This is a genomic window from Sutcliffiella horikoshii, assembly GCF_021991925.1.
GTDB classification, from domain to species: domain Bacteria; phylum Bacillota; class Bacilli; order Bacillales; family Bacillaceae_I; genus Sutcliffiella_A; species Sutcliffiella_A horikoshii_F.
On record NZ_RXZI01000007.1, the window covers coordinates 1 to 57,671 of the forward strand.

Consider the following 57,671-nt stretch of genomic DNA (forward strand, 5'->3'; position numbering starts at 1 on the left):
CCCCGCAACGAAGTGAGGAGGCTCAAGGTCGCCCCGCGGAAAGCGAAGCGCCTGGAACGGAGATCAACATGTAAGTGCGAATTTAAAAATCATTTAGATCCCGCAAACTATGATTTGCGGGCTTTTTTCTGTCCTTTTAACGCTTGCGCTCCTAACGGAAACCGTGTATAGTACAATATCGAATAACATGAATACAACAATTCCGACATATACTATTAAGTGTTTAACTTTCGAGATAATAGGCTATTAAATTCGGAAAGACAAGAAAGGACTTATTTTAAAATGAAACTCGGTGCCCGTATAGTCAAGACCGGTATCGCGATCACCCTTGCTTTGTTTGTGGCACAGTGGCTCAATGTCCCCACGCCCTTCTTTGCAGGAATCGCAGCGATCTTTGCTATCCAACCATCCATCTATAAATCGTATCAATCCATTATCGAGCATGTGCAGGCCAACCTGATCGGGGCAATCTTAGCCATCATCTTTTCCTTACTGTTCGGACACGACCCGTTCATCATCGGCTTGACCGCCATCTTTGTCATAGGAATCAACCTGAAATTGAAAATTGAAAACACCATACCACTGGCGCTTGTGACCGTCATCGCGATCATGGAAAACCCAGGCGAAAACTTTTTCGAATTCGCCCTGGTACGTTTCTCAACCGTCATGATCGGTATTTTATGCGCTTTTCTGGTCAATCTGATCTTTTTACCGCCTAAATACGAAACAAGACTTTATTACAAAGTGAAATTGACGACAGAAGACATCTTAAAATGGATCCGTATCAATATGCGTCACGGTACAGAGCATCACCTTTTGAAAACGGACATCGAGATGCTTCATCAACGAGTGTTGAAGCTAGAGCAACTATTCATGCTCTATAAGGAAGAACGTACCTACTTTCCTACTCTGAAAAAATCAAGCTCCAAAGCACGCAAACTGGTTATTTTTAGACAACTGATCGTGACAAGTAACCGGGCATTGTATACGTTGAAGATGCTACACCGGTTAGAAAATGAACTGCATCATATGCCTGTAGAGTATCAGCATTACATTAAGGCCGAGTTGGATCACTTGGTTAACCTGCACGAACAGATCTTGTTGAAATTTGTGGGTAAAATAAAGCAGCATAATACTTCCGAAATGTATGAAGAAGAACGCTTTAACAAACAGCAATTCATTGATGAATTTATGGTGCACAAAGACAACTGGTGTGAGTACGAAGGCGACGCCGAGGTCTGGTACCACCTGTTTCCGCTCGTTTCGAAAATCATTGACTACAGCGACCAACTGGAGCACCTAGATAAATTGATTGACAGCTTCCAGAAATATCATGTGGATGATAATGAGTTTGAAATTGGAGAAGAAGAGTAAGAACACTTTCCTGCTTTGAGTTTTTTGGGCAGGAAGGTGTTTTTTTGTATGTTGGTGAAGGTTTTCCTCAGAGAGTTTTCCTGGTGGAACGTTCGCACATGGCTTACTTGTAGAAGGTAGCTTGGGAAATGTAGAAGGTAATCTGGGTAATGTAGAAGATTCGCTTCGAACGGTACAACATTACTCGGAAGTGGTAGAAGTTCGACTCCAAATGGTAGAACACCTAGGTAACCACATGAAGCCTCGCACCCTGGAACCCCTACAAACATAAAAGCCAACCTCTAGCAGAGAAACATTCCTCCGTTAAAGATTGGCTCACAAAAATCAACTGATTTCCTGTATCGTAAATAAATTATAATAGTGTCCCTTTTTCCTCATTAATTCTTCATGAGAACCGACTTCCACTATCTCCCCGTGCTCAAGCAAGACGATCCGGCTTGCATGGGTGATGGTAGACAGGCGATGGGCAACAACGAAGGTTGTCCTGTTTGACGCCAAGCGTTCAAGCGAATCCTGAATGAGATGTTCACTTTCCAGATCCAATGCAGATGTTGCCTCATCCATGACAAGGATCGGCGGATTCTTCAAAAATACCCGGGCAATTGCAACGCGTTGCTTTTGGCCTCCTGAAAGCTTCACTCCCCGTTCCCCTACTTTTGTTTCATAGCCCTCCGGCAGACCGGAAATAAACTCGTGCGCATTGGCCGCTTTGGCCGCTTCGATAATTTCATCCATTGTTGCATTCGGTTTACCAAGGGCAATATTTTCACGAACGGTGTCACTGAACAAAATGCTGTCTTGTAATACAATCCCGATTTGTTTTCGCAACGACTGGACGGTCACATCGCGAATGTCTACTCCATCGAGCTTGATTTTACCTTCTGTGACATCATAGAATCGTGGCAATAAGCTTACCAATGTCGACTTTCCACCCCCACTCATCCCGACAAGGGCAATGGTTTCACCTTCGCGTACTTGTAACGATAAATTCTTCAATACGTATTCTTCATTTTCTTCATATTTAAAAGAGACATTTTCAAAGCTGACTTCCCCGCGAGCTGTTTTACATTCGACGGCATTCGGCTTATCTGTGATATCGTATTTCTCATCCACAAATTCAAATACTCTGTCCATGGAGGCTATGGACTGCGTCAACGTTGTGGAAGAGTTGATCAATCGGCGCAACGGATTATAAAGGCGGTCAATATAAGCAACAAACATGACCATTTCCCCGACCGTCAGTCCTTGGTTGATCACTTGATATCCTGCGTATCCAATAACAAGCAACGGCGCAATATCCGTAATGGTATTTACAACGGCAAACGTTTTGGCATTCCAGCTTGTGTGGTCCAATGCTTTTTGTAAAAAATTTGTATTCTGTTTTTTGAATTGCTCTTGCTCATAGCCCTCTATAGCCATACTTTGGATGACAGGCATCCCCTGCACCCGCTCATGCAAATGCCCTTGTACCTCTGCAAGCGCCTGAGAACGCACTCTTGTCAGATGTCGCAGCCGGCTGTAAAAGTATTTGATGGAGAAACCGTAGAACGGAAAAAGCATGATCGATACTAGGGTCAAGGTGATATCCACCTGGAACATGATGACGATCACAATGAAGATGGTGGCAAGGTCTAGCCAAAAGTTCATCAAACCGGTGATCACAAAATGCTTCGTCTGCTCCACATCATGAATGACCCTTGAAATGACCTCCCCTGCCCGGTTATTGGCATAAAAACGCAAACTAAGCCGTTGAATATGATCAAAAAGCTTATCACGCAAATCATAAAGGATTTTACTGCCTGTCCATTGTGCGAAATATTGTCTGTAATACTCAATCGGTGGTCTTAACAGCAAAAAGGTCAGGAAGATCGCGCCCATGATCATTAGCAACTCATTCGTTTTCTCCTCGCTTGATCGACCATCGACCAGCAGAATATCGTCCACTACGTATTTGAGTAATAAAGGAATTAATAAGGGCAATCCGAATTTCAGCATCCCAATAAGAATGGTACCGACAATCTGCCACCGATAAGGTTTTACAAATCGCATGTACCGTTTTATACTATCCAATTGACTTCCTCCCATGATGGCTACTAACTTCTCTATCTTGTTAGCTTCCGCTTTCCGTTTTGAAACATGTATCTTTAATCCTTTTAAAAACAAAAAAGGCCTGGCATATCAAGTTACCAGTTGCCTTTTGCCATAACGTTACCCTCTGTAAGTGAGGTAACGCTCGTACCATAAGTCAATAAAGTCAGGAGCAAACGGTCCCTTCCGTTGCCTGATCCAGGAGATCAACGTTTGGACATTGCTCTTTAGGATCTTATCTATGACTTCCGGATAGTTCATCTCTTTACGATGTTTTTCATATTCATCCTCATCCAACAGAATGAACGTCATATCCGGAAATACCTTAATATCCAAGTCATAATCTATGTATTTCAACGCTTCATCATCCGCGATAAATGGGGAACTGATATTGCAATAGTAGTACACCCCATCTTCTCTGATCATGCCAATGATGTTGAACCAATGCTTTCCATGAAAATAACAAATAGCTGGTTCCCTTGTGATCCAGGTTCTACCGTCCGATTCTGTCACAATGGTTTTGTCGTTTCCACCAATAACAAGGTTTTGCGTCCCTTTAAGCACCGTTGTTTCATCCCAGACTCTGTGGATATGACCGTTGTGCTTGTAGCTATGTATTTGTACTGTTTCTCCTTCTTTGGGACAACCCATTCCTCTTCCCCTTCTTTCTATTTTATGCCCGCACTTCTCAGCTAAAAGCAAACCATTTTCTACTATTATAACGGTTCCCGTCAGATTTTAAAACAAAAGAGCCATCTTTATGAAAAGAAGATAGCTCCATCGCCAATGTTATTACCTACCTACTCGGTAGAACGACAACCATTATACAGTCCCTTGCAAATGATAAGAGCGGATTGCCTCTTCCGTCTGTGTTTCAAAAATCGACTGTATTTCTGCCAACTCTTCTTTCATTTTTGCAATATCTTCTTTAAGCTTTTGAAGCTTTTCCGCCTCTTCTTTCAGTTGTCGCATCTGCTCCTCTAATTTCTGGCACCGCTCAATCTCCCCTTGAAGCAACAAAAGCCGATCCATCGTCTTCAACTGCTCCGCCACCGCCAAATCAAACCTATCCACCACAAAAATCTCCTCCTTACCAGATACCATTTCCCCTCTACTACATAACATTCTTCCCCCTCCCCCCAAACCCTTTGACAACATATGTTGAGCAAAGGGAAGTTTTGTCGAGCAAAAAAATTTGAAAAAGGGGTCAGACCCCACAAGGAAATTCCCCCTCCATCTCGAAGCACAGCGGACCAAAGGATAACTTGTCGAAATTAGGCGAACGAAAAGGGGTCAGACCCCAGAAGGAATTTCCCTCTTCACAACGAAGAAGCACTCCCCATCGGTTTGATAAGGAGTGCTTCTGTTATTGCTTTATTGTTGTTATTAGCGGTTTTGTTGGTTCTTTTGCGCTGCAGATTGAGCGTTTTGTTGTCTCACTTCTTGAGCATTAGTTTCGCTCGCGAATTCAGCACCGTATTGTTGTTGGTTTTGTTGAGCATTCTGTTGTTTTACATGTTGAATGCTTGTACCAGAAGCTGTTTTAGCTTGGTTTTGTTGGTTGTTGTTTGCCATTGTTTATCACCTCCACGAAATTTAAGATAACCATTTCGGAAGGAAACTATGACAAAAAAATAAAAAATTATTTTCTGTATATTTTAGACAAGTAAAGACCTTCCCCCGTCCACAATAATCGTCTGTCCGCGAATCATGCTTGCTTGGTCAGACAAGAGGAACATAACCGAATTCACTAGGTCGTCCGGTTCCACCATGCGTCCAGCAGGGGTGTTGTTCTTCGCATCTTCCAATAGTTCTTCGCGATTCGGGAAATGCTTCAATGCATCCGTATCCACTGCTCCACCAGATACAGCATTCACGACGATATTCTTTTCAGCAAGCTCTACTGCAAGATAACGCGTTAATGCTTCGATGGCCGCCTTGGAAACTCCTACTGTTGTGTAGTTTTTCAAATAGCGGATGGAACCTAAGGAACTAATGCTAACGATTTTACCGCCGCCAACCTTCTCCATTCGTTTTGCCGCCTCTTGCGCCAAAAACAGCAGTGCCTTGGAGTTGATGTTCATGGTCCAATCCCAATGAGATTCCTCCAGTTCCATGACAGGACGCAAAACGCCAGATGCCGCATTGCTTACCAATAGATCAAGGCGACCAAACTCTTCATCGATTTTCACAAACATCTCTTTGATCTTCTCAGGCTGCCCTACATTCGCCTTCACCGTCAAAGCCTTTACACCAAGCTCCTCGATTTCTGCAGCTGTTTCTTGTGCCGCCGTCTTGCTACGATTATAGTTGATGACGATGTTATAGCCCTCTTTTGCCAGTTCCAACGCAATCTTCTTCCCGATACCACGGCTGCTTCCTGTTACTAATGCCACTTTATTTGTCATGATCTCTACTCCTTTATGTATGGTAACTATATATAATATCTTTCAGTATAAGCCTTATTGATTCATCAAACAATAACAGCATAGACTTTGCCATGAAGGAGGCTGAAGTTATGTATGTCGGACGTGACATGACCGAATTGTCCATGCACTCTAAAAAAGAATGGAAAGACACGGAGCTCGCATATTTTCACCATTCTCTCCAGCAGATGGTACCTTATTTAAATGCAGAAGGCCAGAGCATCCACAGAGAAATTGTGCTGGAAATCGAGGCTCGCGGCGGGTTCAAACGCCATGAAGCCGATTGGACGCACGGAACCAGAATCAGCTATGATTAACCCGTCTTATCATGGGTGTCCGTCCACTCCGCTTCTTCATTTCTAAATACAAACGAGGATCAACCATTAAAGGTCGATCCTCTTCTTATTTACTCAGTTTAACAAATTCCTTCCACATATTCTGATGGGACACCGGAAATGCATACTCCTTCATTTCCTCCTTTGTGACGGCAATCAGTCCTCTATCCCGCGGTACCTCCCCGCTCCATGAACCGACATAAACATTCACATCCCATACTAGATGCGAAAAAACATGCTTGATATCACATAAATACTCTCCAACCGATATTTCCATTTCGTATTCCGTTTTCATCAATTGATGCAACTGTTGCTTGGCTGTTCCAAGTTCATCCACCTTCACAAAATTCGGGAACTCCCAAAGGTTCGCCAACAGACCTTCACTTGGTCTGCGATGAATTACGTATCTTCCTTCCTGATCAACAAGAATGCCGGCAACAAGTGCTACCTGCTTGCTCGATTTTTTCTTCGTCTTAACGGGAAGCTGGGTTTGTACCCCTTCTGCAAAAGCACGACAATGCTCTTGCACCGGGCACAAAAGACAGGATGGGGAGGTTGGGGTGCAAACGATCGCTCCTAGCTCCATCAACCCCTGATTAAAAAAGGATGGATTATCTATTGAGATTAAATCCCGAATGACCTCTTCAAACACTTTACGAGTTTTCGGCTTGGCGATATCATCCTCAATCAATAGTATCCTCGACAATACCCTCATGACATTACCGTCGACAGCAGGCTCTGGTACTCCATAGGCAATGCTTAATATTGCTCCTGTCGTGTAAGGGCCTACACCTTTTAAGGTGGAAATCACTTTTGCCGTATTCGGAACAACTCCGTCATAGCTTTGGTGAACTTCCCTTACCGCATTCTGCAGATTCCGCGCACGGGAATAATAGCCGAGTCCTTCCCAAGCCTTCAACACCTTGTCCTCTTCGGCTTCCGCCAAACTTTGTATGTTTGGGAACTGCTCAATAAAGGAATTAAAATAAGGGATAACCGTATCCACTTTCGTCTGTTGGAGCATGATTTCAGAAACCCATACTTTATAAGGGTCCTGATCCTTTCTCCAGGGCAGATCGCGCTGCTCCCTTTCAAACCAAGTAATTAAATCATGCTGAAAACCATATATATCAAAATCATCAAGTCGTTCATGTTGGGTCGTTTCTTTTTTCAAAATAAACCTCCAGAAAGTAAGTTAGCTCGTAATTTTCAGTCCGACATATTGCACAGGTCCAGCCTCTGTATCTATATATTGAGATAGTTCGTGAAAAACATGATTCTCAGGAGAACAGCGCAATGCTTTCATGGCAAAATAATGGGATTCTGTAGGAAGCAGAAAGGATTCTCTGTAATAGGCAGCCCCTTTTTCTTCACTTGCTTTTGACCATTGAAATTCATTTGCTCCTATGCCGTGCATCACTTTCAAGACCTGTTCCATCGTAGCTTCGTATTGTTTTGTCACTGTTTCCTTTATAGGATATTGAATGAAAATATGCAACTGTTTTGTTATCATGTTTGAAAACACCCCTTTTGCATCAGACTAAATATAAAAGTAAAAAGAATAAAGTGCATATCATTCCAGAAACCGAAAGGAGGCCGACCATTGGATACAGGCACACACGTTGTCATGGGAATCGCCCTCGGTTCCATGGCAACCATTGATCCTTACGTTGCGAGCAACCCTGAAACCGCAACTGCCATCATGATCGGAGCTCTGATTGGTTCACAAGCTCCGGATACGGACACAATTTTGAAATTCAAAAACAATGCGACCTATATTCGAAATCATAGAGGAATCACTCATTCCATACCGGCAGTGTGCCTATGGCCTCTATTGATAGCTCCGGTCATTTACTTTTTTATACCGGAAGCTAATTTTCTTTACTTATGGATTTGGACATTCATTGCCGTAATCCTTCATGTTTTTGTCGACATTTTCAACGCTTATGGGACACAAGCGCTCCGTCCTTTTACAAAAAGGTGGGTTGCGCTTGGGATTATTAACACTTTCGATCCGGTCATTTTCGGTTTTCATATTGTAGGACTTGTCTTATGGGGAGCTGGATTCCATCCAGGTTTTACCTTCCTAGCCATTTACGGAATCCTGATCGCTTACTATGTTTTGCGATATCGAATGCAGCAGAAAGTGTTGCGACAGGTAAGGGAGATTATTCCTGATGTAACAAAGACATTGATCTCCCCGACCCTTTATTGGAACCAGTGGCATTTGGCCATTACGACAAAAGAGAGTTTCTATGTGGCAAGAGCCGTGAAATACCAGATCTTTATACATGACACCTTTGATAAAGTTCCATTGCCTGAGAATGCGATTATCGAAGCGGCAAAATTCGACGACAATGTTTCAGCTTTCCTTTCGTTCTCTCCCGTATATCGATGGGAGATGGAGGAATATGATGACCATTATGAGGTTCGGTTCATCGACCTGCGTTACCGAAGCAAGGATTATTATCCTTTTGTGGCGATTGTCCAACTAGATCATGATCTGAATATCATAAGCTCTTATACCGGATGGATTTTCAGTGAAGAAAAACTTCGCACCAAACTCGATATGGTTCCCACGATAGAATAAAACCGCCCGCCTTTTGTTTAGGGCGAGCGGTTTATTAATGTGTTAAATGATCATCGGCATTAAGAAGATGCTTGTATTTGGGGTTATTCGAAAAGAATTCATGAAGACTATCTCCATGACGGTCGATAATCTGGCTTACCATCCGTTCCGTCATTTCCTTCCCCTTGTATTCATAACCAGCTTTGGCATAGGAACTTTCAAAATCCTCCCACAAAAGTTCCACCCAAGTTCTTGCTTTGTCATATGTTAATGCCGGATTCTTCTCTAGAAGACGATCGGCCAGACGTTCGAAATATTGCTCCATTTTTCTACACCTCTTTTGGGTTTAATTCACTCTTCATATCATTACATATAATCGTCCCTAAAATCCAATATTAAAGTTAGGTGTTTATTTCCGTCTATGCAAGACGGTCAGGGCACCTATTTTACCGAGGAGGCGAGTCGCATGAGGAACAAGGCGAGAAACTTTCCAAACCCCAATGACAATAAGTTCGAAGGGGAAGGTCGTGCAAAGTCCGAGTATGCTTCAAAACGTGCAAATGGAACCATCAATACACATCCACAGGAGCGCATGAGAGCTTCTGGCGCAAGAGAAGAAGATACATTCTAAACTTTGTGCTCACATCTAACTAATAGGAGGTTGTTATCATGGCAAAACAAAATCACAAGCCATCACGCAGTAATCCTTTTACGTTAAATGACCATCCATTTCCGCAGCCGAATGCTCACTCAAAACACTCGTTCCGCCAAGTAAACGGTGAAACGCAACAGGCACAGAATATCCAGATCTTAGAAGTGCAAACGAGAAAAAGATCCTAACTAAGCAGAAAAGCAAAGAGGCTTCACACCTCTTTGCTTTCTTCTTTCAATAACATGGAAATTGGCAATCCTTCTTCTTCCTTATTGACCATATCCCCATTCACTCTATGTCCCCATGCGAAAACACCATTCATATACGTTATTTTAAAATGAACACCAGGGTCTCCCTCAATTTCATAGACCGCTCCAGGCTTATAATCATCCGGATTCAACATATAAGCCTTGGCCATTGTAATCTTACGTTCCAAAACGGCAAATTCATTGACAATCCCGAGTTGCTCGGCCTTACGCGCCTTTTCTTTTAATGTTGCAATTTCCTGATGCAGCTCATATGAAGTCATTTGACTATAGCGCTTTTCCTGTTCCACTTGCGTTCCCCCTAAAAAATCTTATAAAGTAAGAATAGCATGATTATCCTATTACAAAAAGCTATTATGAAAAGTGAGTGATACAAATGCAAACCATACTGATTACAGGTGCAGGGACCGGACTTGGCATGGAATTGGCCTTAGCTTATGCCAAACAAGGACATACCCTCATTTTGACAGGCAGAAGACTAGATCCACTTAAATCCGTCGTAAAAGACATCCACTCTGCAGGCGGCAAGGCATTCGCTTACCAAATGGACATCAGTAATTTAGAGGAAGTCAAACAAAGAGTAGGGCAAATCACCGCACAACATTCCGTCGATTACCTTGTAAACAATGCAGGCACTGGGTGCTTTGGGCCGTTGACAGAATTGGGCTATGAGCAAATAGTGACGGCCATTCAAACTAACGTATTGGGTACCATCTTTTTGACTAAAGAACTGGTCCCTCACTTATTGGAGAAGAAGAAACCGAAAATCATGAACATCATCTCTACTGCCGGACAGAAAGGAAAAGTAAATGAAAGTGTGTATGTAGCCAGCAAGTACGCGGTTCGTGGCTTTACGGAAAGTCTCCAAAAAGAACTTGATGGCAAGATACATGTAATCGCGACCTATATGGGTGGCATGGATACGCCATTTTGGGATGAGACAGATCATATCAAAGACAAATCAAGATTGAGATCTCCCCGGGAGGTTGCCGAGATTATAGTCAACAAGGACGAAGAGCTTGAGATTCAGGTATAAAGGTAGCGGTAGGCACCGTTTGGAATTTAAACTTCATAAAACGGTGCTTACAGAAAGCTTTTTTTCTTTAAGATTTTTACGACACCTGGCTTTTTAAAGCATAGAATGTCTAGATAAGGTATGAAAGCTTTTTTCTGTCTAGGCTTGAAGAGAGCACGAAAGCACGGAATATGGCTGTTAATGAGAAAAAATCACTCTCGAAAAAAACTGACAAGCAGCACTTCTACCAACCAGCCTTCAACTTACACCATTTAAGAGCAACCTTCTACATTTCCCAAACTCACTTCTACATTTCCCGAGGTCACTTCTACAACAAACCCTCAAACTTCTACCACTTCGCCTTTCCAGCATGCCTATTCCTTACTCATTCTCCTCCAACCACCGTTCAATCAGATCCATTGGAAACCCTTTACGATAAAGGGCTCCCTTCATCTTCATCTTATATTCATAATCATCCATGCCGGTGTACTTACGTTGATATTTCTCTGCATGCTTGGACAATGCTTCCCACTCTTCTGAAGTATCCTCCTCAAGTTCCGCTTCCTCGATGGCAATTTTAATGACAGAAAAGGAATATCCCTTTCTCACCAAAGCCTGCTCTACTTTCTGAATCATAACCTTGAAGGAATCCTTCTTATACTTTGGTGCATATTTAAGAACCAGCTTTACCGCATGCTCCAGCTCCTGGTCCGCGCTGTACTCGGACTCGACTGCTTCTTCTATCATCCCTTTTTCGACGCCCTTCTCCATGAGTTCCTGTTCAATGACACCTCGCCCCTTCAAGGTAGTGTTTACCTGCGTTCTAACATAGGCAATGGCAAATTCCCTGTCGTTCAGATATCCCTGTTCCGAAAGCTTCTTCACGATTTCCTTTATGACAAAGGGTTCGTATTCTTTCTCTTTTAAATAGTCTTGGATTTCTTTTGCCGTTCTCATTCTAAAGGATAGATAGTGAACCGCCGTATTATAGGCTTTGTTGACCTGGTCACTATATAAGATTTCTTCAATTTCTAGTTCGTCCAATTCCTTGCCTTTTATAAGCTGGAACTTCAATAAAGTCCCTTCATACACAGCGAAGGCGTATTCCCCGTCCAAAAAAATATTGAAGCGCTCCTTATTCTTTTGTTGCACCGAAATTTTCGTTATTTTACTCATTACCGCTTTCACTCCATTCCTTAGCACATTGATTCGTATTAAATAAAGGATATTTAGGGAAAAGAACTAATATAAGTAGATAAGAATTCTCTTGAGAGGTGATATAAATGAAAATTGCCATTGCAGGCGGTACGGGGCTTGTCGGTCAAGCATTGACAGACCATTTAATTGATAAAGGAAATACCATCTTTATTTTAACGCGAAACAGTACGGATAAAAAGGAAAAGGATCATGTGACATATTTGGAATGGTTGCAGGATTCCTCGAACCCGGAGGCAATATTGGACGGGGTTGATGCCATCGTCAATTTGGCCGGCGAATCCATCAATAGCGGTCGGTGGACAGAAGAACAAAAAAGGAAAATCATTAAAAGCCGCATCTCCTCCACCAAAGAAATAAACCGGATCATCGCTTCCATGCAAAATAAACCGGAAGTACTGGTAAATGCCAGCGCCATCGGCTATTACGGAACATCGGATACCGAGACGTTTACGGAATCGGATACCACACCTGGATCTGATTTTCTGGCTTCCACGGTTTATGCATGGGAAAAAGAAGCAGAGCATGCACAATCGGAAGGCGTCCGTACGGTTTACACAAGATTCGGGATCGTCCTTGATAAAGAAGAAGGAGCCCTCCCAAGGATGATGCTGCCCTACAAGCTTTTTGCGGGCGGAAAAATCGGGTCTGGCGAACAATGGATGTCATGGGTGCATATTAAAGATGTGGTTGGCGCCATTGCGTTCAGCATAGAAAATAAAAGTGTGGAAGGTCCGGTGAATGTTACCGCCCCTGACCCTAAACAAATGAAGGATTTCGGCAGGACGCTCGGCAAGGTCATGGGCCGACCACACTGGTTCCCGACACCTGGATTTGCACTCAAAACAGCTCTTGGCGAAATGAGTGTACTAGTCCTCGAAGGTCAACGGGTGCTTCCGAAAAAATTAGAGGAAAATGGCTATAAATTCTTTTATTCTCATCTTGATGACGCTCTGTCCGACATATTACAATCAAAGTAATGACAGAAAATTAGGAGTCTTCTATGGGTATAGTGATGTTCAGGAACGCAACGGTCTACCCTATCACATCAGCACCAATCCATAACGCAGATGTGGTGACGGAAAACGGCAAAATAAAGTCGGTTGGCAGAGGATTGGCGGTACCTGAAAATGGGAAAGTGATAGAGTGTAAGGAGAAATACTTGTTTCCTGGATTCATCGATGTTCACACACATCTCGGACTGTATGACGAAGGAACTGGCTGGGCTGGAAATGACGCCAATGAAACGGTGGAACCACTTACTCCACATATCCGTGCACTTGACGGTGTACACCCTTTTGATCCTGGTTTTCAGGATGCAATCCAGTATGGGATCACGACGGTTCACATTATGCCCGGAAGTGCGAATGTTATTGGAGGGACCACCTCCGTAATCAAAACCCATGGTGTGAACATTTCCAAGATGATTATCCAAGAAACCGCTGGGTTGAAGGTCGCTTTTGGAGAAAATCCGAAGCGGATTCATAGTCAAGGCAATAAGGATTCCATCACCCGTATGGGAATAATGGGCATGCTTCGCGAAGCCTTTTATCAGGCAAAATATTACGACAATCCCGAAAATCTCCGGGTAAAGCCTATTATAATGGCGCTTGAGCAGAAGATTCCCGTTCGCATCCATGCTCACAGGGCGGATGACATCATGTCTGCCATTCGTTTTGCAGAAGAATTCAACCTGCGCTTTACCATTGAGCATTGTACAGAAGGACATCTGATTGCAAACGAATTGCGAGGACGAGACATGAAAGTCTGCGTGGGTCCGACCATGACAAGGAGATCAAAGATTGAATTAAAAAACAAACACTGGAAAACATATCAGGCATTGTCGGAGGCTGGAGTAGAAGTTTCCATCACGACAGACCACCCATATACCCCTGTTCAGTATTTGAATGTGTGCGCGGCTTTGGCCGTGCGCGAGGGCTTGGATGAACAAAAAGCACTAGAAGGAATCACGATGATAGCAGCAAAAAACCTTAATATCGCAGACCGTGTCGGGAGCATTGAAACAGGGAAGGATGCCGACTTGGTACTATGGTCTCACCACCCCTTCCAATTCCTTGCAAAGCCAGTCATGACAATGGTTGACGGTGAAATAATTTACCAAAAAAATTAACAAAAAAGTTGTTTCTTTTTTAAATGAAATCGAGTATGATACGAAGGTAAACAAAAATTAAATCAACTAACAATTGTGTTTAAATGTTAGGGAAGGCAAATGGTGCGCCACCAGTTTCACTGGTTCTAGTGGGTTCGATTCCCACCCCGAAATTTTTTGTAATTTAAAAAATTTCGAGGGTGGGCCAGTCTTCACGTCAACGTGACAGTTCTGCCCTCAGTTGGAGGGTTAGACATGCTCAAAAAACGTGATTTCCAAGAATCTCAAACTCTTTATGAGTTAATGGTGCACCCTGAAGTCTTCCCTTTTGTGCGTCATAAAGCGTATTCCTACGATGAGTTTCTTTTCCTAACAAAACAGACCATCGAAGCAGAAGAACGCGGAGAATTGATTTCACGTACCATTCTTGATGAGTGGGGCACTCCAATTGGAACAATCAATCTTTTCGACGTACAGGACGGAGCCGGCTTCCTAGGCACTTGGCTAGGCAAACCATATCATGGCAAAGGCTATAACCAGCCTGCCAAGGATCAATTCTTCGAGGAACTATTTTATGAACTCGATATTCAGTCCATCTTCATGCGCATCCGCAAGGTGAATGTCCGCTCCACAAGAGCAGCCGAAAAGCTACCATATGTCGTCCTGGCGAATGAAACCCGAAAAAGCCTGCTGGATGAAATTAACGCAGGTGAAGATATCTACAACCTATATGAAATTTCTCGAGACCAATATACTCTATACAAACTGCGCACAGGTCACGAAGTGCTGCATGAAGAGCATCAGCTGAAAGAAGCATAATAAATTTGCGTCTGCCTTACATTGTGGGCAGGCGCTTTTTAGTATAATTTCCCACTTTTTAGCCAAAACTGTTAGTATGCAGATATTAAGGAGGGATTCTTGATGAGTGATAAAAAGCGTCGTGAAAAAACAAAATCTACATTGAGCAAAACACAGGAAGTTACCTACTCTCGTGAGTTTAAAATGGCAGACCGAGTGGGCGGATATACGGAAAGACGCAGATAGTCCTGCCTGGGAAAATAATTGAGGTTGCCTTCATCGTTTATGATGAGGGTATTTTTTATGGGAGTCGATAGGATTTTGGGGTGTTGGTGGCGCCTAGGGAATTCCGCAGTAATCGAGGGGATTTGGGTTGGTGGATTTTGGGACTGCGCTAATTTTCGGGACTTGCCAGCTTTTGAAATTGGCGAATTTCGGGGACTTGACGGATATGAGGGTCTTTGGAATGAATCGGGCGATAATTTGGAATTACGGGCGATTTTTCCGATTTACGGGCGAAAATCCAAAAATACGGGCGATTTTTCAAATTTACGGGCGAAACACAAAAATCCGTCCAGGTACCTATTTAGCCTCCCCTAAAATCTCCCTCTCCCTCTCCCCTTCATCCCATCCAGCAACTACCTCACATCGCAACCCCCTACGCAGGTTAACCTATCCAAGAAGACATAAAGGAACCTATACTTGTACCTTATGTCTATCGCATTTTCTTAGGAGGGTTTCGAATGGGACGTTCACGTGGGCATCAATCTGGTGGTAAAAATAAAGCCTCACTTCCACAGGTACCTAAGAACATGAAAAAAGCTGCACAGGATGCAGAATTCGCGAACGAGCAGCATGCTGATAATGAAATCCTAGAAGCACAAGCTCGCGCATCCGCGGCTGGAATTAAACGGAATAGTAAGAAAGATACCTTTAGATAACAGCCGGAAAAGGCACGTGACCCAGGGTCAGCGTGCCTTTTTCTTACTCATGGACCCATTTGATGAGTATTATTAGGTGGGCCACCCTGCCTTTGTGTTTCATCTTTAATTCCTTCTATGCCATCTTTGACCTTCTTATCACTCATGGATTTATACCGATCTGTTTTCCTATCCAATAGAAAGCCGAATAACAAAAAGGATACAATAATGATCAAGATTATTCCCCAAAACAACACGCGGATCCCCTCCTTTGTTATAGATATTCAACAATCTCTTCTTATTTCCTTTTAACCACGAAAAATGACGCGTTTCTCTCACGCGTCATTTTCTGTACAATACTTTACTTTTCACTATCCAAACTACACTTACTTTTCATTCCTAATGCGCCGCCGCATGCCCACCTTCTATAGTTTTATCATTGTTGCCACGTGCGCCCTTCATCTTTCGAGCGTTCCATTTATCTTTCATGAATCTGATGGCAAAGCGATCAAGTCCATAGAACGTCGCCGCTGTTCCTGCAGCAATCAGTAGTATTGCTGCCGTATATAGTACTGGGTTGGTGCTTATTGTACCAGCCAACAAGAAGTTTAGGTTCATAAATGCTCCCGCCAATAATGCCGGTAATGTTGCTAAACCTAGTATGAGTGCAATACCTACCAACACTTCGCCCCATGGAATTAAGATATTGATCAAACCCACATTTGGCAGTGCCACATTCTCAAGGAATCCAGCGTACCAGCCTTGTACTGCTGGATGCGCTCCTTCCGCTTTTGCGATGGCGCCATGTAAAAATCCTTCTGCATCAAAAGCTCCTATTTTAGGTAAGCCGGCCTTCAGCCATTGTACTCCCAACCAAATTCTTAATACTGTCCAAAGGATTGCCATTTTCGGTCCACGTAACCATTTCATGATCTTTTCCTCCTAGCAATTAGTTTGTGAAGTTTTTCACAATGAGCTGTAAAAAAATTTAGCCGGCTAGCTGTTTATTCCCTTAGAAAGTTTGTGAAGTTTTTCACTTACTTTCTATCTTTACTATACAATGTTTTCCGTTGATCTACAATAGAGTTCACAAATTGTTCGCAATATTTTTTTATGTTAATAAGAGTTGTCTAACCTATTGTGGATAATGTGGTTAAATTAACGATATCCCGTTATATCAGTATAAATTAAACATTTAATTGTGAATAACATTTTGTGGATAAGAATCTTACATCCTGTTGATAATGTGGATAAATGTGTGTATATCTTATATATCAAGGCTTAACGTTGTGCACAACTTCAAAAACGCATGACTTTTGTATCAGAAAATACTGATAATTATACTACTTTACACCTATATTGGAATAATTCTGACTTTTTCCATAAAAATATTTTACTAATTGATATTATTTCCCCTCAACGATTAAACTAAAGGTATACTGCGGAAAGTGAAGGGTGGTAACTCATGAGCAAATATATTATTGGTCTGGATATCGGAACCTCCACCACCAAGTCCGTTATTTTCACTAGACAAGGAGAAGTGGTTTCAGGTTATGAATGTGCCTATTCCACCTACCATCCGAAACTTGGCTATTCAGAACAGAATCCTTTAGAGATTGATAAGGCTGCACGTTTGGCTATCTCTACTTCCATGAGTCAAAAAAATATTGCCGCTACAGACATCATTGGCCTTAGCATCTCATCTGCCATGCATAGTCTCATTTGTATCAACGAGCAAAACGAACCAATCTCCCCAATGATCATTTGGGCGGATGGAAGAAGCTATCCACAAGCGGCCATCATGAGGGATTCCTATGGACGGGACTTATATGAACAGACTGGTACTCCCATTCACCCGATGTCCCCCTTTGTGAAGCTCGTCTGGATGAAGGAAAATCAGTACACACCATACTATGAAGCGGCTCGTTTTGTTTCTATCAAGGAGTTTATTTTATACAAATGGTGCGGTACTTGGCAAGTGGATTATTCCATCGCCTCTGCAACAGGTCTCTTTAACATCCATACATTGCAATGGGAAGAGGACGCTCTGGCAATCGCGGGAATAAACGCATCACAGCTTTCTCGTATTGTTTCCTGTACGAAGGAGGTTGGTCCATTAATAGTAGACGTGGCAAAAGAATTACTTCTACATCCTACCACTCCCATAATAATCGGCTCAAGTGATGGCGTGCTTGCGAATATGGGAGTAGGGGCGATTGACGACGGGGAGACTGCATTGAACCTTGGAACTAGTGGTGCACTCCGCAGATTCACTAAGGAAAAAAAGACCGATTATGAACAGCGTACATTTCAATATGCATTCACAAAAGAAAGTCATATCATAGGTGGCGCCACTAATAATGGTGCTGTCCTGATGCACTGGCTTGCAAGGCAATTCTCTTCCTTGACCAAGAAAGAGGCGATTGAAGTCGCTGACCTTGAATCCTTGGCCGCCACATCTAGTGCAGGTTCCAATGGATTGTTTTTTCTTCCCTATCTGAACGGGGAGCGGGCCCCCAAGTGGAATGCCAAAGCAAAAGGTGGTTGGATGGGGCTCACTCTTTCCCATACAAGTGCAGATATGATTCGAAGCGTCATGGAAAGTGTCATCTTCAATATGTATGAAATTCATGAGGCACTTCATGAAAAGGCAGGACCAACGAAAGAACTGATAATTAGCGGCAGTTATGCGAAATCCCCATTATGGGTGCAAATGACTGCAGATATCTTCAAAAAAACCGTCACCGTTCCTGATAGCCATCAAGCTACTGCCTGGGGGGCAGCTTGGCTTGGACTATATGCGTTAGGTGAGGTTGACTCCATAGAAGCGATCAAGCTCTATATTCCTATCAAACACAAGGTGCTGCCAACTGTAAGGAATGTGGCAAGATATGAAGAATACTACCACATCTACCGGGAGCTATATAATAAAAATAAACCCTTGTTCGCCGAGATGGATCGGTTGCAATACTAATTAGGTATATAAAAAAGCGTGCAGCGGTTATCTACCGACCCTGCACGCTTTTTAAATTATTATCCTTCTACACGCTCTCTCTTCTTGATACTGATACCTGTAAACCCATAGAACAAGCTCAACAGCGGACTAATCAAACAGAATAATGCGAATGGCAGATAATCCAATACCGGCACACCAAGCACCCCTGCCATGAACACACCACTCACCCCATATGGAATCAATGGATTGATGACCGTTCCTGCATCCTCTAATACACGGGCCAGGTTTTTGGATGCGATGCCCTGCTTCTCATATTCTTTCTCAAAGGCCTGTCCTGTTAAAATGATGGACATATACTGTTCTCCAACTGTTACGTTTACTCCGATAGCAGTGGCAACAGTGGCTAAAATGAGCTTTCCTGTAGATGATACAAATTTCTGTACCATGATAAGTAACCGTTCCATCACGCGCAGCTGCTGAATCAACCCTCCCATGCTTAGCGTCAGTAAGACAAGAGAAACGGACCACATCATGCTTTGAATACCACCTTTGGATAGTATGCTGTCCATCGCTTCATCCCCAGTTGCACCTGTGAAGCCATTTTGCATAACATCCATCAGTTGGGCGATGTTAATTGCTGGTTGGAGGATAAACGCCATCACCGAACCTGTGATAATCCCCACCATCATGACAAAGATAGCCGGGACACGTCTCAATGCCACTCCGAACATGATAACGGCAGGTAATAAAGCCCAAATACTCACAAGTCCCTCCGCCATCAGCACAGCTGGTAAGTCAGCAAACTTGCCTACTGACCCACCGCTTGCTCCACTGCTCATAAAACTGAATGCAACAAGACAGATGATGGCTGCCGGGATGGTGGTCCATAACATATGGCGGATATGTTCAAATAAGTCCACCTTACAGACTGCCGATGCAATGTTGGTGGTATCTGAAAGTGGTGACATTTTATCCCCTAATAGTGCTCCAGAAATGATGGCTCCAGCGACGATTGCCGGATTAAAGCCCATCCCTGTACCAAGTGCGATAAATGCCACACCGACTGTAGCGGTAGTTGTAAAAGAACTCCCGATACTGATCCCGATGATTGCCGTGATGATAAACACGCTCGGTAGAAATAGCTTCGCTGAAATAAGCTGTCCGCCATAATAGATAAAAGTCGGGATCGTTCCTGATAGCATCCAGACCCCAATCAAAATCCCAATCAATATAAACAATAGAATGGGAGTGAGCCCTTCCTTAAGGCCGTTTTTCAAGCCAGTTTCAATAAAATCCCACGGCTGCTTTTTAACGAAAGAGAACAATATTAATACCACAATGCTTGCAAAAATAGGGATATGCGGTTCTGCTTTAAAAATGAATAAGGAAGTGGATATAATAGCTATTATGCTTACAACCAAGCCAAGAGCCGCAATTCCACTGATGTTTACTTGATCCTTCTGTACTTGCTGCTCCATGATGTTCCTCCCAATAGTTGATTGTGCTTATTGTTAATTTGCACCAAAAAAGCCCCTTCATCCCTAATAGCAAGGGACGAAGAAGCTCCGCGGTACCACCCTAATTGGCAAACTGAATGCTTGCCCACTCATCTAAAGAATAGCCTGTTGACAATATGTACTGTATTTCATCGCCCGCTCCGCCTGGGTTTTCACCAACCACCCAGTCTCTACCTGCTGCAAATACGCCGACTACTTTATACAAGGCTATCAAACTATTAATTTTCTATGCTCCACTCTGCTCCAACAAAACAATTTCACCAACACACTTAAACGCTTAAACGCTTTTAGGTGTTAAAGTATTATGTATAACTTAATATATAATTCACCAAATGTCAACAACAAAAAATCCCCAAGCTAATATGCTTAAGAGGATTTCTCGTGTTCTATCTTTTTTGCTGGCATTCTAAGGATGAAACTTGTCTGTTCTTCATTTGATATGCAATAGATCTCTCCGTCATGCTTTTCAATCAGTTTTTTACAGATGTAAAGACCGATTCCCGTCCCTAGGTCCTTGGTGGTGAAAAACGGCTCGAAAATGGCATGTATCGAATCCTCCCCGATCTTCGGCCCGTTATTGGTAATGGATAGCTCCATCACATTCCCCTTTTCCAAACAAACAACCTCTATCGTCCTTACTTTATCTTTCATTTGTTGAAGCGCATCAATAGAATTGATGATTAGATTCAAACAGACCTGTCTCAGTTCATCCTTATTGGCAAACAGACTGATACTGGGATCGATATCCAAATGAATGACGACATCCCCATCCAATAAACTTGGATATAAGAATTCCACCAGTTCCTGCAAAAGAAAAGACAGATTAACCTCTTCTCTCTTACTTTCAATTAATTCCTTCCTAGACACATGCAGGAATTGCGATATACGGTAATTTAGCTGGTCCAGTTCATGTCGCATAATTTCCAAATATGGATGATCCGGAAGTTCATTCTGTAAAAGTCTAGTAAAGCCGATAACAGATGTCAAAGGGTTGCGGAATTCATGAACAAAACTTGAGCTCATCTGTCCAAGGATCGTTAGGCGCTCCTTATGAGTCTGATTTATGTACAGTTCCTTCTCCTCCAACTGTTGCTCTTTGATTTGTGTGTATTTTCGTACTGCCAAATAGGAAAATTGGTCAAATAGATCATTGATTTGATCAATAAAAGGCTGCAGCTCCTTACTGGGAATCCCCGATTTCCATACCCACTTGACCACTTCACTCCTGCCAGTATTCACATTGTAGACAAACTCACTAATGTTAACATTGGCCTGCACCCGCTCCTGGGCCGTCTTGTTTGCAAGCATGGTGATTTCTTCTTCTGTCAGCGGCTCTTTGATCGCTTTTTTAACCAGCTGGTACATTTGCCTTCCGTTACGGATGACTTCTTCTTTATATAGGTCATTCTCCGATATTACACTTTTATCTCTCCAATTTTGGATAAATTGCTCATGATTTTCTTCTAAGTATAGCGTGAGTTTCTCAGAAGCCTCCATTTTGCCTGCCACCTTCAACTTGATTTTTTCACAATCACTCTAGTTCTATCATAACAGAAAATTAAAAATGATATGAAACTTGTTTCCTACCAACCTATAGTTTGAACTTTCCCATAAAAATAACCTGACTCCTATGCTATTAGCATAGTTAGTCAGGCTATATCCGTCTAGTCTTATTTTTTCATAAAGGAAAATGGACATTTTCCTTCTATCGGTTTCACATCGTCCCCGATGAAGTATTGCTTCCACTCCCGATGGTTCGGATCTCCGTAATGGCTGATATTCGGATGGGTAGGAAGCTGATCCCACTTTTCCACTCGTTCCCTTACTTTTTCGCGGGACATGATACCGCCTTTTGAGGTTCCTTCAAGTCCTTCAAATATACGTCGTGGTTGGAAGCCGAGGATGAGGCTGCTACCAAGATCCCTTGTTTTCCTTTGCTTATAGGCTGGAGCATTACCGAATACGAAATATGGTTCATCGGAAAAGGAGAATGCCCATAAATGGTGATTCGGGTCTGTAGGATAATCCTTTGGCCAAGGTTTATCATCTTTCATATGCAAAAACTGTAGAATATCCCAGAAATACTCACGGTAATAAGGAATTTGCTTTTCCTCCATTTCAGGTTCCACAAACAGAAAAAGACCGTGCCGGACCAGCGGTTTCCCTTCATCAAACAGCGCCTGGAAATCACGTAAAGTATCCGGGAGATGTGTCCAGTTGTCATGTGTTATGTAAGAATAACGCAACTCTCCTTTTTTCTCTGCACTCATGCCAAAGTAGCAAGGAAACGTCTTATCCGTTACCACACTCCGGAAATTCGTATATTCCCTTATCACCCATTCAGGAACAATATCAGGATTAGTCATCTCTTCTTTTGTCAGTAATTTTCCCTTTGTCGTACGAACTGCTGTCTCCATGCAATCACCTCTTAATGGAATTATTAATCTTCATAACTTGAAAAATACCCTTTATAAGGAATGTCAAAACATAAGAGGTGTACCCTCGTATACTAAAAGAGGTACAATTAGCTTATAAGTTATATTAATTTTCTTATATGTGTTTCATCCCATTCCTTAAGGGGTATTAACAATAAGATTGTTTACTATTTCATATACATAGAGGAGAAAAATGGAAATGGGCATTTTAATTGTGGATGATAACCAAGTCAATTTGTTTGTCATTGAGAACATTTTGAAAAGGGCAGGCTATAAAGAATATATATCCTTCACTTCCGCCAAAGAAATGTTTGATTACTTAAATATGGATAATCCCTCATCACCTAGAATGCCCGTCGATATCATTTTGATGGATATCATGATGCCAGAGATAGACGGAATTGAGGCCTGCCGTACGCTTCAGACGGTCCCCCATCTGAAAGATATCCCTGTCATATTTGTCACGGCATTGGAAGATTCCAATAAAGTGGCGGAAGCATTGGATGCAGGTGGATTGGATTATGTGATGAAACCGATCAATAAAACGGAACTGCTTGCACGGATACGTGTTGTACTTAGGCTGAAGCAGGAAAAAGATAAGAATAAGAAGCAGGCTGAAAAGATAAGAAATCAATTGGACCTATCCCAACAAGTCCAGAACAGCCTTTTAAGCGAACCGATTTTTGATGAGCGATTCACCGTCAAAGCGTCCTACATACCTGCCTATAAACTAGCAGGTGACATGTATTATTGGTATAAGATTGATAGAAATAGGTATGCGGTCATCCTTCTGGATATGATGGGACACGGTATTTCTGCTTCCTTGGTCTGCATGTTCATTTCCTCGGTACTGCGCGACTCCATCAGAGGGTGTGCGGATCCTGAATTTGTCATCAGCGAGTTGAACCGTTGGATGTATGCATTGAATTTACGCAATCAACAAATTCCGTATTATTTTACTGCTATCTACCTAGTGATCGATACAGAAGAAAAGACGTTGGAATACGTTAACGCAGGCCATCCGGCAGGCTTTGCCCTAGTCGATGAAGGCGAAGTTGTAGAGCTTTCCAACCGTACTTGTGCACTTGGTTTTTTCGAGAAGGTGGATATTAAAAAAACATCCATCTCCTACGAGGATTCCGTTCAAATCATGCTTTATACGGATGGGGTGGTGGAAACGATGGAGAAGGTCGGCATGAACCAATACCCGCAGTTTATCAAGTCTGCCTCTAAGCTTTGGGACCTGCCAAACATACCGGAACCCCTTCATTTGGTTTTACCCGAAGAAACCCAAGCAGAAGCATCTGATGATATGTGTGTAGTCCTCATACAGGCGAGGTGAACAAAAAAACCGGGCGATTGATTAATCGCCACTGTTCCTTTCCACAAATGGCTGCGCTTTCCACGGGGCGACCTTGAGCCTCCTCACTGCGTTGCGTTGCGGGGTCTCAACATTGTCGCTACTCCCCCGTAGGAGTCTCCGCCATTTGCTCCAATCCACAGCTAGAAATTCGAAAGTAAGTAAGGTTAACGGCTCTTTTTGGTTCCTTAATGTAGGAAGGCATTTCATTCTTCTATCATGAATGAAACCAACCGCATAGCTAATAAAAAAGCGGAAAGCAAGGATTACATCCTAGCTTTCCGCTTTTTTTCTGTAAATCTTATCATAGAGATCGAATTCTTCAAACCGCGGATGTGCATCAAGACGCAAAGCTTCCTTACTTCCAAGACCCAGAAAGCCTCTAGCGCCCAGACTCTCCTGGAACAATTCAATCACATTGTGCTGCAGTTCCAAATTAAAATAAATCAATACATTTCGACATATGATGATATGAAACTCATTAAAGGAACGGTCTGTCACCAAGTTATGCTGTGCAAACACGATTCTACTCAATAACTTTTCGTTGACATAGGCAAACTGATGATCGGAATGATAATACTCTGAAAAGGCAGTCTTTCCGCCAGCTTGCATATAATTTTTTGTATAAGTTTTCATTTTGGAAAGAGGTATGATTCCTTTTTGAGCCTTCTCCAATATCTTCTCATTCATGTCCGTTGCGTATATCTTCGACTTGTGACCCAAGCCTTCCTCTTCCAGTAAGATAGCCATGGAATAAGCTTCTTCTCCGGATGAGCAGCCTGCGTGCCATACTCGGATTTCCGGCATTTCCTTTAACAAAGGCATCACTTTTTCCCGAAAAGACAAGAAAAAGGAAGGATCCCGGAACATCTCTGTAACATTGATGGAAAAGTCATCTAATACTTTTTGTAAAAACACTTCCTGATGAATAATTCTTTCTGTCAGCTGACTGATATTTTTCAGTCCTTCCAGCCTTAATCTATTCTCCACTCTTCTCATAATGGAAGACTTCATATATTTTCTAAAATCAAACCCAGAAAGCCGATAAACTGCGGTTAAGAATAAATCTAGTTCCAAGTCTTGCTTGTCCACTGGTAATCCTGCCTCCAAAATCTGAAATCTTACAAAAAGGCTGTTATATCATAAATTGTTGCATTTAACTAGTAAAAGTCGGCAGTTGGACTTTTTACTACTTACATACTCTTTGGCTCTACAGAGAAAAGAGCACGAAGATAAGGAATCCAACGTTAGGCTAGTAAGAACGAAAAAGCAACAAAGTTTACGAAAACAGCCTACATGGAAGGGACGGCTACTCGCGTCCAACGAACCTCAACCGTCCCTTTTGTCTATAGCCTAATTTTTTGCTACCCAAACGCGCATCGCTGATAAAAGTTGATCCAATTTAAGAGGTTTGCTTATGTAATCAGAAGCTCCCACCTCTAAACATTTCTCTCGGTCACCTTTCATCGCTTTTGCGGTAAGGGCAATGATTGGAACGTCTTTATGTTTTTCAAGGTTTCGTATCGTTTTAATGGCTTTATACCCATCCATGACAGGCATCATGATATCCATTAGAATAATATCTACATGCTCGTTTTCATGGAGGATATCCAGACACTGCAACCCGTTTTCTGCGGTCAATATGTTCATATCCTCTTTGTTTAATGCATTGTTTAGGGCATAAACATTTCGATGATCATCATCCACTACTACAACAGTCTTGCCTTTTAGGATATTTGAAATATCCTGCTCTTCTACAGGCTCAGGTTGAACGACTTCTTTTTTCTCCGCCATGTTCAGAACCATATTTTCTTCCTCCATCAGATCCGTTTCTGTCGTTGATGCCACTTCCTGCCAAGCGGCCTCGACTTCCTTCATTTGAGGCATCCCTTCCGGCAGACTAGGTATGAGTAATGTGAATACACTACCTTCCCCTTCTTCACTTTCCACAAAGACCCTTCCACCCAACAGGTTCGAGAACTCTTTGGAAATGGAAAGTCCAAGGCCGGTGCCACCGTACTTTCTCATGGTTGCTCCATCTCCTTGATGGAAGGCTTCAAAAATGAGTGACTGCTTGTCCTTCGAGATTCCTATTCCCGTATCTTCGACTGAGATTTTCAGCCAGCTTTCCGCTTTTACAGAAACATTGGCTTTTAGTAAATCCCTTTTTGGCGCCTTTTCGATCTTCACGGTTATTTTTCCTTTTTCCGTAAACTTGAAGGCATTGGATAACAGGTTCTTTACTATCTGTTGAAGGCGCTGTTCGTCTGTGAAAAATACATCAGGTAGCTGATTGCCGCGAACAATCTCATAATCTAATTTTTTATGCTTGGCGATATGGGTGAATTGGAGTTCCAGACGGTTGATGAACTCTTCCACATTCACTTCTCCAAACATCACTTCCAACTTCTTCACTTCCACTTTGGAAAGGTCCAAAATATCATTGATCAAGTTAAGCAGATCTTGACCGGAAGAATTAATGACTCGGGAAAACTCCCTTTGCTCATCTGTCAGTAGGTCTTCTGGATCTTCTGCAAGCATTTCTGATAGAAGTAGAATACTATTCAGTGGAGTGCGTAGCTCATGAGACATATTTGCCAGGAATTCCGATTTATATTTGGAACTGAGTTGAAGCTGTTTCGCTTTTTCCTCAAGCTCTGTTTTCGCTTTCTGGAGATCTGCAGATTTCTGTTCTGCATCACGTGAACGTTCCTCTAACTGCTCATTGATCATGCGCAGTTCCTCAGATTGCGTTTGAAGCTCTTCTGATTGGGCCTGTAATTCTTCTGATTGAGATTGCAACTCTTCCGTCTGCGCTTGGGACTCTAATAATAAACGCTCCACTTCCATCCGTCCCAGAATATTCGTAATGGCAATACCGAGCGTTTCGAGCACTTTATCTAAAAGTTGACGGTGCGTCTTTGTAAATTCTGTTAATGTCGCCATCTCAATGACGGCGATGACTTCATCCTTGATAATTACAGGAGCAATAATAATGCTTCTCGGTTTAATATGCCCGATCCCTGTGGTGACAACCGAATAATTCTCCGGTACTTCCTCCAGTAGGATTACTTTTTTATCCCACGCACATTGTCCAACAAGGCCTTCACGAAGCTTATATTCCTCTCCCCCAACATCTTCTGCCCCATCAGCATAAGTCGCAACCTTTTTGAAGGTCGCACCTTCTCCATTTTCTCCATCCAACAGATAAAAAGCCCCAAGCTTCGCATCCATCAAAGGTGTCAACGTGGCAATGAACTTTTCTGCTAGAGAATCTGTGGATACATTACGATGATAAAGGTTAATGATATCGGCAGAGTTCGTTTGTACCCAGTTCTGTCTGCCTATTTCCTCTGTAAACTGCTTTTCTTTCACATGATAGGATTCAATCGAGCTTGCCATGCCATTAAAGGCTAAAGAGATTTCCCCTATCTCATCTTTAATATCCGTACTTAGTCTTGGTAAAGTGGAAAGGTCATCATAGTTAATTCCTTTGATACCATCCTTCACTTCATCCAATCTTCTGTTTGTACTTCTTATCACCCAAAGTGTGGCAGAAACGATGACAATCAGCGATAAGAGGACAGCAGCTATCAAAATGAAAACAAGAGTTTGATAGGTTTGGCTCGCTTCTCCCATTGTTTCCTCCATGAGAGTCTCTTGCAATGTTTTAAACTCTGATATACTTTGTAAAAGTTCCGCTCTCGTATCTAGTTGTGATGCGTAGATACCTTGTAATTCGCCCGTGCTTGCACCCTCATTGATCTGAGCAATGATTTCCTGTTCCATGATCCAGTACGAGTTATATCCTTCTTGGATTTTACTCAATAATAATTTCGTATCATTTCTATCCAGAACAGATTCCAATTCTATGATATTGTTTCTGACAGCTTCCCTATTCTCAGCTATATTTGTGAGGTTTGACTCAATATTCTCCCCATCATTTCTATTAGTGACAAATAACAATTGCCTGTCCGTTTCATAGAACAACTGCCTGATATCAGTGGCCTTATTCACCTTGTAATATCTGTCCTCTACTATTTCCAGCATATTTGTCTTCATGGAATTGGTCATAAATAAAATTACTGATAATAGCAGCATCAGAAAGAATACCGTTATTCCCAACCCGACAAATTGTTTCTTCTTAAAACTCACCGCAACTCCCACTTTCTATGGTTTTTGATGCTGAAAACGTGCATAAGTATCTAGATTGATTATACCAGTATGAGGAAAGATTGGTCGAGCGTGGATGCTCTGTTAAGGAAAGTATTTTTGAAAAAAAGAGAAAACAAAAAAACGGATCTCCCAACGATGAGGATCCGTCGAAATATATTAGATTTCCTTTGACGAAATCGGAAGAAATAGTTTAATCCCCCTTTTATTGAAAGGCAGCAATTTTATATCTGCTATCAAGTGGCTGATATAAGCAAAAAGGCATGTGTAGAAAACTCCATCCATAGATAATGAGTGTTCAAGCTTCAAAGCTATGTAACCAAAGAATAAAACGCCTATTAGAGAATGGGTATAACTCCTATGGGAAACTAGTGAAGCTACAATGATATAGACACCGAACAGTATCATCCATAACTCTTGCAAGGACACCCCTCCAAGGATCACGCCTGCCCCTGTAATGGTCAACATATGCTTCTGCTTGATATACGAAGATAGAATAATCATGAGGACCCCTATTCCCACACCTCGCAATTTTTCCTCTATCGTACCTTCATATAGACTGTAAAGAATCATCATCGTTCCTATGATTTGGGCAATGGTCCTAGTTACAGTGTGGGATAAGGTTATTCGTCCTCGAAGTTTCCCATCAATATCTAGGTCTGGCACAAGGGCGGATACTGTCCCTAGACTGACTAAAATCAGGGTGGTAGTTGGGGTTGTCTGCATAGAGTTGGCTATAGCAAATCCAGTTGCTGCCCCTATTGCTGCGTGTGCAGTACCATTCATGTTGTTTTCACCTCTAGAATTTGATTTGTTCGAGTAGTTGAGGCTTCCAGCCATCAGAGTCCACTAGAAACCAACAATCACATTCTAGCTATTCTACAAGAAAACACTTGTTCTGTTCAGGGGCAAAAGTCCTGATTGTGGGTGCCGAGGTGGGAATTGATATGGGAGGTGGGGGGATCAAAGGCATATTTGGTAGAATACGCGTGTCGCCCGCCCCCCCTACGAATCGCCCGATTTTCGTGATAAGCGCCCGTAAGTTCAAAATATAGCCCGATTCCTTGCTATTTCCGCCCGAAAACTCTCTGTTTTCGCCCGATCCCCCATAGTTTTCGCCCGATTCCGTTTCCTCTCTGGTTCAGATTGATACTACTCCCTTTCCGCTCAACATACCTTCCTTGGCATCTACCAAGCTCCAAATTTAGAGCCATCGATCTTCCTATTTCAATATCAAAAAAGACTATCCACCACCAAATAGGGGCAAGATAGGCTCCAACTCACTCTAATTTCTTCAAAAAGTACTCCATAAGCTCCTGATGCTCCCGGAGCTCCTTTTTGCCCTTTTCACTGATCACATATGTCCCGCGCTTTACCCGCTCAAACCACCGATAATAGTTTTTTGTCAATATGGAAGAGGTCTTCTCACCAGTTCCAAGCTCCCGCAAAGCCTTAGGAGATAATGGACCCATCTTCTCTAAATAACACGCAATCTGTACGCAGTTCTCTTTATAGGCCGTCCTGATTTTCACCCGATTGCTGCCACCCAGGTTCACATCAGATGAACGTCCCTCCATCTCTTTCATCAATGCGTCACGTTTCCGCTTATTCTGGCGCATGCTACGAGCTCGATCAAACGGAGCAGGATCAAACATTACTTCCACACGCTTCCCTCGCCCGCTGAATGACACGATGATCAAACCCAACTCCAGACGCTTGATCAGATGACATAAGTCTGTCCAACGCTTCGAACGCCTACTGAAGGATGGCTTTGGAATGGCGATATATACGAGGTCTGTAAGCTTCTGCCGCTTGGTCGCCTGAATGAGTAACTGCACATTCAACGTCAGTTTCAACTCCACCACCACTACGGCGTCTCCCTTCACCATCGCGATATCGCAGTCCTTCACTTCCCCATATACCTCATAACCTTCCTTGATAAAGTGTTTCTGAATCGGCTTATATAAATCCACTTCATACATTTTTTTCTTTTCTGTCATCTCCATACACCAACCTATCCTAAATGGAAAGAATCTCCCGGATATCCTCATCCGTCAATGTTGGTGACACTTTCTCATCAGGGTCTATTATTTCCTCTATCAGATGCTTCTTTTTATCTTGTAATTCGTTCATCTTTTCTTCAATCGTCCCACGTGCCACAAGCTTGATCACCTGTACCGATTGGGTTTGTCCCATCCGGTGTGCTCGGTCAGCCGCCTGCTCCTCCACAGCGGGATTCCACCAAAGATCATATAGGATGACAGTATCAGCACCAGTCAGATTCAGCCCCGTTCCTCCAGCCTTCAGCGAGATTAAGAAAAAGTCCCGTTCTCCCGCATTGAATCGTTCACACCGCTCCACCCTTTCTTCTGAGGGAGTTTGGCCATCTAGATAAAAGTAGGGAAGCCCCCTATAGGCAAGCTCCCTACCTATCAGCTCCAGCATTTTGGTGAACTGTGAAAAAATCAACACCCTTCTGCCTGATCGCTGAGATTCCTCAATCAGCTGCAAAAGCATCTCGAATTTTGCAGAACGCCCCTTATAACCATCCACAAAAAGGGTCGGATGGCAACAGATTTGACGGAGCCTCGTCAGTCCAGCCAATATCCGTATCTTATTTTTCCTCAACGTATCCTTGTTCAGGTGTTTCAATGTATCATGACGGAGCTTGGCAAGATAGGCTGCATAAAGCTTTTTCTGCTCTGGTAAAAGCTCTACTGACTCTAAGCTTTCCTGTTTTTCCGGCAATTCCGCCAGCACATCCTCCTTTACCCTCCTCAAAAGGAAGGGACGTATCCGTCTGGCAATCGTTTTCCTCGTAAGATTACTGTATTCCTTCAAGCCCATAAACAATTCAGGGAAGACTACATGGAAAATGGACCAGAGTTCTTCCAAAGAATTTTCGACAGGTGTACCTGTCAAAGCGAACTTATAGTCCGCATCCAACCTCTTCACTGCACGGGCCGTCTGGGTGGTAGGATTTTTGAACGCTTGGGCTTCATCAAAGAATATAGTATGAAACACTTGTGATGCGAAGGAAGATATGTCACGGCGTAATAGTGGGTACGAGGTGATGACCACATCCACTTGCCTTGACTGTCCAATGGCCTGCTCTCGTTCCTTTCGTGTTCCATCCACAATCACTGCATTGATTTCGGGCGCAAATTTCCTTAGTTCACTAAGCCAGTTGTAGGTTAAAGAGGATGGACAGACAATCAAGACCGGACATTTCTTATGCCGAATATCTGTGAGCACTGATAAGATGAAGGCAATACTCTGCAAAGTCTTCCCAAGTCCCATATCATCCGCCAATATCCCACCGAACCCGTAATGGGCCAGTGTTTTCATCCATTTGAAACCCTGCTTTTGATAATCCCGTAAAATAGCATCCACTTGCTTGGGTACGGGGATGTTTTTACTGCTCGGGTTCCGGATCTCTTCCAAGAACTCCCGGAAGGAATCCTCAAGGGAGAACACTTCATCCCCATTTACAGAATCCATCATCTTAAAACCTTTAATGATAGGAACATTCAACCCATGCTCGAGATCCTCTTCCTGTACGGGATTTGCCTGCAGGAACCGCTGAATTTCCTCGAATTCCCTTGTTTCCAAGGAGAGCAACGACCCATTTTTTAAACGGTAATACTTTCGTTTTTCCTCCAATGCCCCTAACAGCTCCCTGATCTGCGATTCCGGGATTCCATCTAGTTCAAACTTGAATTCCAGCCAGTTGGTCCGCTCTTTTTTTACGCGTACACGAATTTGGGGCTTGGCATTTTCACGAAAAATACGGTTTCTTACTGCAGTGGTTGCATATACCATTACAAACCGTTGCAATGTTGGCAGCTTATGATAAAGGAACTCATACTCCAGCTCTTCATTATGCAGGAAATACCCCTCTTCGGTGCTGCCGAATTCACTATCTTCCATTAATTCCAGGATCATCTGTTCCTTATCCCGGTCTCTAATAAACATCGCATTCCCCCACTGCTCTCTTGGATCCAACGGGTTGATGACCACCTGTTCATAGTGGAACTCTATACTCGCAAGCAGGCGATTTTTCACTCTGTCCAGATAGAGCTTGGCAACCAACGGCGCCTTGGCTATCCTTTTTGTCACCGATTCATCCAGCTCCACTTTTCCGAGCTTTCTCAAGCCTGGTACCACCTTGTCGAGGAAAACTTGAACTTGATCAGTAGCAATAGGAATATGGTTTGTCCTCGATGCCTTAAGCATCCTTTGCAATTCACTTAGACGACGACAGTCCTCCGTTGGCATAGTAAGAAGCTTCCCGTTTTTCAATACAGCTTGGTAAGCAGGGAGAACCACTAAGCTCTCAAGACCTTCCACTTTCAGCAAGAATCCTTTCCCGACTTCCTCTGTAAAAAGAAATTGAAGGGAGAGCGGCTCCTTTGACAGTTTAAAGTCTTCATATGTCCTGCCACCGTGAAGCAAACGGGTATCATGTGCTTTAGAAAGTATAGGCTCCAGTCTGTGGAAGCTCGAGGGGGGAATGATGAAAGATTGCAGATGATCATTCAACTTTTCCTGATATGCCCTTTCGTCATGGAGAATATCAATCAACCTTTGGATAACTTCATCAGCTTCCCGTTTAAAACATTGTCGTGCAGGGTCGAACAGGGAACTGGGCTCACCCTTCCTCACTGCAAGCAAAAATTCGCGAATGTCTATGACCGGGTTATCTTCCACCATCAAATCTATTCCGAGAACGTTAGTGCCATCTTCCAATAACACAGGTTTAATGATAAATGATATGTCTAAGACTTCTCTTTTTTCAAAATGGCGCTGATGTCCGCTGTTTATATTAAGTTGACCTTGGAACAAACGGAGCAATTCATCCGATAGAGCTTGGGTCGAGGAGCCTTCCTGTTTTTGATGCTCAAGGATGGTAAGTAGTACTGCGGCAATATGCTGACAATCCTTTCTAATAGAAGCCAATTTAGGACAAGAACATTCAGCGTGAAAGCTCCCCTCCCCCTCTGCGGTGATGACAACATGAAAGTCCTCTGTCGCTGATACAGTCGCCTCACATTTTCGATCCGTATATATATGTATCTTCACTTTATCCGCTCGTCGAAAAGCCTCCCCCCTTTTAAAGGAGACAGTGCCACATCGTTCTTGGATAAGTTTTTGATTAATTTTAATGTTCATTGTGGTTTTCTCCTTTCAAAAGGGGGGCGATTCTTACTCTAATAAAGATTGTAACACACATTAAAAAGCACAGCTTCCCTGGTTAGCAAGCTGTGTTAATCGTTTTTATTACATCCCGCCTAAAGTTTTCAATTCCATCTCATCCAAGGCACCGTTTACTCTATCAAGATCATGTATCCTCTTCTCCAGAAAGAACCGAATCACTAGATCGTACGTGTCGCTTCCTGACAAGGAATAGCCTGCAACTCCCAGCAAGTCCTCTGTTTCCACCTCATCAAGCTCCAACGCAAAGGCTAGGGAAATCACCGTTGTCTTTTTGGGCCTGTAGTCAGCATTAGAGCGGATTTTTGAAAAGTGCTTCCTGTCCATGCCAGCTTTTTTATAGATGATGGAATCCTTTACCCCTTTTCGGTCGATATACTCGAACAATACTTGTTGGAGAGTAGGCTTTCTATTATTTTTTATGAACTCCTCTAGCTCCAACACTTCACTATCTTCCTGTAGAATTGGGGCTTCTTTGTACAAGGTGGATTCCCTGACTTCCAGAATATCTTCATTCTGATGCGTCCAAATATATTCCTGCAGCTCCAACCATATCTTTTTATCGAGCATTTCTCCACCTCCAAATGTCGCTTTCGAAGCGACCATTTTATGGATATTGTTAGCTATTATTATAGCATGAAGGAGGATGATGAAAATGAATAAAAACGTAACGGAGATTATTTTTCTATTGGACAGAAGCGGGTCGATGTCAGGCCTGGAACGGGACACAATCGGAGGCTTCAACTCCTTTCTGAAGAGGCAATGCCAGCATGAGGGTGAAACGCTAGTTACCACGGTCCTGTTTGATGATGAGGTGGAAGTCTTGTGGAACGGAGTGGATGCGAAAAGCCTTACCTTAACAAGAGAGGACTATTATGTAAGAGGCTCCACTTCCCTATTGGATGCGGTCGGAAAAACCATACTGGATGTAGGAGTCCGATTAGCGAATACACCTGAAGCCTCAAGACCGCGGAATGTGATCTTCGTCATCACCACAGACGGAATGGAAAACTCGAGCATGGAGTTTACCTATTCAAGGGTAAAAGAACTGATCCGCCATCAACAGGAAAAATACAGCTGGCAGTTTATTTTCATGGGAGCGAACATTGATGTGGCCAAAGAAGCAGATAGCTTGGGCATCAACAAAGAACATGCCTATCAATTTGAAGCAACCGAAAAAGGTGTTGAAATTATGTATGATTCCGTATGTGAAATAATTTCAGAGAAGCGCGTGAATTAAAGAAACATCCAGTCTTCCATTAGAAGACTGGATGGCTATACTTGAAGATTTCCGGCTTCCCTTATCTTAGATTCCCTTCGCTTCCAAACAATCTTGGAAAACGTTATGCTGCATTCATACAAGAGAATTAAAGGGATGATAACCAAAACATCCGACAGAAAATCAGGCGGTGTGATAAGAACCGATATGACAATCAAAAAGAAATAAGCATATTTTCGAAACTTCTTGAGAATGTAAGGAGTAATGATTCCAAGACTCGTTAAGAACATAATGACAACAGGTATTTCAAAAAGAAAACCGAATGGAAGTGTCATTTGCATCAAAAATTGAAAATACTTTTCCGTTGTATAAAAGACCTCAAATATACCATCTGCCAGGGAAACCAGGAACTTTAAAATAATCGGGAATAAGATGAAATAACCAAAGCTTATACCTGATAGGAAAAAAAGAAATAAAGCAGGAATATAAGCCAGAGTCACTTTTCTTTCTTTTTTACTAAGGGCAGGACGAACAAATAACCATATTTGATAAGCTGCAAAAGGAATAGTAAAAGCAAGAGCAAACACACTTGCTATATTAAAATAAACCCACAAGATGTCACCCGGACCCAGGACAGCAAGTTTCCCTGGAAGGTCTTTTACAAGAAACACATAAATATCATTTACAAATACAAACGCTCCAATCAACGTCAACACAAATACAGCTAAAACATAGATAATTCTGCTCCTGAGTTCTTCTAAGTGATCAACAAGCCGAAAGTCGCTATTTTCCAAGTCTTACACCTCACATACTAGAGAATGAACCAAAGGATGCAGGTTCACCACCTGCACCCTCCATCCTGTTTATACTACTTCTTTTTTCACAGATCTATTTTCTTGCTCTTCCTTGTTATTAGTTTCATCACTCATAATCTCATTGGTGGAACGCTTAAACTCTCTTAAGGTCTGACCGAAAGCTCTACCGATCTCAGGAAGTTTGGATGGACCAAATATGATCAGGGCAATCACCAGAACCAGAATAAGGCCTGGTATTCCTATGTTAGATAGCATGTTGGCATCTCCTTTCCTTAAAATCCTTTAATCACCACTACGGACGGCCTCGGCATCGTATCGCCTTTGCGGTGCGGCCACATACTTGTAGGGTTATGAAGATCCTTTGTCTGTTCGCCTGGATGCTGTATGGATAAGAACATGTTTTTCTCATTCGGAGTAAACCACGGTCCTGTAAGTTCACTTTCCACTGGGCCTGAAGCGAATTGGAATGCTTTCCCCTTCTCAAGCCCTGTGGTCGGTATAACAAACATACCGTTGTTCTTGAATGGCTCATATGTCCCTCTATTTAAACTACTAGTCGAAATATCCGTCACTGTCCAAAGATTGCCATGGCGATCAAAATCTAAATTATCAGGTGCACTGAAGCCACTCTGTGTCCCACCGGCTGCAAAGATTTCATAGCTGAATGTCAAAGAACCTAGATCACTCTTGCTTTCAATGAATCTCGTAATATGGCCGTGAAAATTCCCTTTGCTGGTATTGTTCGTATGGGCGATATAAATAGAGTTATCAATCGGGCTAATCTCTACATCCTCAGGACGGTCTGTTGGAGTTGCCCCTAGCAAGATTGCTGCATCATGTGCATGGACAAGAACATCTGCCTGCGTTTTAAATTTATTCAACAGCTCTTGATTTCCTTCAGCTGCCTCACGAACATTTTCAATAGTAAGGGCGAGCCATACCCCAAGCTCCATGTCTGCCGCATACAATGTACCCTCTTCTAGTAGTCTGGAATTGTCTTTCCCTTTAGATTCTATAAACTTGCCTCTACTGATATATTTATAGACACAGGCACCCGCTTTATCATCACCTGAATAAACGACAACCCTACGGTCCTTGGACAATCCCATTGCGCAATTTTCATGATGAAAACGTCCCAATGCAGTGTGTTTACGAGGTTTAAAGTATTTATCATCTTTATCAAATGGGTCCACTTCCACTACCCATCCATAATGGGTCGTATCCAGGTTGGCTTTATCTGCTGTCGTTTCCCAGTTTTCTTCACAAGAGAGTACGGTATTCCATAAGGTTGCGCCTCCTGAACAATTTGCAAAGGTACCTTGAACCACTGTTGCTCCATTGACGGAAGCTGTTCCCTTTGCCGGACCTGTCAATTGGAATGGAGCTAGTCCAGAAATCCTTCTGGCGAACTTGGAATCTGTGTCCATCTTCCAAACCTTTGAAACAGGATCCTGGTAAACTTCAATGATTGACAGCCCCTGATTATATAAAAGCATTTCGATTTGAGCTGGTGTGTAGTCACCATTAATTGGCCCTTCCACAAATAACGGATTGGTATATTCATGGTTTACAAGAAGGAGCCCCCTTTGGCTTCCCTGGATTGGCAGATACAAGGTGAAATCACAATTAAATCCAAAGGTATCTCCCTTTTTATTAATTACATCACCATATGCCGCTACTACATCATATGTATATCCTGTTGGCAGTACGAGTTGATCTACACTTGTTGGTGCGATTGGTTTAAAGTTGATTTTAGAAGCCCTGTTTTCATAACCAAACAGACTGTCCCTTTCCTTGTCTGCAGCTGCAACTTTTGGAGCCAAAGCACTTAAACCTGTTGAAGCAAATGTTAATGCCGTCATCCCTGAACCTACATAAGTCAAAAACTTTCTACGATTCACATCCACTTTTAACACCTCATATCCCATATTCGTTTTGCCTACAGATAGATATACTACAGGAGGATTGTTAAGAGATTACTGAGGTAAGATTTAGATTTCATTAAAGGTATTTTAAGGACCACCCTACTTTTATCCCGCGAATTATGAAGAAATGTAAATTCCAAAACTAATGAACTAGACGTCAACTCCCAAAAGTCCCGAATTTATCACTAAGCTCTTTTTTCTAGTAATAAGGGGACAATTGGATTTTCACACCATAGAAACCCTAAAAGGATTGACGCAATAAAGAATGCGAAGACAGCTATTAACTAAAATAAAAAAACTCCCCTTCTAAAGGGAAGCTTCTCCATATGTTACTTAACAATATATCATCTGCTACTGTACACCCACCATATTCAACGCTTCGTTCTCTTGCCATAAATCTGATTCCTCCAACTGTCCTGCCACCTGTAGTAATAAGTCCTCTCGCCCTCTTGCAGCCATAAACTGAACGCCTATTGGAAGACGATCTTCCGTTACATGCAGCGGTACAGATATTGCAGGTTGACCAGTCAAATTAGCAAGCTGGGTAAACGGCACTCTTTTCAGGCTTTCTTGCACTAACTGTTCCACAATCCCCATTTTCTTTAGAAGTGTTGCGGATCCCAGTTTACCTGTAACTTGAAGAGCTATACTTTCTAGAGGCTTCAATTTATGGTCACCTACCCTAGCTGGCGGAAAGGCGGTTGTTGGTGTGACATATAAATCATAGGTTTCATGAAATTCTTCCATCGCAAGTGCTGCTATATCCCACTCACGTAAACTTAGAACAAATTCCTGGGCGGACATCGATTTCCCAATCAGGGCAAGCAGCCAGGTCGCTGGCTCCACATCATTCAATGTTGCTTTCCTTCCAAGTATTTCTTCAAGCATGGATACCGTGGCACTTACTTCTCCAAAGTAGAGGGAGAGATAACTGTTGGCGATTTTCTTTCCCTCCACCGGCGCCTCTACTTCTTCTACGGCATGACCCAATGTCTCAAGATATATCATCACTTCTCTGACTGCTGCCACACAATCCGCATGTACTTCCGTTCCAATGGGTGATTTTGTAGAAAAGGCAATACGCAACTTCTTTTCCAGGGGTTGTTGCAGTTTCTCCAAATAGCTCCCTTCGTACGTTGGAGTGGAAAATGCAGCTCCTTTTTCATCTCCTTTCAATTTATCAAGGACAGCTGCACTATCGCGCACAGTCCTAGTCAACACATGCTCAACCGCTGCCCCCTGCCAAAAGCGGCCAAATTGCGGTCCGACCGGGGTTCTTCCTCTTGTAGGCTTTAAGCCGAACAAACCGCAATAGGCAGCAGGAATCCGAATGGAGCCACCGCCATCATTTGCCCCTGCGATAGGTACCATTCCTGAAGCTACGGCAGCTGCCGATCCCCCGCTCGAGCCACCAGGGGTATGTGACAGTTTCCATGGGTTCCTGGCAGGTCCGTAAACAACAGGTTCTGTTATTGCCATTAAACCGAACTCCGGGACATTCGTTTGTCCTAAAAATAAGAACCCACTATTTCTTAACCGTTTAACATATTCCGAATCCGTCTTTGCTTTATATTTTTCTAATGCTTTAGAACCTAGTGTTTTGGGTTCCCCTTTTACTTCCTGGCCGATATCCTTAAGTAGCATAGGAACACCTGCAAATAATCCAGTGGTTTTTTCCGAGGCCGCTCTTGCCTGCTCATACATCGTATGGATCACCGCATTCAACTGTGGGTTTTGGGTTTCAATTTCACTGATGGCCATTTCCAACAGTTCCATTGGCTTGACTTCCTTCTTTTGGACCAATTCAGCCAGTCCAAGTCCGTCATAGCTTTTGTATTCATGCTTCTTCAACGTTATCACCTCTCTATACTTTATTCCGCAATGAAGAGGAATAAAACTCTGCTTACAAAGCTTTATCTACCTTTAGCTTCATTAGGAATTTTTCACGACTTACACCAAAGCCCATCTCCCAACATAGGCTATTGTACTTAGATTTATCTTTTATATCTTGGGCTTGTTCGCCTTAGAGGGGAGTTTGGTATACATGGAATTGACTGCGGCGCATTGGATGTATTTGGTGGGAACGTTGGTTATTATTTTCACGATGCTGTTCAGGCAAAATGTGGTGGTGCCTGCCATCTTGGTTACGTTTTTGGTGGGTTGGATTTTCAGCGGTTCTTTCACCTTTGGACTACAAACCATTTTTAATGCCAGTCTAGTGGCAGCGGGGGAGCTTTTTAACATCTTCTTGATCATCGCTATCATGACAGCACTGCTTCATTCTTTGAAGTCGCTCGGTACGGATGAACAAATGATTACTCCTTTTCAGCGGGTCATGAAAAATGGCCATATATCTTTTTGGGTGCTGGTGTTTGTCACCTATGCGATATCCCTGTTTTTCTGGCCGACTCCAGCGGTGCCTTTGGTTGGTGCACTCCTTATTCCAGTTGCTATCAGAGCCGGACTTCCGCCCATTGGAGCAGCTATCGCCATTTCCCTTGCCGGTCAGGGTATGGCCTTATCGTCAGACTATATCATTCAGATTGCTCCTTCTTTAACTGCGACCGCTGCTGCGGTGGATATTGGAACAGTAGCCGATCGTGGGTTCATTTTATCGATTGTGACCGGTGTAGTCGCCATCACTTTCGCATATATCTCCATACGTAAGCTTATTGCAAGACCGTCAACTGATCACTTACTAAATTGGAACAACACAGACAACCAGAACGGTGATACAGAAGGCATTACAGAAAGCGACCCTGTGGCAAAAAGCAAGTACAGCTCGCTGTTTGCCTTTTTAGTTCCGGGAACCTTTCTAGCTATCATTGTTTATATGATACTGGCTAAATTCTCGGATGTTCTTCCTTCACTAGAAGGCGGATCCGGAGCAGCACTAATTGGAGGTGCCTCTCTTATTCTATTGATTGCCGCCTCCTTTTTCCGCCATGCGCGTTCCTCCCTGCAAAACGTCAGTGATAATATTGTGAAAGGCTTCGTGTTTGCCTTTAAGGCAATGGGGCCGGTTATACCGATTGCAGGGTTCTTCTTTATTGGTAGCGGGGAGCTTGCAGCAAGAATTTTGGGGACACCTGTTGAAGAGACCCCTTCTTTCTTATTTGACCTCATTCTAGCAAGTCAGGCCTATATTCCGGAGAGTTCCTTTGTTGCAGGGTTTGGAATCTTGTTGATCGGAATGATTACTGGTTTGGACGGTTCTGGTTTCTCCGGCCTTCCGCTTGTGGGGGCACTCTCTGGTGCACTTGGGGATAGTGTCGGAGTGGAGGCAGCAACCCTTGCCGCCATCGGACAGATGGGATCTATTTGGGTGGGAGGCGGAACGCTGATCGCCTGGTCCTCCCTTGTTGCAGTAGCTGGCTTTGCAAAAGTTCCTGTGATGGAGCTTGTGAGACGAAGTTTTGTACCGGTCCTAATTGGCTTGATTGTCTCGACCTTAGTGGGACTTTGGTTGTTTTAGAATAGAAGAGCATAGATAAAGCCTTCGTCCAATTTCTACGGATGGAGGCTTTTTTGTATGTATTTTTGAAACCTTTTATCCGTTTGTCCGTATCTTATAATATAAAAAGGCTAAAATCTAACACGCTTTCCGGAGGTTCTTGAGATATGATAAAAAAAGTGATGAGCTACTTAAATATAGGTTCTCCACATGTAGATCTTGTTTTGGATAATAATGAATTAAAGCCTGGCGAGAAAGTGACAGGCGCCTTTCATGTGGAAGGTGGATGGGCGAAGCGGCATATTAAAAGGCTGGAGTGCGATTTGGTGAAGGAATTTCAAGGAGATACAATTGAAACGGTAGACGCAGTTACCACCATCCTCATGTCCAAAAGCATGGATGCAAACGACAGGGTGAAATATCCTTTTTGCTATCAACTTCCTAAAGATATTGACCCTTCTACGGAATATATCAGCTACCGTCTAAACACAAGGCTCATCTTTCAGGATGACATTAAAAAAATCGACCATGACGAAATCGTCGTACTCGAATATAAATCGATGAAGGCCTGACTCATTTGTGAAGTCAGGCCTTTGTATTAATTAATCATTACTCCCTTTATCTGATTAAAGAGATAAAAGGGGTCTGACCCTCACCGCTCTAAAGCGATAAAGTCATAACCCCTTTTCACTAATTTATTTAGCTGTTGGCAGTGTCAGTCTGTATTTGGCGAAGCCGTTTTGTGACGCTCCAACGTGTTGGATAGTGCCGTCCAATGGAAGTGCATCGACCGCTCTAGGTGAGGAGTCGAATGTTACGTTGACAGAATTATTGATTGGAGCAAATGTCCAGTTTCCGTCTGCAGATGGGTCGATCTCACCTTGTTCTACGATGTAGTCGATGATTGCTTGACGGTTCTCATCAGGGTACATTTCCACACCTGTGTTGTTGCGAACTCCAGGGAAATTACCGCTCGCACGGTAGTTGTTCGTGACAACGATGAACTCCTGATTTAAATCAATTGGTTCCCCGTTATACTCCAGGTTCTTGATACGGTTTGCCCCTTCGTTTACGACAACTCCGTCCTTATTGTATTTTGCCGGTTCTGTCACATCAATTTCATACGTAACCCCATCGATAACGTCATAATTGTAAGTCGGGAAGTCACCGTTAATCAATGCTTGCTCGCTGCTGTTATTTGCATCGATTTGTTTGAATTGTCCTGCAGACATTTCTAGCCATTCTTTCACGTCAGCACCTGTTACTTTTACCGTTGCAACAGTGTTTGGATATAGGTACAAGTCTGCGACGTTTTTAATAGCAATTTCCCCTTGTGGGATGTAAGTGTAATAGTCTGCTCCGTTTCTACCGCCAGCTTTAAAAGGTGCACCGGCAGAAAGAATCGGCGTTCCTTCATCTACTGTTCCTGCAAGTTGCTTTTCGATATACCACTTTTGCGCATTTGTTACGATTTGGATGGATGGATCATCTTGCACTAATGCAAAGTAACTGTGGATATCAGCTGTTGTCGTACCAACCGGTGTACGAACATAATTCACTGTACCTTCATGTGCTTCTCTTACAGCTTCCAAAATAGCTGGATCTGCTTTTACATTTAATACATTCAACAATTTTTGGGCGGAATCAGTCACTTTCCAGTCGCCTTTCACTTTAGAAAGTGTCAAATCCATTACCCCTAGATTGTTCCCCCAGTTACCTGGCATGACAACAGGAACACCATTGATAGTTCCTTTTTCTGAATCAACACCAGGTAGGTCCTTGAAGTCACCCGGGAACTTCAAATGATTGTGTCCAGTGATGATAGCATCGACGCCATCCACTTTTGTGAGGTCATATGTTGCATTCTCTTCCATTTCCGCGTATTCTGCATCGCCAATACCAGAGTGTGCCAGGACGATGATGATGTCAGCTCCGGCTTTCTCCATTTGAGGAATCACTGCTTCTACAGACTTGACGATATCCTTTGTTACAACTTTCCCTTCAAGGTGCGCTTTGTCCCATTGCATGATTTGTGGAGTTACAACACCAGTCACGCCAACACGTACAACTTGATTTGTTCCTTTTTTATCCGTGAATTTTTTCTTGATGATTTCATATGGCTTTACATAATACTCACTGTTGTCAGCACCGTCATCATAAAATACATTGGCACTAACATATGGGAATGGAGAGCCTTCTAATACAGTGTCAAGGAAATCCAATCCATAGTTGAATTCATGGTTTCCAAGAGTGGCAGCATCATAGTCTAGTAATCCCATAGCTTGGAATACTGGATGAATCTCACCTGGTTGTAAAACGTCCACTTTTGCTTTGTAATCCCCTAAAGGATTCCCTTGAATAAGGTCCCCGTTGTCAAAAAGCATGGAATTTGTTGCTTCTGCGCGAGCCTGCTTTATTAGAGTGGCTGTTTTCGCAAGGCCAAAGTCTTGTACCTCAGCATCTTTATAGTAGTCATAGTTATATAAATGTGTGTGGATATCTGTTGTTCCCATCACTCTTAATTCCACATCATGTTGTCCTGCTTTCGGCCCCTTTGGTGTTGCCTCTACTGTGTTTACCAAGGATGGTGTTGCAAGCAATGATACCGCCATCGTTGCAGCCAACACTTTTTTCCCTAGTTGTTGGAAAGCTTTTTTCAAGCCAAACAGCTCCTTTTCGAAGTTTAATAGTCATACTCTTCTAATTATAGAGAGAATTGTCAGATTAGAAATAATCTGAAAGGCCTGAATTTGACAAAATACAACAATAATATTTCATTTTTATAATCATAATTGCTTATATTGTAAAACAACCCTAACAAACACTCATATGAAAACGAATACATATAGATATAAAGAAAGATGCCTGTGTACCCTATAAAAGGAGCACAGGCATCTTTCTCTTTATTAACAGTCACGCTATCGTATCTCAATCACTCTCGGCGCTTGCTCTTTTATCATCTCATCATGTGTCACGATGATAATTGTTTTTCCTTCCTTATTCAAATCCTTCAAAATGGTCATTATTCGGTCCGCATTCTCCCTGTCCAAAGAACCTGTTGGCTCATCAGCTAAAATAAGGTCTGCCTTTTTCAAGTAGGTTCTGGCTAGGGCTATGCGCTGCTGCTCACCACCTGAGAGAGTATATATTTTTTCGTTCAACTTATCTGGAAGGCCGACCTTTATAAGCGCTTCATCATAGCTAAATCCCGACCTGTTTTTCTTACCGATGATATCGAAATTTTGTTTGACGGTTTTATTTTCAATCAGGGCGAAATTCTGAAAAATGAAAGACACCGTTTCGCCGTAATAGCTTTTCTTATCAAACTTCTTGGTTATTTCCACCTCATTGAACGACACGCTTCCTTCGTCCGCTTCCTCTATTCCGCCGATGATGTTTAATAGAGTAGTCTTTCCACACCCACTTTTACCCGAAATGATAGCAAATTCACCTTTTTCCACGGTAAAGGTTAAATTTTGGAACAGTGTACGGCTGCCAAATCTCTTCGTCAGTTGCTTTACTTGAATCATACAATCCCGCCTTTCAACACTTTTACAAGGCTCTTTTTATCCAGACGGGTGATATTGACGTACAATATCAGGCAATCCAGAAGTAAAATAAGAACACTGCCCATAATCAAGTAGCCTGTAAAAGGAGTATTAATAAAAAAGCTGATGACAATCGCTATTATTGCACTAATGACGCTTGCCCCTATGGATAGAAGGATGATCTTTCTATTACGTTCAAATAGGGATCTGCCGAGTATTTTCATCAATAGTAACTCTTTCGCGTTAAATGTGTATTCGACCCGGAGAATGGTTGCCACGATAAATAGATTCATCGCAAGGACCAGCCCAAGAAGAATGAAAGATATATACATGCCACGTTGAATGATTTTCCAATTATACTCATACAGATCCTTGACATTGGTCTTTACTTCAAGCTCATCTTTCCATTCATTGTCAGCAAGGAATTTTTGGTACTCCTCATCTGTGATATCATACATGACATCATAGGCAATATATGTCCTGATTTGCGCGTATTCATTATTAACATCTTCACCGGCTGCAGCACTGTTTACTAGCATGATCGGGTTAGATTCCATCCTTGTTTTGAAAGGATAAAACATATCTTTCACACTAAGAACCTCTAAATCACCCTCATAGTACGTTATTTTAAAAGGCGGATGGGATGGTTCGTACAAACTGTACACACCTTTTATCCCATCAATCGGAATGTTCTTGTCCTTTAAATCACGAGGAATCAAGAAGTGTACGTAATCCTTCTCCAATTTTTCGGTCAAGGCTTCAGGTAGCTGCTTAAGGGCGCCTTCATTCATACGGATGACGGGATAGTTGAAGTCCGTCTGCCCGACCACCGATCCTTGAAGATTTGTCATATCTGCAGACTCTTTTTCAAACGTCTGATGAAATTTCTCCCGGATTGCCGCACTTTCTTCAAATTTGCTTACATCCCGATAATTCAATTGAACATAGGAGTAATCTTCAAACGTGGAGATGATGTCTTTTTGCTTGTAATAATTGACCCCTTGATCAATGAATGTAGCCATGGCGGTAATGGATAAGATGCACAGGACACTCATGACAACCTTTAATCCATAGTTGATCGCAAGTACACTTTTCCCCCCAGAGGAGGAGAGTGTCTTTCTGAAGTTTCCCTTCCACAAGATTGCATATAATAAACTGTTGAACACCAAGAAAAGACACAAACCTGCCATTTGAACATTCCAATGAAATAAAGAGTGATGAAGCTCGCTCGTCAGCATGAAACTGATGATGTAGAGGAACGTGAAGACCATTACATCCGCCGCAACCTGCCTACCTATCATCCTTGTAATATCGGCTCCCATCAGCACACGGACGGAGAACTCTTTTTTCAATAATTGAATCTCATAATAGCTCAAGAATAGAATCAGGAGAAGACAGACGCTAAAGAATACAAATACAATTCCTTCTGCATTGGATGCGGCCCCCATTCTCGGGAACCCTCCACCAAATTGATCGACAAGCTGCTGCTTGAAAAGCACAACATTCTCTTCATCACCTGCCAGATAGTAGTCATGCCCTCTTTCCTTATGTTCAAAAGTGGAGAAATCCCGGTAGCTGACGTTCATGTTCCCCAAGAGAAGGCTTTGATTATTCCTGAACTGAATTCCGCGTCTTTCAAGCTCCTTTTTGGCTGACTCCTCCCCATAAATGGTCATCTCACTCTTTATCGTCGAGATGACATTCCTTTCCAATGTAAATAGTATAATCTCATTTTCTTCAGCAGCCTCAAGGAGTGCTTCTGTCATCTCCTCATTACTACTATCAAAAGGTTTGTAGAATTCAGTATGATAGAAATCCTCTTCAAAGTTATCCAAATAATAGATATAGAATTCACCGACAAAAATGCTTGCAATCGACAAAAACAAAAACGCCATCAAATATTTAATTTTCTTCATTATTCCGCCAGTCCCTTAAAAAATATCCCATGTCTGATTCGCAATTTTTTGCTGTTTCTCTAACTCTTCTTTATGTCTTTCCATAAGCTCTCGACCAGTTACATCCGTTTCATCGATAATCTGGAATTCCTCATTAACAAGAATCTGATAAGATGTTCCCTCTTCTGTGATCATGACACCACTTTCCATTCCAAAAAGAGACGGCCAAATGATAAGAGATACGGTATCATCCATATTCGTTATGCTGAGATTACCTGTGAACGTCCCAAAATCCGCTTTTTTCACTGACAATGTATGGTCTTCAAGCATTTTAACCTTTGTATGACTGAGTGGAATTTCCTCAAATCCTTCTTCATATTTATTGAAGACCATTTCATTATTCAAATACCATGCCAAACTATAAAAGATAACGATACCTGCCAGAATCGAGAATATCACTACAGCTTTCTTTTTCATCTATTTACCCCCTGTGTCTCTTTATGAGAAAGTATCCATTCATTTTAAAAAACACCTATATGTCGACTATAGGTGTTCTTTAAAATAATTGGTAGTGAAAGATTAATAGTGGATAGTATATGTTACGGTAGATCCAGAATGTCTTACTTCCACTTTTGCCGTTTTACCTGCACCAACACTTGAGCTCACATGGGAACCATTTCCGTTTGCAATGGAGGCAAAATGAGTCTTAGATGCATGATACGCATGAGCAAAGTCTTCATTGATCCATGCTGTGTTATACCCATATGTTAATACTCCTGCACCGTCACCTGTATTTACGCTTTTTGACCAAGCCTTTGTAAAACTGGTTCCGGTTGCCGATTTAGTAGCTGCATCTGCCGTTAAAGCAGGTGCCATCGCAGACATTCCAAGAAGTCCACCACATAAAGCAATGGATAAAAGTGCTTTTTTCATCATATCCCCCTAAATAATCTCACAATATTGTGATGGTTTTCCTCGAGTACATCCATCGTACCATCAAGTTTCCCGAAATTACCATTTCGGTTTTCCGAAACACTGACAAGGGAAGAACCGAAAAGGATTTTTCGGACTTCCATAATTGAACAGTTTAATAGATAATAAGGTAATGTAAGGGAATTGTCGAATAATGGGAAGTGACAATGATTGAATCATGTAGTTAGTAATGTTAAACAAGTGCTCGTTGCTTTATTGAATAACGAAAAAGAAATAGACGATGATTTTAGGAGCATGATTCTTTCCTTTATAAAGGAAAAAGGAGATGATACCCTTCCGTTTGCCGAGCTTTGCATCCTTCATTATGAAACATTCACCAGTGATTTTGATGAAGAGATATTGAAGATAGCAGCAGCTATCGAGTTATTGGTCTTAAGCTTTGACATCATCGACGATATTCAAGACGGGGACAGTAGCCATAGCTGGGCAACATCCCCTGCATTAGGTATAAATAGCGCCTTGGCCATGCTGATAGTGTCATCGAAAATAATTCGGGAGAGCTCGCTTACACATTCGAACCTAGCAGGGAGAATACTAGAAAAATACGCTTTACAGAGTATTGATGGACAACAGAGGGATTTACTAAACCTTGCCGTAGATGAGTCTTCCTATCTTCGAATGATTGAAAGAAAATCCGGTTCCCTTACTGCTATGAGTTGTCTTATTGGAGTGGTCTTGGCTACAGGAAGGTCATCTGCACATGTGGAGCGCTATGGGCGGTATATCGGTGTCATTCATCAACTGAAAAATGATATATCCGACCTAAAGAGCTGGGGAAGGAAAAATGATATACTTAACCGCAAATTCTCTCTGCCAGTCATTTTTCTTTTGGCATTAGAAGATGAACTGTCTATACATATCAGGCGATACTATGAAAAAGAGGAATCCACTACCTTAGATAGGGACCAGGTTCACCAAGCACTCACAGAAAGCGGTGCCATACGCTATGCCTTGTTTTTCATACATAATTATCAAAGGAAAGCAGAACAAACAATGAAGGACATTCCATTACCTGAAAAAATAAAAAGTAAACTATTATCTATAATGAAATGAGGAAATAATATGATAAAAATGATCGCATTTCTAGAACAGAATAAGTACCTTGTGGAGTTATTAAAAGAAGGGAATCTTTGCTTAGTAGGAATGGACACCGATCAAGAACGAGCAATACTACGCGCCTATGAAGAAGCTGTCATATTGGAAAACCGCTACTGGCGATGAAATGGAATACGAGAAAATATCTACAACTCTTTATCTTTTTGTATAGTATCTTAGGAATCTATTTGCTTTATGTAGCAGTAAGTACTCCTTTTATCAGCATGGAGATTCGCGAAGAAGGAGAATATTGGGTGGTTGATGATCCTTTCTATAAGGTATGGGCAAAAGCGCATAATATTGACTCAGGAGATATCATTCTGGCAGTAGACAATAAGTCCATAGAGGAATCGTCCAGTATGAAGGAAGATCAGAGTATCCGGGCGGCAAACCATCTAAGTCTGATGAAACCGGGTGGTGGTGTCAACAGGGTGGAAGTTTCCCATATGGATCTTCCTGAGCAGTTGATCATGCACAGTTTGCTTCCTTCCCTTTATTTCATCCTGTCACTTGGACTTGCCTGGTATCTTTCCATGAAGCTAAATCAAAACAGGTTGAACACCCTCCTGATCCTGTTTTTGCTTTCTGTTTCCTTGGCTTATATCAGTGGCGGAGCCTCTAGCCGGTTGGACACAATCGGATTATATGTGAATGGCACGTTCCTTGTCTTATGCCTCCTATTTCTCCTTCATTTCTTAAAGGAGTACTTTGCTTATTTAAAAATAGAATGGGCATTTATCAGGAATATCACTATATTATACACATTACCTTTTATCATTCTCCTGTTCAGTGTGATGACGAGTTTTTATTCTTATTTTTTTCATTTAACGTCTGATATTATTTTAAGTTTCTTTCTTATCCTTTCCTTAAGTGTTTTTTATGTTTTACTCAGGGGATATTGGAAATCAAAATCTCCTAAACTACTATTTATCTTATGGGGGCTGATCCTACCGATACTCCCCTTTATTATTTTATATGCTTTGCCAGAAATCCTTACAGACCAACATATATTGTCAGCAGATATTAGCGCACTTTCCCTACTGTTCATCCCGTTTTCTTTTATATACATCCAATTGGCGGACAGGCTGTTCGATATTCAGTATCATATGACTCGCTTCCGATATTATTCCATGCTATCACTTGGTACAGGAGTCGTTATGACAGCAGGAATCTACTATTTTTGGGATGGTGACCATTTAACTTTCATGGACTCTGCCCGCATATTTGTGTTCCTGGTAATTATATTGATTGCTATATTCTATTTAAAAGAACAGATTGATTTCAGTCATCGCAAAATCTTATTTTCGACCAATGGTGATTATATCCACGGACTTTATTTGTCCATCCATGACCTTGGACAGGCAAGAAATCAGCAGGAACTCTTTCTAAAATATGAAAGAAAAATAGTGGAAAAGCTTGAGGTATCTTCCCTCGAAATAACCGTGTTTCCTGCTGACAAAAACAATGATGGGTCTCATCAGTCGGCCCTCGGAGAAATAACAAGGAACGGGAAAAAATATCAAATGTTGCTCCATGAAACAGCAACTGAAAAGATTGTCCTGACAATCGGCAATGGCATACAGACTGTATCATTAAGGAAAGAAGAGCTGTTGTGGCTGGAATTACTGTCCCTCTATTTCCATAGCTTTTATGGGAACCTTAAATTGGTGGAGGAGCTTGTGGAAGAGCTACAGTTGATGAAGTCAGCAAACAGCCATCGCCTCCCATGGTTTGACAAGCTGCTTTGGCAGATTCTCGAAAAGGAAAAAGACATCTTGGCACAGGAACTTCATGATACCGTCCTGCAAGAACAGCTGCACCTGGCAAGAGAACTCGACCTAATCATTACGAGCCGCCGGGGATTAGACGTAGGGAAATTAATCACTATCAGGCAGCAGTTACTTGATGCCTCCATGGATCTGCGGGAATATTGCGAGCATCTAAGCCCGCCTCTATTAGATACTTTCGGACTGCAGGCAGCACTCAAAAAATTCATCCAAAAAATAAAGATGCGGGCTGACTTCATGTTGGATGATCAAGTGGATATTCCGAAACTCAAAGACCCTATGCTCTATCTGATGATTTACCGTCTGATACAAGAGCTATTGAACAACGCCATCAAGCATGCAAAAGCCACTGAAGTGGAACTTCGTTTACATCCTATCGGAGAAACGGGCTTTGAATTAATGTATCAAGATAATGGAGCCGGATGCCAACCGAACGAGGTTTTTGAGTCTACTGCATCCATGGGCATCAGTGGCATGAGGGAACGAGTAAGGGCATTTAATGGGGAAATGGAGTTGGATTCCGCTCCCGGGCAAGGTATGCGAATAAAGATACGAATGATAGAAAGCAGTGATACCAGTGATTAAACTACTGATTGTGGATGATCATCCAGTCGTCCTTGACGGCACCATGACACTCTTACAAGAGCTTGAAGACTTTCATATAGAAACCGAACATGATTCAAGTGCTGTGGAAAGAAGGCTGGAGAAGGATTCCTTTCATCTCTTTTTACTAGACATTAATATGAAACCGGTAAATGGCATACAACTGGCAGAATTCATCAAACAGCGGGAACCTGAAGCGCTGGTGATCCTCTATACAGGTTTTGAATTAGCTGATTACTATGAGCTGATACTAAAAAGGAAAATAGATGGCCTATTATCCAAAACCGCAACAAAAGAACAAGTCATACAGACGATACATGCGGTTCTTCGTAGGGAGATCCTTCTGCCTACCGATTTTCTTGATTTCGTCCAAACACAACTACACCTTTCTTTGCAGGACAGCCAACAGACATTGAGCGATAAAGAAAGGTTGATCTTGAATCTGATCGCCCAAGGCTGCACCAACAAAGCCATCGCGGTGGAACTATCTGTCACACAGCGAACTGTAGAAAACTACCTTTCCAAACTATTCGTCAAACTTCATGTCGAATCCCGTGCAGAAGCCTTGAAGATAGCCATGGAAAAGGGATGGATTGAGTAAAATATTTTTTCTAGGCTCACAAAAAAGACTTTAAGGGATAGATTCATCAACCTTTTAAGGGTGTGCGACATCTATCCCTTTTGCTTTGTCAGAAGCAGATTGCTCCGCTCTGGAAAGAGTAAGAAATTTCTTATCTCTTCTTATATTTCGTTTTTCCAACTCTACTTCTCCTATAGTTCTTCCTCCTCTATACCAAAAGCATCATAATAGGTCTCATACATAAAATCCGAATACCCCCAACCAATTCCATCCGAGTTTTGTACTATTTCAAACAATATGCCTCTGTATTTTTCATAGTAGATCTCATTCTTACAACATTGATCTACTATCGAATCGAACATGGACGCCATGCTATTATAATAACTCCCCGAAATATCACCGTAAGCTTGTGTAAACTTTGTTCCAAAGTCAACATACGCTATCTTCAGCCTTAATGTTCTTTCTTTATCTCCAGTCAATTTTTCAAAATGCTGAATTGCCTTTTTAGCCTCAGCCAACTTCAATGCACCATGTCCTCTTTTAGGGAAGAATTGATGTTCCACCTTCTCCAATGTCTGTAAAAATAATTCTTCCGCAGCCTCTTCCCCACCAAATTTAATAGAGAAATAGTGCTGAACATTTTTATTCTTCTTATATAAATCGGAAATGATAGTAATCAATTCTTTTTGAGGTAGATTACTTAATTCCCTTTTCACTTCTGATAGTTTCATTTTAGTTTCCATTGTTTCTCTTCCATTTACTTCATCAACTTCTCTTTTACTCCTTCCCCAATCCAACCAACCCCATCCAATACAACACAGCATCTTGAAACATCCTTGGATCATAGCCGGTCAGCTCTTTCATTTTTTTTAAGCGATATTGTAATGTGTTCTTGTGGATGAAGAGAGCTTCACTTGCCGCAGCAATACTCTGATTATGTTCCAAGAAAACCCTCAAAGTTTCCACTAGCTGCTTGTGGTCCGGATCGAGAAAGAAAGGGAAAAAGCGCTGAATAAAATCATTCATCTTCTCTTCTGATATTTCATGCATGATGGATTCTATCCCAAGGTCCTTGAAAAGCAACAAACTCCCTTCTCTGCTATCCACAAAATGCAACGCCAACCTTGCTTCTTCAAAGGATTTCACCGCACCTTCCAGGCCCTCATATTCCCGTCCGACACCACAAATAATGTCACCGAACGAGCCCCCGATCTTACTTATTGTCTTCTCGACTTCCCCATACCATCTTGAAACAGAGATGTTCTGAGTATCCTTCAATAAAAGAATCTGATTGGAATTCCATAATGTAATCAGATCCGATTGAGAGCATGCGAGTGTTTGTTGCAGTTTTTTCAACAGGTCGCTCATCTTCTCCTGTCTTGCCACTTCGGTTTCATTTTCTTGATCTGTCTCCAACCGAAACAGGAACGCCTGCCTTGTGACATTGGTTTGGATGGAAAGGGTTTGGCCGCGCACTCCGAACGCTTCGATGCAGTCCCATTTTCTTCGCATCCATTCTTGTATATAAAGTTCCTTCGCGCGCTTTTCCAGATCCAGTTCTCTACTCACATACGCCTCTTTTACCATTACCTCTGTCATTTTCTGAATGATTTTCGCAAAGTCCCGAACCTCATTTGGATGCCCAGTAATCCCGATGACTCCAATAAGTTCTTCATGAAAATAAATAGGCATGTTCACTCCTGGCTTGGAGCCGAGAAGGGTATCTTCTGGAAAGATCATCACGGTCTCGCCACGTTCAATGACATTCCTGGCACCTTCATGAAAGGTCCCAATTCTTTCCGCATCCTTACTGGCAATAATGATTCCGTCGTTGTTCATGATGTTGATATTCTTCTCTATGATTTTTTCCATCTCGTGGACGATTTGTTGTGCTTGTGTGTCTAATAACCCTGCCATAAAGTCTTGCCCCTTAGTAATTATCTTTTCTACAATATACCCAACCACTACATAAAAAACCAGCGTTCCCTCTTTAGAGAAGTAACGCTGTCCACTTTAATACTATCTAGCTAATGGTATTTTTTTCTCTTTTCCTGCCATAAGCGCCTGAATCATCGCATCCTTGATTCCAAGGTCGACCTTGCCGCTAGTTGCGTCGACTATTATGAGTTCAATCTGTGATTTACCTTGTACATACCCTATCCAGTACGGTACAAAGAGAAGGTTCGTTTCCGTAATGGTGACTTGAATATCTTTTCTCTTTTTCTCCCTTGTGAAAGCTTCCCAATAGATGGCATCTTCCGCCACTTTCAGTTCTGGATCTCCAGATACATCAAGGAAAGTCATTTCATCTGCAGACACGTCTATTTCCTCTAATGCCGCAGTGGATGGAAGGATAGCTGTCAACTGCTTTCCTGTTTCCACGGCAACCTTCCCACAAATTGGCTCTTTCATTTGCAGACTCGTGTATTCATAATCGTAGCACCAGTAGGGCAGATAGACCCTCTCCATGGAAGTTAACTTTTTTTTCGAGCTAACTACAGACTGCCACTTGGTGATCCAATTATTTTGATAAGATTGAATCGACTGTAATGCCTGTTTTTTTGATATTAATGATGGTAAAAAGAAAGAATTCATTGTCACTCACACCTTAGATAGATTGAATTGCATATAAGATTACTAGTGTCACGAAGAAATAAGCAATCATGATATATGGCCATTTCTTCATCTGTTTTTCCCCTTCCGCTTCTTCAATTTCTTCAGCGGACTGCTGGCGTGCTGCCAACATTGCTTGTACTTTTTCATCTTTCGTTTCAAATACTAGTCCATCTAGCTTTTCTTTCACTGGTGATTTCGTTAATAGACTTACCGCATAACCAACTGCAACCGCTACGACTGCACCTACTACATTGTTATATAACCAGGAGATGCTTGCAAAAGTGGTTACAGCCCAAACCGCAGCCATCCCAGCGATGACACCGGCAAATGCACCGGTTCCGTTTGCACGGCGAATGAAGATAGCTAAGATAAATACCCCTAGTAATGCTCCGTAAAAATAGGAACCGATCTTGTTAACGGTTTCAATGACAGGTCCAAGATTCCCTGCAAAGAAGGCAAAAATTGTCGCATAAATCCCCCAGAATACTGTTGCCCAACGAGAAGCCTTCAGGTAATGAGCTTCACTAGCATTCTTTTTGAAGAATTTCGCATAAAAATCACGTACAGTCACTGCAGATAGGGAGTTCAATGCCGAGTCCAGACTGGACATTGCTGCAGCAAATACCCCTGCAATAATCAGACCCGAAATTCCAACCGGTAAATACTCCACTACAAACAATGGGAACAACTCGTTCAAGTTTTCAACATTTGGATCTCCTACATTTGCATAGAAAGCGAATAACAGAATACCAATGAATAAGAATAATAGCATTTGCGGGAACATGAACAATCCGCTGATAATCAAGGACATCTTGCTTTCTTTTAATGATTTGCTCGTCAGGACGCGCTGGATCTGACTTTGGTCGGTACCGAAATAGGCAGCATGCATGAAGAATCCACCGATTATCCCTGCCCAGATGCTATATTCCACGGAGAGATCAAAGCGGAAATCCAAGGATTGCAATAGGCCTACATCAGAACCCATTGATAATGCACCAGCAAAGCCACCCGGCACATCACTTACAATGGTGAAAATGGCAAGCCCTGCTCCCAACCAAAGAACAAACATCTGTACCACGTCTGTCCAGATTACAGCAGAGATTCCACCAAGCACCGTGTAGGCTACTGCGATAAGCGCCATCAAAATAATGGTAATGTTAACATCCCAGCCCGTGACAACGGATAATACCAATGCAGGAGCATAAAGCACTACTCCTGTTGCCAAGCCGCGTGCAACTAAAAATAATCCTGCTGTTAGCGAACGGGTCTTCGTATCAAAACGCTTTTCCAAATACTCATAAGCTGTGTAAACCTCTGTACGATAAAAGAATGGAACAATCGTAACCATTAAAAATGCCATAACAAGTGGAATATTTATGAATGTATTCATTCTCTCCAATCCACCGGAATATCCCCAACCAGGTGCTCCAATAAACGTGATCGCACTTGCTTGTGTAGCCATGACAGAAAGGCCTACTGCCCACCAAGGAATATTACGTCCACCTAGGAAGTAATCTTTGGTCGTCTTTTGATTTTTTCCAAAGAATGCTCCAAAAGCAGCAATACCGATTACATAAATTATAAGAACAATAAAATCTATCGTAGTGAAACCATTCATTCTCCTCTTACCCCCTTCAGCTTTGTGCCGATATCTATAAGGTGTAACATTCTCTTCGTTGCTTCATATAACAAACTCTTTCCGGAAAGCATCGCCCCTTCAATGGTCATCGGGCCGTCCACAATGGATAGGACTGCTTCTATTCCTTCTTGTTTCAACATGTCTGTATCTTCCCCAATGCCACCTGCAATGGCCACCACCGGAATTCCCTTTTCCTTGGCTATCCTAGAAAGACCCACCGGTACTTTACCAAGGATCGACTGCCCATCAATCTTGCCTTCTCCTGTGATGACAAGGTCAGTATCCGTTAAATGATTACGGAAATCGCTCATTTCCACGACAAGGTCGAGGCCGCTTTTAAACTCCACGTCCACCAAGGACTGAAGAATGAATCCTATCCCTCCTGCCGCGCCGCTTCCAGGCATAAGGGTGCAATCCTTGTTCGTCGCTTTTTTCATCACTTCTGCAAAAGAAGCCATACCAGCTTCGAATGCTTCAAGTTTGCTTGCCCTGATACCTTTTTGCGGACCAAATACATATACTGCACCGTCAGGCCCAAGCAAGGGACTCGTAACATCTGAAGCGACAATTATTTTCACTTGTTGGAGCCTTGCATCTAAATTGCTTATATCTATGCCTTTGATTAAATTCAATTTTCCACGTACTCGCTCGATAGTCTTTCCTTCTACATCCATTGCTCTTAAGCCAAGTGCTTGGAAAAGTCCTACTCCACCATCCACCGTTGCACTTCCACCAAGGCCGATGATGATTTTTTCTGCACCTCTGTCTAGTGCATCCTTCACAAGCTGCCCCGTTCCGAAGGTCGAAGCCATCTCAGGATCGAGCTCCTCTTTCGTCAGTAAAGGAAGTCCTGATGCGGAAGCGGTTTCAATAATGGCCGTCTTTTCTATTGGAAGCCAACCATATCCTGCATTTATTTTTCTTCCTAAAGGATCTTCCACCTCACAAATGATTTCTACCCCGCCAAGGATATGTAGCATCGCTTGTACCGTTCCTTCTCCCCCGTCTGCCATCGGGATTTCGACTACCTCAATCGAGGCATCGAAATCCTGAATAGCTCGGGAGATGATGTGTGCCGCTTCCTTACTCTCTATCGAACCTTTAAAGGAATCTGGCGCAACAACAATCTTCACTCTCAATCTCCCCCTATCCTTTCAACCACATTACTTCATACGGCTGTAACGTAACAGACAACGCCTCGTCTGTAATCTCCACTTCCTTTTTTGAAAATAGATCTGTATAGGTTTGTGCGTTTAATTCATATTTGTCTGCAAACAATTTGATCTCTTGCTTTTCATTGGATACGTTCACAAGTGTAACGACTTTCTCGTCCGTGTCCTTGTCCGTTCTTACCAATGCATACACTTGATTGCTTTCCAACACTACCTGCTGCGGGCTGTTTGGGTGGAACGCCTTTTCGTTGGTGCGCACATCCAGCATTTTTTTCATATTGGATAAGACTTCGTGTCTTAAAGAAGTTTCGTCCATCAGTTCCGCCTCTAATTGCTGACGATTTATCTTCTCACGGTTGATGGAACGGAAACGGCCAGTTTCCTCTACACCTTCCTGATAGTTGCGTGAACCTAGCAAACTATGCACATAAATTCCCGGCACCCCCGCCATCGCCAGTAGAATAGACTGTGCAGCAAGGAATCGCTTCACCTGCACGCTTTGGTCCTCATCAGGGTGGGAGAGAGCGTCAAAATAATTAATGTTCAATTCATACGGACTCTTCGTCCCGTCTCCATTATCTTTATAAGAAACGTTCCCTCCATGCGCATGAACCTTCTCAATCATAAAGTCGACTTCTTCTTTTGAAAGAATGCCTTCCACCGGTCTCACACCAACACCATCATGAGAAGCAAGGAAGTTGAAGAAAGTCGTCTCTTCGGTCGTATCTTCCAACTTACTTGCCCATTTTTGAAGGTGAGTCGCGTCCCCAGTCAGAAATGTGTTCAATGTCAATGGAGGCAATGGGAACTGATACACCATGCGCGCTTCATTGTAGCCGTTTCCAAAATAACTCACATTGTCCTTATGCGGTACATTCGTTTCGGTTATGAGAATTACTTCAGGTGC

At 42.4% G+C, this 57,671-nt stretch carries 57 protein-coding genes (1 of these 57 running past the window's edge); 20 read left to right on the forward strand and 37 right to left on the reverse strand.

Going from position 1 to position 57,671, the window contains the following annotated elements:
* The first annotated feature begins 282 nt into the window (after nt 1-282).
* Nucleotides 283-1,374, forward strand: coding sequence for an FUSC family protein (locus EKQ44_RS16250; protein WP_237664602.1), 1,092 nt, complete (start codon nt 283-285; stop codon nt 1,372-1,374).
* 324 nt (nt 1,375-1,698) lie between these two features.
* Here the strand turns inward: EKQ44_RS16250 and EKQ44_RS16255 are convergent, their stop codons facing one another.
* The 5 genes from EKQ44_RS16255 to fabL all read right to left on the reverse strand — a co-directional run bounded on the left by EKQ44_RS16255 (nt 1,699) and on the right by fabL (nt 5,870).
* Nucleotides 1,699-3,444 carry an ABC transporter ATP-binding protein gene (locus tag EKQ44_RS16255; protein WP_269151698.1) on the reverse strand — a complete coding sequence of 582 codons (1,746 nt, stop codon included), beginning with the start codon at nt 3,442-3,444 and terminating at the stop codon, nt 1,699-1,701.
* Between the two features lie 138 nt (nt 3,445-3,582).
* A complete protein-coding gene (gene ntdP / locus EKQ44_RS16260; protein ID WP_237664604.1) occupies nt 3,583-4,113 on the reverse strand; it encodes a nucleoside tri-diphosphate phosphatase in 531 nt (176 codons plus the stop codon).
* 171 nt (nt 4,114-4,284) lie between these two features.
* Nucleotides 4,285-4,587 carry a YgaB family protein gene (locus tag EKQ44_RS16265; RefSeq protein ID WP_269151699.1) on the reverse strand — a complete coding sequence of 101 codons (303 nt, stop codon included), beginning with the start codon at nt 4,585-4,587 and terminating at the stop codon, nt 4,285-4,287.
* A gap of 261 nt (nt 4,588-4,848) precedes the next feature.
* Nucleotides 4,849-5,037 carry a gamma-type small acid-soluble spore protein gene (locus EKQ44_RS16270; RefSeq protein WP_237664605.1) on the reverse strand — a complete coding sequence of 63 codons (189 nt, stop codon included), beginning with the start codon at nt 5,035-5,037 and terminating at the stop codon, nt 4,849-4,851.
* Nucleotides 5,038-5,120: 83 nt separating this feature from the next.
* Nucleotides 5,121-5,870, reverse strand: coding sequence for an enoyl-[acyl-carrier-protein] reductase FabL (fabL, locus tag EKQ44_RS16275; RefSeq protein WP_237664606.1), 750 nt, complete (start codon nt 5,868-5,870; stop codon nt 5,121-5,123).
* Nucleotides 5,871-5,980: 110 nt separating this feature from the next.
* On the opposite strand from fabL, the gene EKQ44_RS16280 reads away from it, so the two are divergent.
* Complete coding sequence (locus tag EKQ44_RS16280) at nt 5,981-6,205, forward strand: hypothetical protein (protein WP_237664607.1); 225 nt, start codon at nt 5,981-5,983, stop codon at nt 6,203-6,205.
* A gap of 85 nt (nt 6,206-6,290) precedes the next feature.
* Here EKQ44_RS16280 and mutY read toward each other — a convergent pair whose 3' ends face one another.
* Nucleotides 6,291-7,397 (reverse strand): A/G-specific adenine glycosylase, encoded by a 1,107-nt coding sequence (gene mutY / locus EKQ44_RS16285; RefSeq protein ID WP_237664608.1) that lies wholly within the window; start codon nt 7,395-7,397, stop codon nt 6,291-6,293.
* Nucleotides 7,398-7,418: 21 nt separating this feature from the next.
* Nucleotides 7,419-7,736, reverse strand: coding sequence for a hypothetical protein (locus EKQ44_RS16290; protein WP_237664609.1), 318 nt, complete (start codon nt 7,734-7,736; stop codon nt 7,419-7,421).
* 90 nt (nt 7,737-7,826) lie between these two features.
* Between EKQ44_RS16290 and EKQ44_RS16295 the strand changes: the two genes are divergently transcribed.
* Nucleotides 7,827-8,813, forward strand: coding sequence for a metal-dependent hydrolase (locus EKQ44_RS16295; RefSeq protein ID WP_237664610.1), 987 nt, complete (start codon nt 7,827-7,829; stop codon nt 8,811-8,813).
* Nucleotides 8,814-8,847: 34 nt separating this feature from the next.
* Here EKQ44_RS16295 and EKQ44_RS16300 read toward each other — a convergent pair whose 3' ends face one another.
* Nucleotides 8,848-9,117, reverse strand: coding sequence for a YfhJ family protein (locus EKQ44_RS16300; protein ID WP_237664611.1), 270 nt, complete (start codon nt 9,115-9,117; stop codon nt 8,848-8,850).
* 141 nt (nt 9,118-9,258) lie between these two features.
* Here EKQ44_RS16300 and EKQ44_RS16305 point away from each other — a divergent pair, with 141 nt between their 5' ends.
* Complete coding sequence (locus EKQ44_RS16305) at nt 9,259-9,423, forward strand: small, acid-soluble spore protein K (protein ID WP_010198995.1); 165 nt, start codon at nt 9,259-9,261, stop codon at nt 9,421-9,423.
* Between the two features lie 38 nt (nt 9,424-9,461).
* A complete protein-coding gene (locus EKQ44_RS16310; protein WP_010198993.1) occupies nt 9,462-9,632 on the forward strand; it encodes a YpzG family protein in 171 nt (56 codons plus the stop codon).
* A gap of 23 nt (nt 9,633-9,655) precedes the next feature.
* Here EKQ44_RS16310 and EKQ44_RS16315 read toward each other — a convergent pair whose 3' ends face one another.
* On the reverse strand, nt 9,656-10,000 hold the full coding sequence (locus EKQ44_RS16315; RefSeq protein ID WP_331254666.1) for a YfhH family protein: 345 nt from the start codon (nt 9,998-10,000) through the stop codon (nt 9,656-9,658).
* Between the two features lie 86 nt (nt 10,001-10,086).
* Here EKQ44_RS16315 and EKQ44_RS16320 point away from each other — a divergent pair, with 86 nt between their 5' ends.
* A complete protein-coding gene (locus EKQ44_RS16320; RefSeq protein ID WP_237664612.1) occupies nt 10,087-10,746 on the forward strand; it encodes an SDR family NAD(P)-dependent oxidoreductase in 660 nt (219 codons plus the stop codon).
* A 360-nt stretch (nt 10,747-11,106) separates the two neighbouring features.
* Here the strand turns inward: EKQ44_RS16320 and recX are convergent, their stop codons facing one another.
* Entirely contained in the window at nt 11,107-11,901 is a 795-nt protein-coding gene (gene recX / locus EKQ44_RS16325; RefSeq protein ID WP_237664613.1) for a recombination regulator RecX, read from the reverse strand.
* A 107-nt stretch (nt 11,902-12,008) separates the two neighbouring features.
* On the opposite strand from recX, the gene EKQ44_RS16330 reads away from it, so the two are divergent.
* The 5 genes from EKQ44_RS16330 to EKQ44_RS16350 all read left to right on the forward strand — a co-directional run bounded on the left by EKQ44_RS16330 (nt 12,009) and on the right by EKQ44_RS16350 (nt 15,789).
* Nucleotides 12,009-12,920 carry a TIGR01777 family oxidoreductase gene (locus tag EKQ44_RS16330; protein ID WP_237664614.1) on the forward strand — a complete coding sequence of 304 codons (912 nt, stop codon included), beginning with the start codon at nt 12,009-12,011 and terminating at the stop codon, nt 12,918-12,920.
* A gap of 23 nt (nt 12,921-12,943) precedes the next feature.
* The gene (locus EKQ44_RS16335; protein ID WP_237664615.1) at nt 12,944-14,071 is read left to right on the forward strand and encodes an amidohydrolase; all 1,128 of its coding nucleotides are present in this window, start codon (nt 12,944-12,946) and stop codon (nt 14,069-14,071) included.
* Between the two features lie 234 nt (nt 14,072-14,305).
* Complete coding sequence (locus EKQ44_RS16340; RefSeq protein WP_237664616.1) at nt 14,306-14,869, forward strand: GNAT family N-acetyltransferase; 564 nt, start codon at nt 14,306-14,308, stop codon at nt 14,867-14,869.
* 102 nt (nt 14,870-14,971) lie between these two features.
* Nucleotides 14,972-15,094, forward strand: a complete 123-nt coding sequence (locus tag EKQ44_RS16345; RefSeq protein WP_237664617.1) for a YfhE family protein — start codon at nt 14,972-14,974, stop codon at nt 15,092-15,094.
* Nucleotides 15,095-15,591: 497 nt separating this feature from the next.
* Complete coding sequence (locus EKQ44_RS16350) at nt 15,592-15,789, forward strand: YfhD family protein (protein WP_237664618.1); 198 nt, start codon at nt 15,592-15,594, stop codon at nt 15,787-15,789.
* Between the two features lie 47 nt (nt 15,790-15,836).
* On the opposite strand, the gene EKQ44_RS16355 is transcribed toward EKQ44_RS16350, so the two are convergent.
* Together EKQ44_RS16355 and EKQ44_RS16360 are read right to left on the reverse strand one after the other, a co-directional pair.
* Nucleotides 15,837-16,025, reverse strand: a complete 189-nt coding sequence (locus EKQ44_RS16355) for a hypothetical protein (RefSeq protein WP_237664619.1) — start codon at nt 16,023-16,025, stop codon at nt 15,837-15,839.
* 142 nt (nt 16,026-16,167) lie between these two features.
* Nucleotides 16,168-16,698 (reverse strand): DoxX family protein, encoded by a 531-nt coding sequence (locus EKQ44_RS16360; protein WP_237664620.1) that lies wholly within the window; start codon nt 16,696-16,698, stop codon nt 16,168-16,170.
* 535 nt (nt 16,699-17,233) lie between these two features.
* On the opposite strand from EKQ44_RS16360, the gene EKQ44_RS16365 reads away from it, so the two are divergent.
* Nucleotides 17,234-18,742, forward strand: coding sequence for a gluconokinase (locus tag EKQ44_RS16365; RefSeq protein ID WP_237664621.1), 1,509 nt, complete (start codon nt 17,234-17,236; stop codon nt 18,740-18,742).
* A gap of 59 nt (nt 18,743-18,801) precedes the next feature.
* On the opposite strand, the gene nhaC is transcribed toward EKQ44_RS16365, so the two are convergent.
* From nhaC to EKQ44_RS16385, 4 genes are all read right to left on the reverse strand, one after another.
* The gene (gene nhaC, locus EKQ44_RS16370; protein WP_237664622.1) at nt 18,802-20,202 is read right to left on the reverse strand and encodes a Na+/H+ antiporter NhaC; all 1,401 of its coding nucleotides are present in this window, start codon (nt 20,200-20,202) and stop codon (nt 18,802-18,804) included.
* Between the two features lie 100 nt (nt 20,203-20,302).
* A complete protein-coding gene (locus tag EKQ44_RS16375) occupies nt 20,303-20,455 on the reverse strand; it encodes a hypothetical protein (RefSeq protein WP_237664623.1) in 153 nt (50 codons plus the stop codon).
* Between the two features lie 152 nt (nt 20,456-20,607).
* Nucleotides 20,608-21,738 (reverse strand): histidine kinase N-terminal domain-containing protein, encoded by a 1,131-nt coding sequence (locus tag EKQ44_RS16380; protein WP_237664624.1) that lies wholly within the window; start codon nt 21,736-21,738, stop codon nt 20,608-20,610.
* A 173-nt stretch (nt 21,739-21,911) separates the two neighbouring features.
* Entirely contained in the window at nt 21,912-22,658 is a 747-nt protein-coding gene (locus tag EKQ44_RS16385) for a YqcI/YcgG family protein (protein WP_237664625.1), read from the reverse strand.
* Nucleotides 22,659-22,875: 217 nt separating this feature from the next.
* Here EKQ44_RS16385 and EKQ44_RS16390 point away from each other — a divergent pair, with 217 nt between their 5' ends.
* A complete protein-coding gene (locus EKQ44_RS16390) occupies nt 22,876-24,018 on the forward strand; it encodes a SpoIIE family protein phosphatase (protein ID WP_237664626.1) in 1,143 nt (380 codons plus the stop codon).
* A 291-nt stretch (nt 24,019-24,309) separates the two neighbouring features.
* Here the strand turns inward: EKQ44_RS16390 and EKQ44_RS16395 are convergent, their stop codons facing one another.
* From EKQ44_RS16395 to EKQ44_RS16420, 6 genes are all read right to left on the reverse strand, one after another.
* On the reverse strand, nt 24,310-25,128 hold the full coding sequence (locus EKQ44_RS16395) for a CheR family methyltransferase (RefSeq protein WP_237664627.1): 819 nt from the start codon (nt 25,126-25,128) through the stop codon (nt 24,310-24,312).
* A gap of 261 nt (nt 25,129-25,389) precedes the next feature.
* Entirely contained in the window at nt 25,390-28,191 is a 2,802-nt protein-coding gene (locus tag EKQ44_RS16400; RefSeq protein WP_237664628.1) for a hybrid sensor histidine kinase/response regulator, read from the reverse strand.
* A gap of 177 nt (nt 28,192-28,368) precedes the next feature.
* Nucleotides 28,369-28,995 carry a metal-dependent hydrolase gene (locus EKQ44_RS16405; RefSeq protein WP_237664629.1) on the reverse strand — a complete coding sequence of 209 codons (627 nt, stop codon included), beginning with the start codon at nt 28,993-28,995 and terminating at the stop codon, nt 28,369-28,371.
* A gap of 494 nt (nt 28,996-29,489) precedes the next feature.
* Entirely contained in the window at nt 29,490-30,209 is a 720-nt protein-coding gene (locus tag EKQ44_RS16410; protein ID WP_237664630.1) for a DUF2161 domain-containing phosphodiesterase, read from the reverse strand.
* 19 nt (nt 30,210-30,228) lie between these two features.
* Nucleotides 30,229-33,381 (reverse strand): DEAD/DEAH box helicase, encoded by a 3,153-nt coding sequence (locus EKQ44_RS16415; RefSeq protein ID WP_237664631.1) that lies wholly within the window; start codon nt 33,379-33,381, stop codon nt 30,229-30,231.
* 108 nt (nt 33,382-33,489) lie between these two features.
* Nucleotides 33,490-33,993, reverse strand: coding sequence for a hypothetical protein (locus EKQ44_RS16420; protein WP_237664632.1), 504 nt, complete (start codon nt 33,991-33,993; stop codon nt 33,490-33,492).
* A gap of 85 nt (nt 33,994-34,078) precedes the next feature.
* Here EKQ44_RS16420 and EKQ44_RS16425 point away from each other — a divergent pair, with 85 nt between their 5' ends.
* Nucleotides 34,079-34,663, forward strand: coding sequence for a vWA domain-containing protein (locus EKQ44_RS16425; protein ID WP_237664633.1), 585 nt, complete (start codon nt 34,079-34,081; stop codon nt 34,661-34,663).
* 35 nt (nt 34,664-34,698) lie between these two features.
* Here EKQ44_RS16425 and tatC read toward each other — a convergent pair whose 3' ends face one another.
* The 4 genes from tatC to EKQ44_RS16445 form a co-directional block, all read right to left on the reverse strand.
* A complete protein-coding gene (gene tatC, locus EKQ44_RS16430; protein WP_237664634.1) occupies nt 34,699-35,436 on the reverse strand; it encodes a twin-arginine translocase subunit TatC in 738 nt (245 codons plus the stop codon).
* Nucleotides 35,437-35,505: 69 nt separating this feature from the next.
* A complete protein-coding gene (locus EKQ44_RS16435) occupies nt 35,506-35,712 on the reverse strand; it encodes a twin-arginine translocase TatA/TatE family subunit (protein ID WP_237664635.1) in 207 nt (68 codons plus the stop codon).
* A 17-nt stretch (nt 35,713-35,729) separates the two neighbouring features.
* The gene (locus EKQ44_RS16440; protein ID WP_237664636.1) at nt 35,730-37,385 is read right to left on the reverse strand and encodes a PhoX family protein; all 1,656 of its coding nucleotides are present in this window, start codon (nt 37,383-37,385) and stop codon (nt 35,730-35,732) included.
* A gap of 348 nt (nt 37,386-37,733) precedes the next feature.
* Nucleotides 37,734-39,233, reverse strand: coding sequence for an amidase (locus EKQ44_RS16445; RefSeq protein WP_237664637.1), 1,500 nt, complete (start codon nt 39,231-39,233; stop codon nt 37,734-37,736).
* 193 nt (nt 39,234-39,426) lie between these two features.
* Here EKQ44_RS16445 and EKQ44_RS16450 point away from each other — a divergent pair, with 193 nt between their 5' ends.
* Both EKQ44_RS16450 and EKQ44_RS16455 read left to right on the forward strand, forming a co-directional pair.
* Nucleotides 39,427-40,857, forward strand: coding sequence for a hypothetical protein (locus tag EKQ44_RS16450; protein WP_237664638.1), 1,431 nt, complete (start codon nt 39,427-39,429; stop codon nt 40,855-40,857).
* Nucleotides 40,858-41,003: 146 nt separating this feature from the next.
* Nucleotides 41,004-41,408 carry a sporulation protein gene (locus tag EKQ44_RS16455; protein WP_237664639.1) on the forward strand — a complete coding sequence of 135 codons (405 nt, stop codon included), beginning with the start codon at nt 41,004-41,006 and terminating at the stop codon, nt 41,406-41,408.
* 123 nt (nt 41,409-41,531) lie between these two features.
* On the opposite strand, the gene EKQ44_RS16460 is transcribed toward EKQ44_RS16455, so the two are convergent.
* From EKQ44_RS16460 to EKQ44_RS16480, 5 genes are all read right to left on the reverse strand, one after another.
* Complete coding sequence (locus EKQ44_RS16460; protein ID WP_414491343.1) at nt 41,532-43,448, reverse strand: bifunctional 2',3'-cyclic-nucleotide 2'-phosphodiesterase/3'-nucleotidase; 1,917 nt, start codon at nt 43,446-43,448, stop codon at nt 41,532-41,534.
* A gap of 306 nt (nt 43,449-43,754) precedes the next feature.
* Complete coding sequence (locus EKQ44_RS16465; protein ID WP_237664641.1) at nt 43,755-44,366, reverse strand: ABC transporter ATP-binding protein; 612 nt, start codon at nt 44,364-44,366, stop codon at nt 43,755-43,757.
* Complete coding sequence (locus EKQ44_RS16470) at nt 44,363-46,300, reverse strand: DUF1430 domain-containing protein (protein WP_237664642.1); 1,938 nt, start codon at nt 46,298-46,300, stop codon at nt 44,363-44,365. Before EKQ44_RS16470 ends, EKQ44_RS16465 begins: the two co-directional genes overlap by 4 nt.
* Nucleotides 46,301-46,315: 15 nt before the next feature.
* Nucleotides 46,316-46,756, reverse strand: a complete 441-nt coding sequence (locus EKQ44_RS16475; protein ID WP_237664643.1) for a hypothetical protein — start codon at nt 46,754-46,756, stop codon at nt 46,316-46,318.
* Nucleotides 46,757-46,858: 102 nt separating this feature from the next.
* Nucleotides 46,859-47,215 (reverse strand): mediterrocin family bacteriocin, encoded by a 357-nt coding sequence (locus tag EKQ44_RS16480; protein ID WP_237664644.1) that lies wholly within the window; start codon nt 47,213-47,215, stop codon nt 46,859-46,861.
* Nucleotides 47,216-47,422: 207 nt separating this feature from the next.
* Here EKQ44_RS16480 and EKQ44_RS16485 point away from each other — a divergent pair, with 207 nt between their 5' ends.
* From EKQ44_RS16485 to EKQ44_RS16500, 4 genes are read left to right on the forward strand one after another with little or no spacing between them, the layout of a single operon-like run.
* Nucleotides 47,423-48,325, forward strand: a complete 903-nt coding sequence (locus EKQ44_RS16485; protein WP_237664645.1) for a polyprenyl synthetase family protein — start codon at nt 47,423-47,425, stop codon at nt 48,323-48,325.
* Nucleotides 48,326-48,334: 9 nt separating this feature from the next.
* Nucleotides 48,335-48,493, forward strand: coding sequence for a competence protein ComX (locus EKQ44_RS16490; protein WP_237664646.1), 159 nt, complete (start codon nt 48,335-48,337; stop codon nt 48,491-48,493).
* A complete protein-coding gene (locus EKQ44_RS16495; protein WP_237664647.1) occupies nt 48,490-50,739 on the forward strand; it encodes a sensor histidine kinase in 2,250 nt (749 codons plus the stop codon). Before EKQ44_RS16490 ends, EKQ44_RS16495 begins: the two co-directional genes overlap by 4 nt.
* Nucleotides 50,732-51,358 carry a response regulator transcription factor gene (locus tag EKQ44_RS16500; protein ID WP_237664648.1) on the forward strand — a complete coding sequence of 209 codons (627 nt, stop codon included), beginning with the start codon at nt 50,732-50,734 and terminating at the stop codon, nt 51,356-51,358. Before EKQ44_RS16495 ends, EKQ44_RS16500 begins: the two co-directional genes overlap by 8 nt.
* 170 nt (nt 51,359-51,528) lie before the next feature.
* Here EKQ44_RS16500 and EKQ44_RS16505 read toward each other — a convergent pair whose 3' ends face one another.
* The 6 genes from EKQ44_RS16505 to EKQ44_RS16530 all read right to left on the reverse strand — a co-directional run.
* Complete coding sequence (locus tag EKQ44_RS16505; RefSeq protein WP_237664649.1) at nt 51,529-52,161, reverse strand: DUF6155 family protein; 633 nt, start codon at nt 52,159-52,161, stop codon at nt 51,529-51,531.
* Nucleotides 52,115-53,254, reverse strand: coding sequence for a CdaR family transcriptional regulator (locus tag EKQ44_RS16510; protein WP_237664650.1), 1,140 nt, complete (start codon nt 53,252-53,254; stop codon nt 52,115-52,117). The genes EKQ44_RS16505 and EKQ44_RS16510 overlap by 47 nt, the downstream gene beginning before the upstream one ends.
* A 102-nt stretch (nt 53,255-53,356) precedes the next feature.
* Nucleotides 53,357-53,932, reverse strand: a complete 576-nt coding sequence (locus EKQ44_RS16515; RefSeq protein ID WP_237664651.1) for a hypothetical protein — start codon at nt 53,930-53,932, stop codon at nt 53,357-53,359.
* Between the two features lie 13 nt (nt 53,933-53,945).
* Nucleotides 53,946-55,571 (reverse strand): sodium:solute symporter family protein, encoded by a 1,626-nt coding sequence (locus EKQ44_RS16520; RefSeq protein ID WP_237664652.1) that lies wholly within the window; start codon nt 55,569-55,571, stop codon nt 53,946-53,948.
* The gene (locus tag EKQ44_RS16525; RefSeq protein ID WP_237664653.1) at nt 55,568-56,725 is read right to left on the reverse strand and encodes a glycerate kinase; all 1,158 of its coding nucleotides are present in this window, start codon (nt 56,723-56,725) and stop codon (nt 55,568-55,570) included. The genes EKQ44_RS16520 and EKQ44_RS16525 overlap by 4 nt, the downstream gene beginning before the upstream one ends.
* Nucleotides 56,726-56,738: 13 nt before the next feature.
* A protein-coding gene (locus EKQ44_RS16530) for an alpha-amylase family glycosyl hydrolase (protein WP_237664654.1) crosses the window boundary here: on the reverse strand, nt 56,739-57,671 show its 3' portion. The gene runs 807 nt beyond the window's last position; only the last 933 of its 1,740 coding nucleotides appear in the window; its start codon lies beyond the right edge, outside the window; its stop codon occupies nt 56,739-56,741.

Coding starts and splice junctions, on each gene's coding strand:
- EKQ44_RS16250 (WP_237664602.1), top strand. CDS start 283: ATGAAACTCGGTGCCCGTATAGTCAAGACCGGTATCGCGATCACCCTT.
- ntdP (WP_237664604.1), bottom strand. CDS start 4,113: ATGGGTTGTCCCAAAGAAGGAGAAACAGTACAAATACATAGCTACAAG.
- EKQ44_RS16265 (WP_269151699.1), bottom strand. CDS start 4,587: ATGTTATGTAGTAGAGGGGAAATGGTATCTGGTAAGGAGGAGATTTTT.
- EKQ44_RS16270 (WP_237664605.1), bottom strand. CDS start 5,037: ATGGCAAACAACAACCAACAAAACCAAGCTAAAACAGCTTCTGGTACA.
- fabL (WP_237664606.1), bottom strand. CDS start 5,870: ATGACAAATAAAGTGGCATTAGTAACAGGAAGCAGCCGTGGTATCGGG.
- EKQ44_RS16280 (WP_237664607.1), top strand. CDS start 5,981: ATGTATGTCGGACGTGACATGACCGAATTGTCCATGCACTCTAAAAAA.
- EKQ44_RS16290 (WP_237664609.1), bottom strand. CDS start 7,736: ATGATAACAAAACAGTTGCATATTTTCATTCAATATCCTATAAAGGAA.
- EKQ44_RS16300 (WP_237664611.1), bottom strand. CDS start 9,117: ATGGAGCAATATTTCGAACGTCTGGCCGATCGTCTTCTAGAGAAGAAT.
- EKQ44_RS16305 (WP_010198995.1), top strand. CDS start 9,259: ATGAGGAACAAGGCGAGAAACTTTCCAAACCCCAATGACAATAAGTTC.
- EKQ44_RS16310 (WP_010198993.1), top strand. CDS start 9,462: ATGGCAAAACAAAATCACAAGCCATCACGCAGTAATCCTTTTACGTTA.
- EKQ44_RS16320 (WP_237664612.1), top strand. CDS start 10,087: ATGCAAACCATACTGATTACAGGTGCAGGGACCGGACTTGGCATGGAA.
- recX (WP_237664613.1), bottom strand. CDS start 11,901: ATGAGTAAAATAACGAAAATTTCGGTGCAACAAAAGAATAAGGAGCGC.
- EKQ44_RS16330 (WP_237664614.1), top strand. CDS start 12,009: ATGAAAATTGCCATTGCAGGCGGTACGGGGCTTGTCGGTCAAGCATTG.
- EKQ44_RS16335 (WP_237664615.1), top strand. CDS start 12,944: ATGGGTATAGTGATGTTCAGGAACGCAACGGTCTACCCTATCACATCA.
- EKQ44_RS16340 (WP_237664616.1), top strand. CDS start 14,306: ATGCTCAAAAAACGTGATTTCCAAGAATCTCAAACTCTTTATGAGTTA.
- EKQ44_RS16345 (WP_237664617.1), top strand. CDS start 14,972: ATGAGTGATAAAAAGCGTCGTGAAAAAACAAAATCTACATTGAGCAAA.
- EKQ44_RS16350 (WP_237664618.1), top strand. CDS start 15,592: ATGGGACGTTCACGTGGGCATCAATCTGGTGGTAAAAATAAAGCCTCA.
- EKQ44_RS16360 (WP_237664620.1), bottom strand. CDS start 16,698: ATGAAATGGTTACGTGGACCGAAAATGGCAATCCTTTGGACAGTATTA.
- EKQ44_RS16365 (WP_237664621.1), top strand. CDS start 17,234: ATGAGCAAATATATTATTGGTCTGGATATCGGAACCTCCACCACCAAG.
- nhaC (WP_237664622.1), bottom strand. CDS start 20,202: ATGGAGCAGCAAGTACAGAAGGATCAAGTAAACATCAGTGGAATTGCG.
- EKQ44_RS16380 (WP_237664624.1), bottom strand. CDS start 21,738: ATGGAGGCTTCTGAGAAACTCACGCTATACTTAGAAGAAAATCATGAG.
- EKQ44_RS16385 (WP_237664625.1), bottom strand. CDS start 22,658: ATGGAGACAGCAGTTCGTACGACAAAGGGAAAATTACTGACAAAAGAA.
- EKQ44_RS16390 (WP_237664626.1), top strand. CDS start 22,876: ATGGGCATTTTAATTGTGGATGATAACCAAGTCAATTTGTTTGTCATT.
- EKQ44_RS16405 (WP_237664629.1), bottom strand. CDS start 28,995: ATGAATGGTACTGCACACGCAGCAATAGGGGCAGCAACTGGATTTGCT.
- EKQ44_RS16410 (WP_237664630.1), bottom strand. CDS start 30,209: ATGACAGAAAAGAAAAAAATGTATGAAGTGGATTTATATAAGCCGATT.
- EKQ44_RS16415 (WP_237664631.1), bottom strand. CDS start 33,381: ATGAACATTAAAATTAATCAAAAACTTATCCAAGAACGATGTGGCACT.
- EKQ44_RS16420 (WP_237664632.1), bottom strand. CDS start 33,993: ATGCTCGATAAAAAGATATGGTTGGAGCTGCAGGAATATATTTGGACG.
- EKQ44_RS16425 (WP_237664633.1), top strand. CDS start 34,079: ATGAATAAAAACGTAACGGAGATTATTTTTCTATTGGACAGAAGCGGG.
- EKQ44_RS16435 (WP_237664635.1), bottom strand. CDS start 35,712: ATGCTATCTAACATAGGAATACCAGGCCTTATTCTGGTTCTGGTGATT.
- EKQ44_RS16440 (WP_237664636.1), bottom strand. CDS start 37,385: ATGGGATATGAGGTGTTAAAAGTGGATGTGAATCGTAGAAAGTTTTTG.
- EKQ44_RS16450 (WP_237664638.1), top strand. CDS start 39,427: ATGGAATTGACTGCGGCGCATTGGATGTATTTGGTGGGAACGTTGGTT.
- EKQ44_RS16455 (WP_237664639.1), top strand. CDS start 41,004: ATGATAAAAAAAGTGATGAGCTACTTAAATATAGGTTCTCCACATGTA.
- EKQ44_RS16460 (WP_414491343.1), bottom strand. CDS start 43,448: ATGGCGGTATCATTGCTTGCAACACCATCCTTGGTAAACACAGTAGAG.
- EKQ44_RS16465 (WP_237664641.1), bottom strand. CDS start 44,366: ATGATTCAAGTAAAGCAACTGACGAAGAGATTTGGCAGCCGTACACTG.
- EKQ44_RS16470 (WP_237664642.1), bottom strand. CDS start 46,300: ATGAAGAAAATTAAATATTTGATGGCGTTTTTGTTTTTGTCGATTGCA.
- EKQ44_RS16475 (WP_237664643.1), bottom strand. CDS start 46,756: ATGAAAAAGAAAGCTGTAGTGATATTCTCGATTCTGGCAGGTATCGTT.
- EKQ44_RS16480 (WP_237664644.1), bottom strand. CDS start 47,215: ATGATGAAAAAAGCACTTTTATCCATTGCTTTATGTGGTGGACTTCTT.
- EKQ44_RS16490 (WP_237664646.1), top strand. CDS start 48,335: ATGATAAAAATGATCGCATTTCTAGAACAGAATAAGTACCTTGTGGAG.
- EKQ44_RS16495 (WP_237664647.1), top strand. CDS start 48,490: ATGAAATGGAATACGAGAAAATATCTACAACTCTTTATCTTTTTGTAT.
- EKQ44_RS16505 (WP_237664649.1), bottom strand. CDS start 52,161: ATGCTGTGTTGTATTGGATGGGGTTGGTTGGATTGGGGAAGGAGTAAA.
- EKQ44_RS16510 (WP_237664650.1), bottom strand. CDS start 53,254: ATGGCAGGGTTATTAGACACACAAGCACAACAAATCGTCCACGAGATG.
- EKQ44_RS16515 (WP_237664651.1), bottom strand. CDS start 53,932: ATGAATTCTTTCTTTTTACCATCATTAATATCAAAAAAACAGGCATTA.
- EKQ44_RS16520 (WP_237664652.1), bottom strand. CDS start 55,571: ATGAATGGTTTCACTACGATAGATTTTATTGTTCTTATAATTTATGTA.